The 41,823-nt window shown below is 37.9% G+C and carries 43 protein-coding genes, 1 pseudogene and 2 riboswitches; of the genes and pseudogenes, 34 read left to right on the top strand and 10 right to left on the bottom strand.

Going from position 1 to position 41,823, the window contains the following annotated elements:
• Positions 1–854: 854 nt before the first annotated feature.
• Positions 855–1,421, bottom strand: a complete 567-nt coding sequence (locus tag J2S17_RS11595) for a YdcF family protein (RefSeq protein WP_307474965.1) — start codon at positions 1,419–1,421, stop codon at positions 855–857.
• 124 nt (positions 1,422–1,545) lie between these two features.
• On the opposite strand from J2S17_RS11595, the gene J2S17_RS11590 reads away from it, so the two are divergent.
• Positions 1,546–2,340: a hypothetical protein gene (locus J2S17_RS11590; RefSeq protein WP_307474963.1), complete on the top strand. Its 795-nt coding sequence runs from the start codon at positions 1,546–1,548 to the stop codon at positions 2,338–2,340.
• A gap of 104 nt (positions 2,341–2,444) precedes the next feature.
• Complete coding sequence (locus J2S17_RS11585) at positions 2,445–3,017, top strand: TlpA disulfide reductase family protein (protein ID WP_307474962.1); 573 nt, start codon at positions 2,445–2,447, stop codon at positions 3,015–3,017.
• Positions 3,018–3,323: 306 nt separating this feature from the next.
• Here J2S17_RS11585 and J2S17_RS11580 read toward each other — a convergent pair whose 3' ends face one another.
• The gene (locus J2S17_RS11580; RefSeq protein ID WP_307474960.1) at positions 3,324–4,130 is read right to left on the bottom strand and encodes an EcsC family protein; all 807 of its coding nucleotides are present in this window, start codon (positions 4,128–4,130) and stop codon (positions 3,324–3,326) included.
• A gap of 570 nt (positions 4,131–4,700) precedes the next feature.
• On the opposite strand from J2S17_RS11580, the gene J2S17_RS11575 reads away from it, so the two are divergent.
• The 4 genes from J2S17_RS11575 (at position 4,701) to J2S17_RS11560 (ending at position 10,227) form a co-directional block, all read left to right on the top strand.
• Positions 4,701–6,872: a Xaa-Pro dipeptidyl-peptidase gene (locus tag J2S17_RS11575; RefSeq protein WP_307474958.1), complete on the top strand. Its 2,172-nt coding sequence runs from the start codon at positions 4,701–4,703 to the stop codon at positions 6,870–6,872.
• Between the two features lie 30 nt (positions 6,873–6,902).
• Entirely contained in the window at positions 6,903–7,490 is a 588-nt protein-coding gene (locus J2S17_RS11570; protein ID WP_307474956.1) for a CalY family protein, read from the top strand.
• 34 nt (positions 7,491–7,524) lie between these two features.
• Positions 7,525–9,753, top strand: a complete 2,229-nt coding sequence (locus J2S17_RS11565) for a M6 family metalloprotease domain-containing protein (RefSeq protein WP_307474955.1) — start codon at positions 7,525–7,527, stop codon at positions 9,751–9,753.
• A gap of 162 nt (positions 9,754–9,915) precedes the next feature.
• A complete protein-coding gene (locus J2S17_RS11560) occupies positions 9,916–10,227 on the top strand; it encodes a hypothetical protein (RefSeq protein WP_307474952.1) in 312 nt (103 codons plus the stop codon).
• A gap of 82 nt (positions 10,228–10,309) precedes the next feature.
• On the opposite strand, the gene J2S17_RS11555 is transcribed toward J2S17_RS11560, so the two are convergent.
• From J2S17_RS11555 to J2S17_RS11545, 3 genes are all read right to left on the bottom strand, one after another.
• Positions 10,310–11,476 carry a MalY/PatB family protein gene (locus J2S17_RS11555; RefSeq protein ID WP_307474950.1) on the bottom strand — a complete coding sequence of 389 codons (1,167 nt, stop codon included), beginning with the start codon at positions 11,474–11,476 and terminating at the stop codon, positions 10,310–10,312.
• Between the two features lie 423 nt (positions 11,477–11,899).
• Entirely contained in the window at positions 11,900–12,073 is a 174-nt protein-coding gene (locus J2S17_RS11550; protein ID WP_307474948.1) for an asparagine synthase, read from the bottom strand.
• Between the two features lie 1,340 nt (positions 12,074–13,413).
• Positions 13,414–13,719 (bottom strand): DUF378 domain-containing protein, encoded by a 306-nt coding sequence (locus tag J2S17_RS11545; RefSeq protein ID WP_307474946.1) that lies wholly within the window; start codon positions 13,717–13,719, stop codon positions 13,414–13,416.
• Between the two features lie 338 nt (positions 13,720–14,057).
• Here J2S17_RS11545 and J2S17_RS11540 point away from each other — a divergent pair, with 338 nt between their 5' ends.
• From J2S17_RS11540 to dapF, 5 genes and pseudogenes are all read left to right on the top strand, one after another.
• Positions 14,058–14,210: a hypothetical protein gene (locus J2S17_RS11540; protein ID WP_307474944.1), complete on the top strand. Its 153-nt coding sequence runs from the start codon at positions 14,058–14,060 to the stop codon at positions 14,208–14,210.
• A gap of 228 nt (positions 14,211–14,438) precedes the next feature.
• A riboswitch (FMN riboswitch) is annotated at positions 14,439–14,587 on the top strand.
• 319 nt (positions 14,588–14,906) lie between these two features.
• Positions 14,907–15,554: a riboflavin synthase gene (gene ribE, locus J2S17_RS11535; RefSeq protein ID WP_307474943.1), complete on the top strand. Its 648-nt coding sequence runs from the start codon at positions 14,907–14,909 to the stop codon at positions 15,552–15,554.
• A 355-nt stretch (positions 15,555–15,909) separates the two neighbouring features.
• A pseudogene (ribB, locus tag J2S17_RS11530) lies at positions 15,910–16,524 on the top strand (3,4-dihydroxy-2-butanone-4-phosphate synthase); the annotation flags it as partial.
• 25 nt (positions 16,525–16,549) lie between these two features.
• Entirely contained in the window at positions 16,550–17,020 is a 471-nt protein-coding gene (gene ribH / locus J2S17_RS11525) for a 6,7-dimethyl-8-ribityllumazine synthase (RefSeq protein ID WP_307474941.1), read from the top strand.
• Between the two features lie 110 nt (positions 17,021–17,130).
• On the top strand, positions 17,131–18,120 hold the full coding sequence (gene dapF, locus J2S17_RS11520) for a diaminopimelate epimerase (RefSeq protein WP_307474939.1): 990 nt from the start codon (positions 17,131–17,133) through the stop codon (positions 18,118–18,120).
• A 29-nt stretch (positions 18,121–18,149) separates the two neighbouring features.
• Here the strand turns inward: dapF and ligD are convergent, their stop codons facing one another.
• Positions 18,150–19,406 (bottom strand): DNA ligase D, encoded by a 1,257-nt coding sequence (ligD, locus tag J2S17_RS11515; protein ID WP_307474937.1) that lies wholly within the window; start codon positions 19,404–19,406, stop codon positions 18,150–18,152.
• A 119-nt stretch (positions 19,407–19,525) separates the two neighbouring features.
• On the opposite strand from ligD, the gene J2S17_RS11510 reads away from it, so the two are divergent.
• The 16 genes from J2S17_RS11510 to J2S17_RS11435 all read left to right on the top strand — a co-directional run bounded on the left by J2S17_RS11510 (position 19,526) and on the right by J2S17_RS11435 (position 34,810).
• Positions 19,526–20,431, top strand: coding sequence for an ATP-dependent DNA ligase (locus tag J2S17_RS11510; protein ID WP_307474935.1), 906 nt, complete (start codon positions 19,526–19,528; stop codon positions 20,429–20,431).
• A 286-nt stretch (positions 20,432–20,717) separates the two neighbouring features.
• The gene (locus J2S17_RS11505; RefSeq protein ID WP_307474933.1) at positions 20,718–21,287 is read left to right on the top strand and encodes a DeoR family transcriptional regulator; all 570 of its coding nucleotides are present in this window, start codon (positions 20,718–20,720) and stop codon (positions 21,285–21,287) included.
• An 11-nt stretch (positions 21,288–21,298) separates the two neighbouring features.
• Entirely contained in the window at positions 21,299–22,708 is a 1,410-nt protein-coding gene (locus tag J2S17_RS11500) for a PepSY-associated TM helix domain-containing protein (RefSeq protein ID WP_307474931.1), read from the top strand.
• A gap of 18 nt (positions 22,709–22,726) precedes the next feature.
• On the top strand, positions 22,727–23,203 hold the full coding sequence (locus J2S17_RS11495; RefSeq protein WP_307474929.1) for a FixH family protein: 477 nt from the start codon (positions 22,727–22,729) through the stop codon (positions 23,201–23,203).
• Between the two features lie 131 nt (positions 23,204–23,334).
• Positions 23,335–23,571 (top strand): inner spore coat protein YmaG, encoded by a 237-nt coding sequence (gene ymaG, locus J2S17_RS11490; protein ID WP_307474927.1) that lies wholly within the window; start codon positions 23,335–23,337, stop codon positions 23,569–23,571.
• A 210-nt stretch (positions 23,572–23,781) separates the two neighbouring features.
• Positions 23,782–24,630 carry a non-homologous end joining protein Ku gene (gene ku / locus J2S17_RS11485; protein WP_307474925.1) on the top strand — a complete coding sequence of 283 codons (849 nt, stop codon included), beginning with the start codon at positions 23,782–23,784 and terminating at the stop codon, positions 24,628–24,630.
• Between the two features lie 174 nt (positions 24,631–24,804).
• Positions 24,805–25,461 (top strand): phosphatase PAP2 family protein, encoded by a 657-nt coding sequence (locus J2S17_RS11480; protein ID WP_307474923.1) that lies wholly within the window; start codon positions 24,805–24,807, stop codon positions 25,459–25,461.
• Between the two features lies 1 nt (position 25,462).
• Positions 25,463–26,008 (top strand): glycerol-3-phosphate responsive antiterminator, encoded by a 546-nt coding sequence (locus J2S17_RS11475; protein ID WP_370874999.1) that lies wholly within the window; start codon positions 25,463–25,465, stop codon positions 26,006–26,008.
• Positions 26,009–26,063: 55 nt separating this feature from the next.
• Positions 26,064–27,554 (top strand): glycerol kinase GlpK, encoded by a 1,491-nt coding sequence (gene glpK / locus J2S17_RS11470; protein WP_307474922.1) that lies wholly within the window; start codon positions 26,064–26,066, stop codon positions 27,552–27,554.
• Positions 27,555–27,722: 168 nt separating this feature from the next.
• Positions 27,723–29,384 (top strand): glycerol-3-phosphate dehydrogenase/oxidase, encoded by a 1,662-nt coding sequence (locus tag J2S17_RS11465; protein ID WP_307474920.1) that lies wholly within the window; start codon positions 27,723–27,725, stop codon positions 29,382–29,384.
• 124 nt (positions 29,385–29,508) lie between these two features.
• Positions 29,509–29,970 (top strand): hypothetical protein, encoded by a 462-nt coding sequence (locus J2S17_RS11460; protein WP_307474919.1) that lies wholly within the window; start codon positions 29,509–29,511, stop codon positions 29,968–29,970.
• Between the two features lie 82 nt (positions 29,971–30,052).
• The gene (locus J2S17_RS11455) at positions 30,053–30,565 is read left to right on the top strand and encodes a hypothetical protein (RefSeq protein ID WP_307474917.1); all 513 of its coding nucleotides are present in this window, start codon (positions 30,053–30,055) and stop codon (positions 30,563–30,565) included.
• Between the two features lie 709 nt (positions 30,566–31,274).
• A riboswitch (ZMP/ZTP riboswitch) is annotated at positions 31,275–31,357 on the top strand.
• A gap of 42 nt (positions 31,358–31,399) precedes the next feature.
• Complete coding sequence (locus tag J2S17_RS11450) at positions 31,400–32,245, top strand: bifunctional 5,10-methylenetetrahydrofolate dehydrogenase/5,10-methenyltetrahydrofolate cyclohydrolase (RefSeq protein ID WP_307474915.1); 846 nt, start codon at positions 31,400–31,402, stop codon at positions 32,243–32,245.
• Between the two features lie 243 nt (positions 32,246–32,488).
• Positions 32,489–32,689, top strand: a complete 201-nt coding sequence (locus J2S17_RS11445; protein WP_066199668.1) for a cold-shock protein — start codon at positions 32,489–32,491, stop codon at positions 32,687–32,689.
• Positions 32,690–33,023: 334 nt separating this feature from the next.
• Positions 33,024–34,523, top strand: a complete 1,500-nt coding sequence (cshA, locus tag J2S17_RS11440) for a degradosome RNA helicase CshA (RefSeq protein ID WP_307474911.1) — start codon at positions 33,024–33,026, stop codon at positions 34,521–34,523.
• 86 nt (positions 34,524–34,609) lie between these two features.
• Positions 34,610–34,810, top strand: a complete 201-nt coding sequence (locus tag J2S17_RS11435; protein ID WP_307474909.1) for a cold-shock protein — start codon at positions 34,610–34,612, stop codon at positions 34,808–34,810.
• A gap of 94 nt (positions 34,811–34,904) precedes the next feature.
• On the opposite strand, the gene J2S17_RS11430 is transcribed toward J2S17_RS11435, so the two are convergent.
• Positions 34,905–35,729 carry a GNAT family N-acetyltransferase gene (locus J2S17_RS11430; RefSeq protein ID WP_307474907.1) on the bottom strand — a complete coding sequence of 275 codons (825 nt, stop codon included), beginning with the start codon at positions 35,727–35,729 and terminating at the stop codon, positions 34,905–34,907.
• Positions 35,730–35,886: 157 nt separating this feature from the next.
• On the opposite strand from J2S17_RS11430, the gene J2S17_RS11425 reads away from it, so the two are divergent.
• A complete protein-coding gene (locus J2S17_RS11425) occupies positions 35,887–36,297 on the top strand; it encodes a cytosolic protein (protein WP_307474905.1) in 411 nt (136 codons plus the stop codon).
• Between the two features lie 79 nt (positions 36,298–36,376).
• Here J2S17_RS11425 and J2S17_RS11420 read toward each other — a convergent pair whose 3' ends face one another.
• Complete coding sequence (locus J2S17_RS11420) at positions 36,377–36,661, bottom strand: DUF6509 family protein (protein WP_307474904.1); 285 nt, start codon at positions 36,659–36,661, stop codon at positions 36,377–36,379.
• Positions 36,662–36,962: 301 nt separating this feature from the next.
• Here J2S17_RS11420 and J2S17_RS11415 point away from each other — a divergent pair, with 301 nt between their 5' ends.
• Positions 36,963–37,166 (top strand): cold-inducible protein YdjO-related protein, encoded by a 204-nt coding sequence (locus tag J2S17_RS11415; protein ID WP_307474902.1) that lies wholly within the window; start codon positions 36,963–36,965, stop codon positions 37,164–37,166.
• Positions 37,167–37,266: 100 nt separating this feature from the next.
• Here the strand turns inward: J2S17_RS11415 and J2S17_RS11410 are convergent, their stop codons facing one another.
• Positions 37,267–37,710, bottom strand: coding sequence for an RrF2 family transcriptional regulator (locus tag J2S17_RS11410; protein ID WP_307474900.1), 444 nt, complete (start codon positions 37,708–37,710; stop codon positions 37,267–37,269).
• 174 nt (positions 37,711–37,884) lie between these two features.
• Here J2S17_RS11410 and hmpA point away from each other — a divergent pair, with 174 nt between their 5' ends.
• A complete protein-coding gene (hmpA, locus tag J2S17_RS11405; RefSeq protein ID WP_307474898.1) occupies positions 37,885–39,069 on the top strand; it encodes an NO-inducible flavohemoprotein in 1,185 nt (394 codons plus the stop codon).
• A 98-nt stretch (positions 39,070–39,167) separates the two neighbouring features.
• On the opposite strand, the gene J2S17_RS11400 is transcribed toward hmpA, so the two are convergent.
• Positions 39,168–40,226 (bottom strand): DUF3900 domain-containing protein, encoded by a 1,059-nt coding sequence (locus tag J2S17_RS11400; RefSeq protein WP_307474897.1) that lies wholly within the window; start codon positions 40,224–40,226, stop codon positions 39,168–39,170.
• Between the two features lie 141 nt (positions 40,227–40,367).
• Here J2S17_RS11400 and J2S17_RS11395 point away from each other — a divergent pair, with 141 nt between their 5' ends.
• From J2S17_RS11395 to copZ, 4 genes are all read left to right on the top strand, one after another.
• Positions 40,368–40,763 (top strand): VOC family protein, encoded by a 396-nt coding sequence (locus J2S17_RS11395; protein WP_307474895.1) that lies wholly within the window; start codon positions 40,368–40,370, stop codon positions 40,761–40,763.
• An 80-nt stretch (positions 40,764–40,843) separates the two neighbouring features.
• Positions 40,844–41,026: an H-type small acid-soluble spore protein gene (locus J2S17_RS11390; protein ID WP_307474893.1), complete on the top strand. Its 183-nt coding sequence runs from the start codon at positions 40,844–40,846 to the stop codon at positions 41,024–41,026.
• Between the two features lie 220 nt (positions 41,027–41,246).
• Entirely contained in the window at positions 41,247–41,585 is a 339-nt protein-coding gene (locus tag J2S17_RS11385; protein WP_307474891.1) for a metal-sensitive transcriptional regulator, read from the top strand.
• 14 nt (positions 41,586–41,599) lie between these two features.
• On the top strand, positions 41,600–41,806 hold the full coding sequence (gene copZ, locus J2S17_RS11380; protein ID WP_307474889.1) for a copper chaperone CopZ: 207 nt from the start codon (positions 41,600–41,602) through the stop codon (positions 41,804–41,806).
• Positions 41,807–41,823 lie beyond the last annotated feature (17 nt).

Here is a 41,823-nt window from a genome sequence, read left to right as displayed (position 1 = left end):
AATCAAGAAAAGGGTAAACTAGATGCTCAAACTAGTGCCCGGATGAGTGAGAAATCAAGAAAAGGGTAAACTAGATGCTCAAACTAGTGCCCGGACGAGTGCGAAATCAAGAAAAGGGTAAACTAGATGCTCAAACTAGTGCCCGGATGAGTGCGAAATCAAGAAAAGGGTTAACTAGATCTCAAACTAGTGCCCGGATGAGTGAGAAAAAAAGCAAAGGGTAAACTAGATGCTCGAACTAGTGCCCGGACGAGTGCGAAATCAAGAAGAGGGTTAACTAGATGCTCAAACTAGTGCCCGGATGAGTGAGAAAAAAAGCAAAGGGTTAACTAGTTGCTCGAACTAGTGCCCGGACGAGTGCGAAATCAAGAAAGGGTAAACTAGATGCTCAAACTAGTGCCCGGATGAGTGAGAAAAAAAGCAAAGGGTAAACTAGATGCTCAAACTAGTGCCCGGATGAGTGCGAAATCAAGAAAAGGGTAAACTAGATGCTCAAACTAGTGCCCGGACGAAGGAGAAAAAAAGAAAAGGGTAAACTAGATGCTCAAACTAGTGCCCAGACGAGGGAGAAAAAAAGAAAAGTGTAAACTAGATGCTCAAACTAGTGCCCGGAGGAGGGAGAAAAAAAGAAAAGTGTAAACTAGATGCTCAAACTAGTGCCCGGACGAGTGAGGAAAAAAGAAAAGGGTAAACTAGATGCTCGAACTAGTGCCCGGACGAGTGCGAAATCAAGAAAAGGGTTAACTAGATGCTCGAACTAGTGCCAAATGAAGCCGAAAAGCAAAAGATTGAGGAACTAGTTCCCCTAAAACCCGCATCAATATAGAACTCTCAGAAGATCAGCAGCAAAAAAGTTATCTGCCCAGAATCAATGTTTTTAATAGCGCAGCGTACTCCCGCACATATAATTGTACCTTCACAACAGCTGGTGTATCTGCAGCTAAGGTATTAGCTTCAATGCCAACTTTGTCTGCCAAAATGGAAGCGCGGTATAAATGGAAGTCACTGCTTACTATGACTGCATGTTCAATTTCAAATTGTTCTTTTGTAAAGGCAAGATTTTCATAGGTGGATGTAGATTGGTCTTCTAACCAAATTCTGTCGTCAGATATACCGTTTTCAGAAAAAAAGCGTCTTAGACTTTCTGCTTCGGAAATATCCTCTCCTTCTCCTTGGCCACCTGTTGCGATTACAATTGTATCTTGATTTTGTTTTAAATATTCTAAGGCGGCTTGTGCTCGATAAAGCAGGCTTAGTGACATGTCTTCTCCATTCACCTTTGCACCAAGGACAATGAGATAAGGACTATCAGCTGGTGGAGATTGTTTTGCTACACTTTGAATTTTGAAATGTAGAAAGGCGATAATAATAATTGCGATAATAGGAATACATAACGCTATAAGAAGTAGTCTTTTTTTCATTTTTTCCTCCGTCTATTCATGAAAATACTGTCTGTTTAATAGAATAGAAGTAAAGTTGCTATTATTGTACCTGATAATGTAATTAATCGGTAGCTTTTACTAAAATCACAGGGAGTATTAGATGATGAATATACAGCAGTACTACCATAAAGCAGCCGTCATTTCATTAAACGCGAGTTTAGCATCACTCATTCCTCCATTTTTTTTACTGGTATATAGTTTGATGTTGGTCCCGCCAAAAGTAGTGATAGGGTTTTCTATTCCTTTTTTGATATATAGCTTCATTAGTTTTCAAGCGTATGTAATGAATCAAAAACGTGCAAATGAAATAGGTGAAATGGATAGAAGCGAGGTAACTAGTGCCGATTCCTTATTTCAGCAACGAGTAATGTCCATCACTTTTCTGCCTGCACCGAGCTTAAGGGTGTTATTCTTCAATTCAGCTGGATGTGTCCTGGGCGAAATTAGAGATATCCATTCTCAAAGTTATCGGTGGTTTTTACCCTATTTCATCGATCGACTTTCACGGTATAAACATTATGGTTTATATGATCATCAGAACGAGGTTATTGCTTTTTTCAGCATGAGCCGTAAAAAAGTAGTGATCCAGTGCGAAGGTAAACAGAGCGAATTGCTATTTAACCATAAGGCCTCATCTAATCATATTGAATTTATGAATGAAGAGTCTGGCAAAAGCTATTACGTTGAACGTGCACGAATGTATATGGATTACAAAATATTTATTAACTCTAGTGTGGAAGCTGTTTCTTTGAAAAAGGGCTGGATGCCTGCGAGCTGGGGCCACCAGATAAAGGACGCCAATATTCCTTTTCTCACAATCAATCGAGAGCTTTCTTCGGATGATCAACTAGCTGTATTCGCTATGATTGCTTTTCATTTACGAACGCACAATCATTAACCATTCATAAGAGTTGAAAAAAATAGCCTATCAACATGAGTTATAGTATGATAAAAACAGCTTTGAAATCTGTTTTTATTTTTCTGCAACCTTGAGGTGTTTGTATGAGGAAATTTTTAATAATTGCTGCTACTCTTTTAATTGTATTAATTGTTGTGGATCGAACGGTATTAAAGGATAAAGGGATCATCAAACAAGTGAAAATTGAACAATATGAAAAAGTTGAAAATGTGGAGGAGCTTTCTGTTGGGCTAAATGAAGGTGATTTGGCCCCTGAAATAGAGCTTGAGGATATCGAAGGCAATTCGTTTAAGCTTAGTGATTATAAAGGAAAAACCGTGCTATTGAATTTCTGGGCAAGCTGGTGTGGCCCTTGTGAAGCCGAAATGCCTCATATGGAAAAGCTGCATAATAAGTATAAAGATGAGGGATTTGAAGTCATAGCTGTTAATATGACTAGAAGCGAAAGAGTGAAGAATGCACCGGAAAAGTTTGTCGACAAGCATCATTTAACTTTTCCTATTCCGATGGATAGAGAAGGAAAGGTCAGTGATGAATACGAAATTGTGGCCTATCCAACAAGCTATTTTATTGATTCCAATGGTGTCATTCGCAATAAAGTGTTAGGTGCTTTGAATGAAGAATATATGGAAAAAGAAATTCAAAAGCTTCCTTAAAATGCTTAAGTCCAATGCTAATTTCCTTTTAGGAGCTAGCATTGGACTTTTTTTCAGAACATAATATGCATTTTTCGGTTGAAAGAAATTTATACTGAATCAATCGTTAACTTATCATGACTAATTCGAGTAAGAGCGGCATAATAACCTTCTTTTTTTCTTTCTTCTAATGGAAATAGCCATTTCTAATTTTATCCAAATTAAATGGAATTAATATTCCAAAACAATGATTGTTGCAGGGCCCGAATTTCTGGAACCTGCAGGCATAAGGATTGGTTCATTTCCGGTTAATCCATCTTTTTTTCGTTAAAGGTTCATTTCCTCATAGGCCTGTATTCTTTCGTTAATCTTTCTCTTACGATAGAACATCATTCCTGCTTCGGCAATGTCACCGACACTTGAACGGTTAATAAAAGCGCCAAAAACGAAACCGGCGATTGGCACCATTTGAAATAGTTTTTTCCAGCCGACATGGTCGCGATAGGCCAGTACAACCTCTTTCCACCCTTGGAGTTCAGATACGATTTCTCTTTTAGCTTCACTATCTGCAGAATCAATGAGTGAAAGCTGTTTTAGTATCGTTTCTTTACCCACCACATCTGCAGATACAAATTGCAGAATCTTTACGATGTACAAACGTTCTTTTTTATCGTTAGGATCAAACCCATAGCAGATGGCAATGTCTTGTAAAGTTTTTAGTTGTGTCCCAAGAAGCATCGGAATATCGATGGAGATGGTAAAAATTCCGCCTACACCTGTACTTGCACCTTGAACAGTTGCAAAGCGCTTGCGATGGGTCGTCAATTTAGAGACGGCTTGATCCATTTCTGCGACCGATAATCGATCTAGGTTTGTAATAGTGTGGATGTTTTTTTTCGGATAATATGATTTTAATGATTCAATGGAACTCAAATATCTGCCGCCAGTTTGAACATATTGTCCAAGTTCATCCAGTATCATTCCGACCTTCTTTTGTATGAAGGTAGGAGTGACTTTATCAAGAAGTTTGAATGGAATCCTTCCAATTTTTTCCCAAAACCAAAGGCCGGATTGATTTTTTTCCCACTTTTCACAAGCTTTCCATTCTTTTAGAAGCTCTTCTTTAGTTTCCATTCATTTTTCCCCTCATCTACGAGATAGTGTATATACGTATTATATCTATTAATAGTTTCGAAAGAAAATCTAATATGATAAAAGGCCTGTAATAATGAATGAATGATATTGGGGAAAGTATGTAAATATACCCTTAATTTTGATAATCTGGAGTTTGTTTCACTCAATCTGATATGTTTTATGAATTTCAGGAGGAGAAACAATGTGTAATTCATACTATTTTCATATTTATCTCAATTACTTGGATGACTTCATATTGGAATATAGTAGGAATTATTCATAAAATTCCCTACCAACTGTTAAATAATATACATCCGTATGCAGTTTTATTTCGGGTGGTGAAAAGAAAATTTTCAAGATAAATCATGACTATATCTGGGATTATACTGAAATTAAGGAAGGATTCTTAAGTGTTTGGCCATTTTTCCTCATGAATAAATATCCCTAAAAGTAATAGCGGATGAATAAACTGAATTGTCATAAAATTAATACTATTGTCACTGCCTGTCTTCTCTCTATCATGCTATCGTTCATAGTGTAAGTAGTATTTTAATAGGGGGAGGGGTTCAATTGTTTAAGAGAAAGAAAGTCCTCAGTATATTGTTAGCCATGATTATGCTGATAACTGTGGATACAACATTCGCAGGGAGTGTCCAAGCGTCCGATGTTTTAGACGTTCCTGGTTATCAGCTAGAAAACGGTGTGACAGAGCCAATTTACTCTTATGATGATGCAATCAAAGAAACCATTTTTGTAGAATCATCATTGGATAGCGATCGTGACGGAAATCCGGACCGTATTGCTGCGGACATCATTCGTCCAAAGGAAACAGAGGAGGGTCTTGAAGTACCTGTGATCATGGATGCCAGTCCTTATTATGAAAGCATGGGGCGCGGAAATGAATCACAGATAAAAGATCCTGATGGGGATGGTGTCAATGAAATGTTCCCTCTTTACTATGATAACTATTTTGTCCCAAGAGGGTATGCAGTTGTCTTAGTAGATATGGTAGGAACAAATAATTCTGACGGGTGCCCGACAACCGGCGGCTATGAAGAAATTGAGAGTGCGAAGGTAGTAATTGATTGGTTAAATGGAAAAGGCAAAGCTTGGGATAAGGATGGCGAAGAAATAAGTGCAGATTGGTCTACAGGAAAAGTAGGGATGATCGGTAAATCTTATGATGGAACCATCGCTCAAGGTGCGGCAGCAACTGGGGTTGAAGGATTGGAAACCATCGTTCCAATCGGAGCAATCAGCAGCTGGTACTACTATTATCGTTATGAAGGAATTCCATATTATACAAATGGTCCAGGAAACTTAGCTAGACGAGTGACCAGCAGTGAAAGAGTCGAAGCGTGTGCGCAAGTGCGTGAAGATATGCGCGTTGCCTCTGATGATACAACTGGGGATTACAATCAATTTTGGGATGAACGCAACTATTATAAAGATGCTGATAATATAACAGCAAGTGTGCTTGCTATTCATGGACTCAATGATTACAACGTAAAAGCCAATCATTTTTCAAAATGGTGGGAGGCAATCAGTGAACATGATGTCCCTAGAAAAGTTTGGCTGACTCAAACCGGACATGTTGACCCATTTGATTTTAGAAGAGCGGAATGGGTTGATACGCTTCATCGCTGGTTTGATTATTGGTTATTAGATATCGATAACGGCATTATGGACGAGCCCATGGCTGATGTCCAACGCGGAGCTGATGAATGGGAAACACATGCCTCGTGGCCAGAAGAGCAAGCTGAAGATGTGAAGTTAAGGTTTGCACCAGAAACAGATGAGCTTCCAGGGTCTGTGATGACAAGTCCGTTATTGGATGATGCTCGTCAAGGCTTTATTGATAATCCTCGTCAAACAGAGCAGCAGATGGTGACTGGTGAATTTACACAAAAGGATAATCGTCTTCTCTATATGACTCCAGAGCTCGAAGGGGATATCCGCTTAAGCGGTGTACCAGAATTGAATATTCGTGCATCGGTAGATAAGGACGATACACATTTAACTGCGTTAATTGTTGATTATGGAACAGATACGAGAATCAATCATACAAGCAGTGGGGAAGGGGTCCGCACCACCAATGAGGTTTCATGTTGGGGTGAAAGCTCGGACGTTGACAGCAGCTGCTATAAAGAAGCTGAAATTACGACACATGAAGCACCATATGAGATTGTTACGCATGGATGGCTGGATGCGCAAAACAGGGAATCTCTTGAACTTTCCCAACCGTTAGTGCCTGGTCAGGAATATACATTTAAGTGGGACACGCTTCCTGAAGATTATGTCTTTAAAGAGGGGCATCGTATCGGTGTCATTATTGCTGGAAGTAGCACAAGATTAATGACTGATCAAAACAGAGCAACCTTTGATGTGTCACTTGGCGACAGCTATATTTCCTTACCGATAGTGGGAGGAAAACCTGCTCTCGATGGAGCTTTAGGGTTTAATGGAGGCTCTTCTCCAGAAACCGCTAAAGATATGAGTGACATCGTTGATTACTACAAAAAAGATGGTGAGATTAAAGAAGTTATCGCCGCGAAATCCTTACAAATGCATTTAACTTCTGTAGCTCTTTATGAAAAGCAGAATGCAGGAGCAAAAGTTGTGAAGCATTTGGAAGGATTCTACACTTTAATCGATCACCAGCTTGATAATGACTTGATAACAAAAGAGGTCTATCAGGTGCTGAAAGCAGATACAGACTATTTAATTTCAAAATGGAGATAAAAAACGCAAATAAAAAGGGGGAAGTTCAAAATGGGTATTAAAAAACAGATAACAATGGGTGTTATGTCAGCAGCGTTAGGGATTGTATTGATTGGTGGAGGAACTTACGCATATTTTAGTGACACGGAGACGACAAATAATACGTTCGCTGCTGGAACATTAGATTTGGCTGCAGAACCGCTTGAAATCATCAATGTAAATAACATCAAGCCCGGTGATTCAGTATTGCGCAGTTTCGAACTGCAGAATAACGGAACATTGGATATTGATAAAGTGCTGTTAAATACAGATTATACCGTAACTGATGCAAAGGGTGATAACATGGAAGATTTCGGTGAGCATATTGTGGTTGAATTCCTATATAACGCCGATAAGCTTGATGAAGTCATTTATAAAACAACATTAGCAGAGTTGAAATCAATGACGCCTGAAGCTGTAGGCGAAAGTGTGTTCTATCCGTTACTTGGTGAAAAAGGTCTGCCAGTAGGGACAATTGATGATTTAGTTGTGCAAATCAATTTTGAAGAAAATGGTGAAGATCAAAACCAATTCCAAGGGGATGCTCTAAATCTGGAGTGGACATTTACTGCTACACAAACGGCTGGGGAGCAGAAGTAAAAGATTCATAGTGAAAGAAAAGGGGGGGTAATACATGAAATTAGGTCGAACGTTATTTATTTCTGCAGTTTCATTTTTAATGATTTCAACGTCAGTTCAGGCTGCACCTACAGGACTTTCTGATTTTCCAGAGCCGATTGATAAGGAATCATGGGTACTGCCTGAGAACATGACATGGGATGATTACAATCCAGTCCCGGGCTTTGATTGGAGAAATACAGATATTGAGCCTGAAAAGGAAATTAAAGGGGCGCTTGTTGTTGTCGACTTTTCTGATCGTGATTTTATCTTAAGTATGGAGGAAGGCTCTGAGTTGGCTGGTAATCCAATTGTAGGTAATATTCCTCGGGAAGACATCCCGCAATATTGGGTGGATTTTTTAAATAAACCACAAGAACTAAATAATCACAGAACAATTGACGAATATTGGCGTGAAAACTCATTCGGCAAATGGGCAGTTGATTTAGAAGCCTTTGGACCTTATAAGATGTCTGGACGTGAATTTCAGTACGGCTTAAGCAGGGGACATGGTCAAGATGTGAATATGCCTCCAGGGTACGAAGCGCTGGATTTGAAAAATGAAGCGATGGCAGCAGCAGCAGCTGATATAGAAGCAACTGGAGAAGAATACGATTTTACATTTATTCTTCATGCGGGTTATGATGAATCAGGTGTCTGGCAAGAATTCGGAGAAATGATGTTCCAAGACAAGGAGGATGTCTCTGACCAGTTTGGTCCTCCCGCTGAATTTGCCAATATGCCAAAGTTTGCAAATACAAGATATGTAGACTGGACTTCATGGATTGCGGCAAGTAGCATTTGGTCAAGTGCAGATATTAGAAATGGGATCTCCATTCAAGGTGAAAATGATGGAATGGGAACGTTTGCCCATGAGTTTGGCCATATTATGAATCTATTAGACAACTATAATAACCCATATGCAAGTCCTGTATCCCGTACGTATTCAGGACCATGGGAATTAATGAGCCGAGGCAGCTTTAATGGTCCAGGTGGCCCGCACACTCGCTGGATGGTTATGCCTACTTTAGGTGCATCTGCACCATCACATCATATGCTGCGTAATAAAATCAAACAAGGCTTCTTGGCTGAGGAAGATTATATGAACGTAGACCGTGATGAGCTGGCTGAAACTGGACCGGTATTTGCTGACATTCTTGCCCGGGAAATTCCTGTAGGCAGTGAATTCGGCAGAGAAGATGTGTTTGCAGGTATCAACATTGAGATGGAGGATTTAACACCGCCAAACTCTTTAAGGGATGATTGGCGTGCGGATATGCAGCGCGGAGCTAAATGGTATGACAATTACACTGTTGAAGTTGTTGACCGTGTAGGTTATGACTCCTTCCAAACAGATGCAGGTGTTCTATTGGCAAAAACAAAAAATGCTGAATCTGCCCCGAATATCTGGGTTGTGGACGCAAATGATGAAGATATCGACCAAGTCGACTTTGTAAGGCCAAATGGGTCCATTGCGAAGTACTCTAAAGGGGATTATCGTCAATTAGCAGATGCTCTTTTCAAAGCTGGGACAGATGAAGGGATCATCAATGAATATGTAGACGAACATAACCGATTACATTTCTATATTCTTGCCAAGGATTATGATGATATTGGTGCACTTTCTTATCGCGTAGCTGTCAGACATTTGGATGGCGCAGGATCGTTTGCGAGAGGTGTAGAAGCTGAAGGAGGCACAGCTGCGAGAGCTGTACCAGGCAAAATTGCTACTCACAATTTTAAGGTAACTAATACAGGGGAGGAAACAGACCTTTTCCGACTCACAGCTGAAACAGAAGCAGGATGGGAAACTAGATTAATGCATAATGTTATCGAAGTAGAAGCAGGAGAAACTGTGGAAGTGCCTGTGTATGTTGAAGTCCCTGAAGACGAAACTGGATTAACTAAACTAAACTTCTCAGCGGCCTCAGAGACAGATGAAAGTAAAACGGGCTCAGCTACAGATGTGTTAACGAATGATATCAGTGCAAAAGGAATAAAAGCGGTAGCTAGCTATTATGAAGAACAAGGTGAATTTGCTAATTCTGCAGTAGCAAGACAAATTCAAACTCATTTAACTTCAGTAGCTCTTTATGAATCCCAAAAATCTTCAGAAAAAGTAATCAAGCATACAAATAGCTTCAAACAAATGGTGTCGAAGTTTAAGGACAGCGATCTGATTTCAGAAGATGCGGCTACTGCATTACTTGATTATAGTGACTACTTAGTACTTAAGTGGCAATAGCAGTTTAAAAAAATGAAGGATTTTAGGGTGGGGATATTGATCCTCACTCTTTTTCTTTGAGAGTGTAAAAAAACTCAAAATGGGGAATAGGATAAGAAGATATCATTATTTATTATGAAGAAATTCAGGGTGGTGCATTTTGAAAGATAAGGAGGTGTTAAATTGAAAACATCAACGATTTTAAAGTGGGTGACTGGAGCGTGTGAAGCCCTCCTAGGTATCCCTTTTCTTGGAGGCATATTTATTCTTTCCTATGTATGGACACCGTTAATGGTCATGCTCATTCTACATATTATTACTTTGGTTTTTTCTGTAAAGGAAAGGGAAAAAATCCATGGAAGCATTCTAGGAATTGTTGCGTCATGTATTGGCTGGGTTCCTATCGTTGGAATGATTCTGCACATTATTGCTGCGATTGCATTGATGGTCGATGCAGCGATGGGTAATAGGCAAAAACGCAGTAATATTGTATAAGCGAAGTAGAGCAGTGGAAATTTCATCCCTGCTCTTTTTGTTTTTCATATTTAAAAATGAAAAAAGCTGCTAACGTAGATCGCTAGCAGTTCTTTTCTCTTCCATTTACAGCAGCCTTTATTCTCAGTAATGCTTCTGTCAGAACCTCACGCGGACAGGCAATATTAATACGTTCAAATCCATAACCGCCTTTACCGAACTTCATTCCTTCATCCAGTCTTACTCTTCCATTCTCTAAGAAGAAAGTATGCAATTCTTCGGGCGGAATATGCAGATCACGACAATCCAGCCAAATCAAATGAGTGGCTTCTGGTTTAACTACTTTAATTGAAGGGATATATTCTTTTAGAAACGAACAAACATATTCAAGGTTGGCTTCTAAATATCCCTTTACCTCTTGAAGCCAAGGTAAACCCCTATAGTAGGCAGCAATCGTTCCTTCCACTGCAAAGGCATTTGGACGCATTAAACCGAATCCTGTTAAAAGTGCTTCATACTTTTCTTTCACATCTTTATTTGGAATAATGAAAATAGAGCTTTGCATTCCTGCAATATTAAATGTTTTACTCGGTGCAGCGCAAGTAACAGACAACTTTAAATGGTCTGGATGAACGGTTGCAAACGGTATATGTCTATTGCCTGAGTAAGTCAAATCTCCATGCATTTCATCTGAAATAACAAAGACTCCATGTTTATCGCAAATTTTGCCGATCCTTCGCAATTCTTCCTTAGTCCACACTCTCCCTACTGGATTGTGAGGGCTGCACAAAATAAATACTTTTGTATCTGGCTGTGATGCCTTTTCTTCAAAATCTTCAAAATTCATTTCGTATGAACCATTCGAGTAAACAAGAGAATTGTTTAAGATGGTACAACCTTGTGTTTCAATTGTAGAAAAGAATGGATAATATACAGGGTCTTGCACAATAACAGCATCACCTGGTTGTGTTAATGATTTTAATAATAGATTAATTCCAGGAATGATTCCAGGGCTAAAAGAAATCCACTCTCGTTTTAACTCCCAATCATATTGTGTTTTCCACCAATACTGAACTGCATCATAATATCGTTCACAAAAAGTACTATACCCGTAAATTCCGTGTGTTGCTTTCTGGGTTATAGCGTTTACAATTTCTTCTGAAACTTGAAAATCCATATCAGCAATACATAGTGGGATGATGTCCTGATCTTCTATATACCATTTAACCGAATGTGTCTTTCTTCGATCAATAAATTTTTCTAGTTGCACCGCTTTCTCTCCTATCTTTCACCGCTTATTAATACACCAGCCCCTATTATACAGGAATTGAAGCATGTTTATCCAATTGACTTGCACCTATTTTTCGAGAGGTAGACTTTTCTGTTTTTGTGCGCTTTTGTTCATATGATTTCAGCAATTAAAAGTGCTGTTTTATCGGTAGCAAATACTAATGATTGAATTAAGAGCAACAAATGCATCTCGGGGATATAAATAAAGCCTTCTTTAAATTTGAAAGAAATGTCATTTTTTTCAAGAATTTCTGTTAGAAAGCATACCTTTAGTGAATTTTTTAAAATCACCACAATTTAAAAATTGCGTAATTAGTGAAATTTATCAAATTTAATGGATTAGCAAAAGAGTTAATCGGCTTCCAAATAAAAAAGGAGAGCACTAATTGTGCTCCCATAGATACTAACGACGATGTTCAACAAGATCAATTGCACCTAAAACAATGTGGGCTAAACCGAATCCAAAAACAGTGTTTGCAACCATTTTATTTGATCCGCGTTTTTGCTTCAATGCGTATCCAGTAGCCGTAACAGCCGAACCTAATACAGTTGGGATTAAGCCTTCACGAATATACATTTCAATATCCCTCCACATCGAAGTTAGTAGGCGTAATTTTATTTACACCATAAATTACTATTTGCAAATCAACCAATATGTATGCAAAGAAACCTCATTTATTTTGAAGAACATCTCTAAAAGGAGTATTGTATTAAGTTTTAGGAAGCGGAAGAATAATAAATTTATTAGAAATTAACCATGAAACCTGGAATAAATATTTGGAGAACAAAATTAACGTAAAAAATTGGTATAACTATTCCGTAATGTAGTTTTTTAATGAACAACAAGACTAAAGGAACAAGCATTAGAAAAATGGAATTAAGAAAAGGTCTATTGGAAGACATTCCATATTTCACCGATCCTATTTCATTGCTAGAAAACAGTAGCTATAGAATGGTCAAAATAAATAAATAAAATTCAGTCAGTATTATTAAGATTAAAAAGTTAAGACTGTAATCCATGCATCATATGTACAAGTCAGTATGTTTGATTGGGAAAGTACATCAGGGTCTTTTGAAAATGAGAAAAGAGCCCTTTATCAGGCTTTAATCATGTCAAAAGCAATCACTCTTAAATATGTAGGGGGTATCACCAAGTGATTGGTATGGCGTTGGAGCAAAGATAAAAAAGTGATTCTAGGGTTTAACCTTGCCCAACATTTTTATTATATGGGTGAGTTAACTAATATATTCATTAATCACAGTAAGCAGAATGTATTATAGATGACTGAAGAATAAATGAGAAAGTCTAAGGTTTTCTCATAATTAGATCTTACAGTCTGAACTAGGCTCAAACTTTTCTCATCAAGTTTATCGTCATTTTGATTCCATAGAGGTTTTCTCCTTTAATTGCATGCTTTAGAATTTCCTCTTTCCCATGTGAGCGATCTATTAGTTGACTAATGAAAGATCGATCTTACCAATAACTCCCTGTTAGTCTCTGGTGTTCCTTGCAGTTCGTGAATTCGTTCTGAAAGCAATCCAACATGATGTTTTAAGTCCTTTTGGATTGTAATGAATCTGGACGGAGTGAGGAAGAGTCATCTAGATTCTTAATAAATTCTTCAAAAGCATGTACTCCCATATATTGACCTTGTAGTAACTTGTTTGAAATTTTTATAATCTTTTGATCGTTCATTCAAAATGATAGGAAAGAAAATCTCAGAATTGGATTTAATGGAGTAAGGATGTGGCAAATTTAATACTATAATTACATATGGAGATAGATAGAGTTGCAATCAGGTTTTCTATATATTTTGAGGGAATTGTTTTGTGTCTATAATTGATTCGGCCTATACAAAGTCAAAATAAAAAACAGAAGGTGAATACTCTATTCACCTTCAGTCTTAAAAGATATTTCTATTTGTCATTCTCATCTTTTAGTTCAGATAAGTCATTTTCTTCACCAAACTCTGTAGAATAATTTAAGTTCCTATTTCCCTGTGCATTTTCTCTTCTTTCGACTTCCTCATCCATTGGTGCAAACAAGAGAGTTAAACAAACTAATCCACTTAAACCCACAAGAGTATAAATTACTCTCGAAAATGCGGCATCTTGTCCTCCGAATAAAGTTGCAACCAAGTCAAATTGAAATAATCCAATTAGTCCCCAGTTTATAGCTCCGATAATCACTAATGCCAATGCAATACGTTGAATTATTTTCATGATTTTTACTCCTCATTATTAAATTTATTAATATGATTCGTAATTTGCATCATCTTTATACAGCTTTTTTTATGTAGGAAGAATCCTGCAACTAATTAAGCATAATATCAACGAAAGTATCAATGAAATAGAAAAATCTGAATGTTAGTATGTGAATTTCGAGTTTTTAGGAGAGTGAAAAGGGGAAAAATCTGAACAATTGGATTTAAGCAAGATACATCATTTGTGTTAGTCCTTGAACTAGTATACCTATTTTAATGGGGAAATTTGTATTCGTGGTGTCCAAGTCCATGCTTGTGTTGGTGTTGAGAAGTTTATAATTATAAATTGATCATCTAATGTTCAAACAAGTGTCTTTAGAATCCAATTTACGATTTTACATTTTTAAGCAAGGAGAAATGGAAGCAAAATTAGAGAATAGGATTGATTATAAATTATCTTTTATTGATGAAACAGGGGAAGAAGTTTATGATGAAATAACCATTTATTAATAAAACACTTGATTTAGCCTGATAAAGAATCTATGCTTATTTTAGGTGCTATATTGATGTAGTAGGAATGGAAGGGTTTTGGTAGGTTTTTTGTTTGAAATGGTAGGATTTATAGGAAATAACCCTATCACCAAAGGAAATGAAATTCTTTAGCTGAGCCTATAAATGCTGATATATCAATATTCTACAGTTACCTTTGGTAGCTTCTAGCACTTGAAAATTTAATAACGTTTCCTTCGGGGCAGGGTGAAATTCCCAACCGGCGGTGATGAGGGGGAACCCTCTTAGTCCGTGACCCGGGTTCAATGGATGTTGAAAACGGTGGATTTGGTGGAAATCCAAAGCCGACAGTATAGTCTGGATGGGAGAAGGAATGTGTCAAACTTACGTTAAAAAATTTACTTTATAACGTTTATTTTGTCATGGTTAACTCTCCCGCACATTTTGAATGTGTGGGGTTTATTTACTCATGGGGAAGAAACTTAAGTAGTGAGGTGAAGAGCATGTGAATATACAAATTGAATGTGAACCAATTACTTATCGAAATGACAAGAGCTTTTTATTGACGCTATTTCCAATTTTTAATTCCAGCATAAGTAAGACCTTTCCTATTTCCGCCCAAATGCCCCGAGCGGAACGAATCCCATTTGTTTTTTTTCGAACATATCATATTTTTTAAAGAAAGGTAGGTTCCATGTGTTTACAGGAATAATTGAAGAACTAGGTACTGTTAAGCGTGCGGTTCATCAAGGGAATACCATCGAATTGACGATTGCATCCTCAAAGGTGTTAACAGATGTGAAGGAAGGTGACAGCATTGCTGTCAACGGTGTTTGTTTAACTGTCACTCATTTCAATCATGCAGAGTTTACTGCAGATGTGATGCCTGAAACCTATCTAAGTACATCTTTATCAAAGATCAAGCCGCAAAGCAAAGTCAATTTAGAACGTGCCATGCCTGCGAATGGCCGATTCGGCGGCCATTTTGTTTCAGGGCATGTCGATGCGGTTGGCACGATATTAAGAAAAATTGTAAAAGAGAATGCTGTTTATTTTGATATCTCTATACCGACTGAATATCGATATTTATTATTGGATAAAGGCTCGGTGGCGATTGATGGTACGTCCTTGACTGTCATGGCATTGGACGATGACAAGATAACTGTATCCCTCATTCCACACACTAGAAATCAATCTGTATTAGGTGAGAAAAAAATTGGTGATCAAGTTAATTTAGAGTTCGATATGCTGGCTAAATATATCGATTCCATGGTGAACAAAAAACCGAAACAAAAGAATGCAGATTTAGAAATACTTTTGAAGGATAACGGGTTTTATTCTTGAGAGTTGAACGTTGATTATAAAATATATTAGAAAATGTCCAGCTCCAGTGCTTATCGCCTTTCGAATCTCAGGCTCTCCTCCCGCGATAAATCGGCATCGGTTCGCCGAACATATATCATTATCTTCTCGGTCGAAGTCTTTTCAGTTCGTATGGTGATGAGAAGGGGCTTGCGCTTTTCTTAAAAGATAAGTATAAATTTTTCAATAAGAAAGATGTCTAGCTCCAGCGCCTACCTCCTCGAGGTCTTAAGTCACACAGGAATTGAAGGTAAAGATCGACCTTCATTACCCTGTGCGCCTTAAGCTTGTCGGGGGTGAGCAAGGCGCTTGCGCTTTTCTATGAGGAGGAAGAAGGGTGTTTAACACAATTGAAGAGGCCATCACAGACTTAAAGGCTGGTAAAGTGATCATCGTTTGTGATGATGAAAACAGAGAGAATGAAGGGGATTTCCTGGCTATCGCAGAATATGCTAAACCCGAGACAATCAACTTTATGGCAACAGAAGGCAAGGGACTAATTTGTGTGCCCATTTCGCAATCCATTGCAAAAAAGCTTGCGCTTGATCCGATGGTTCAGAATAATACTGATTCCCATCAAACCGCTTTTACTGTCAGTATTGACCATAAAAGCACAACGACAGGCATTAGTGCTTTTGAGCGCGCATTAACTATCGAGAAAATGCTCGAAGGTGAAGCGATTCCTGAAGATTTTCATCGGCCAGGTCATATTTTTCCATTAATTGCAAAAGAGGGCGGCGTGATTGAAAGACCGGGCCATACGGAGGCTGCTGTTGATTTTGCGAAGCTAGCTGGTGCTAAATCGGCAGGAATTATATGTGAAATCATGAAGGAAGATGGCACAATGGCAAGAGTGCCTGACTTGAAAGAGAAAGCTAAGCTTTTTGATCTAAAGTTTATTACTATCAAACAATTAATCGAATATAGGAACAATCAATTACATCTCATAAAATAAATAAGAATGGAGAGAAGAGTATATGAATCATATGATAGAGGGACATTTAGTAGGAACAGGATTAAAAGTAGGGATTGTTGTATCAAGATTTAATGAGTTTATCACGAGCAAATTGTTAAGTGGTGCACAGGATGCCTTTCATCGCCATGATGTGGCTGATAGTGATGTGACAATTGTGTGGGTACCAGGAGCATTTGAAATCCCATTAGCTGCGAAAAAGCTTGCAGAAACAGGCAAGTATGATGCGGTTATCACACTCGGCACAGTAATCAGAGGAGCAACACCTCATTTTGACTATGTGAATGCTGAAGTTGCTAAAGGAGTGGCTGCCACCGCAATGCAAACGGGTGTACCAGTTATATTTGGTGTGTTAACAACTGATTCTATTGAACAAGCAATAGAACGCGCGGGAACAAAGGCAGGCAATAAAGGCTGGGATGCTGCAGTCAGCGCGATTGAAATGGGTAATCTATACAAGCAATTTGAGAATTGACCTTTCTTTTTGTATATTGGATAATTACAAATTAAACTTTGAAGTTTTTTAAACTTTAAAAGTATAATAGTAAATATCAATCTACATAAAAAGATGAAAGAGGGTATAACATGAAGCTTGAGTTAGTAAAATGCCATGGATCAGGTAATGATTTTTTCATAATAGATGAAATGTCCAACCAATATGAATTAACAGACGAAAAGCGTGCAGAATTGGCAAGGGCCTTTTGTGATCGCAGCACAGATTTAGGCGCAGATGGCATTCTGTATGTCCTTCATAGTGACCAGGTGGATGCAAGAATGCGCGTGTTTAATGCAGACGGATCTGAGGCATCTATGTGCGGAAATGGTTTGCGTTGTGTAGCCAGATATGTCTGTGAGAAGTTGTCTATTGAGGAAGCGACAATTGAAACGATGAAGGCCAATCTTCATGTGCAAAATCAACCGGATATATTTGAAGATATCCCGACTTACTTAGTGGAGATTTCACCGGTATCCTTCGAGTTAACCGACTTGCCTCTTCATCTTGAGCAAGAAAGTTTAGTCAACGGAAAAATACCGACGCTTTCAGAGGAACTTGAATTTACGGCGTTGTCTGTACCTAATCCGCATTTAGTGGCTATTGTTGAAAAGGAGCAGATCGGATCCAACCTGCAAAAAGAGATCAGTGAATATGTTAATGGTACGAATGAACTTTTTCCCGATGGTGTAAATGTCAGCTTTGTAAAGCCTTTGAAAAAGGGACATATTTATGTTCGTACATTTGAACGAGGTGTAGGTTTTACGAATGCATGTGGAACCGCCATGTCAGCTTCAAGCTTAGTCACTTGTTTAAATGGCATTAATGACAAAGAAACACCGATTGAGGTTTACAATAACGGTGGTAAAGTGCGTTGTGTAGTCCATGAACAGGAAGGTAAACAGTCAATTGATTTAATTGGAAATGCGAGCTATTTGTATAGCTGTACAGTTGATGTAGATGTTGAAAATCCTCATACCTTTACAGTGCAGGATAGCAATGAATTTGTTGACGAGATTATGCAATATGCCAAGCTTCAAAAGCATGCTTCAGAGTTTTTGAATGAATCGATGAATGCTTAATCTACAGGAAAGAGGCAAGGAGACGGTTGTCACCTTGCCTCTTTTTTTATGGAACTTTTTATTGATTCAATTATCCTTTCAATAGATAGGTTTTCGGTTATAAAGAAATCCTCCATCGGACAGTTTTCTTTTGATAGGCGTTCGATTATATAAGGAATATTATAGTGTTCTATTTTTAGATCACTATTTACTTCAGTCCAGCGAAGGGGTGCGGCAACTGTTGCGAATTCCCTGCCTCTTGGTGAATAAGGTGAAATGATTGTCTTGCCCTCAGCATGTTGAATGAAATCAATATAAAGCTTAGAACCGCGATTTTTTTTCAATCTTTCTATTGTAAAGTCTTGAGGGAACTTTTCTACTAAATAATTTGCAATGAACTCAGTGAAAAAGCGTGTATCCTCAAAGGTCAATGATGTATGGAGGATAGGGATATGAATTTGTATGCCTTTACTGCCTGATAATTTTGGAAAACTAGTAATATCTAGTCCGTCAAAGATGGTTTTCATTTCCTCGGCAGCTTTAATCGCTAATGAAAAATGGGTCCGGTCTGGCGGGTCTAGATCGAAGACAATTTCCAAAGGCCTAGTTTCTTGAATGGTTTGAAATGGGATATGGTATTCAATCGCTAATTGATTGCCAAGCCAAACAAGCGTCGAGAGCTGATTACAAACGATATAGTTGATACCCTCATGCATGCTCGTATCGATAAAAGCAGGCGCATAGTCTGGACAGTTTTTCTGGAAGAAAGATTCATCGCCAAATCCGTGCGGGTAACGTATCGTTGTTAATAAACGATTTGTTAAAAACGGCAGCATATAGGGTGAGATCTCGATCAGATAGGCAATAAACTGTTCTTTATTGAGAGCAGGTTCACTCCATATCGGTTTATCGGGATGGGTAATCTTTACTTCTGACTGAAAATCGGCTTGGTCGAAAATCAACTTCTCCCAGGTGCAAGATTCCCAAGATTGTTTAAAAAGGAAGGATTGGAATTTTGCTTGGATTAAGTGTTGGTCAGCTGATAACCCCTGAAATGATAGGAGGAGACAAATGCTTGGTTCAATATAATAGATGCCTTCTTTTTTGTGTGTATGGTTGTTGATGATAGTGCGTTTCAGTGTTTCTTTTTCCTCATTCTTTAATCCCTCTGAGAAATGCCCCATTGATGTAACGTGATTGTTTCTTAATACACCAACAATAAAATATTCATGGACTTCGTGCATTCCGAGTATAAAAAATGCCCCATTGTACTCCGTTGACTTGGTTTTAAAAAGATCATTTTTCATTTATATCTTCCTTACTTATTTAATTTTTTTATTGTTCGCAGTTTTGTTACACCCCATTCCCATAATTCATAAATTAGGCATCCTTTGTCCATAGTAAGGTTAAAAAGGATTTGTGATCGATGAAGCCAATTATTCCTTTCGAGCCGACAACTGCAGATTTGATACCAAAGGGTGATGACTGGATCGCTCAATTGAAATGGGATGGAACGCGGATATTAACCTATTTTGAAAACGGTGAGCTGCAGTTATTTAACAGGAAGTTAAATGAACGTACAAAGCAATATCCTGAGTTGCAAGATCCTTCGGAGTATTGTAAAGCGAGTTCCCTTATTTTAGATGGTGAAGTCATCTCGTTTAAAGATGGAAAGCCATCCTTTTATGACGTGATGAAAAGAGATCGTTTACGGAAATTTAATCATTTACAAAAAGCTATAGAGGAAACCCCAATTGTATATATGGTTTTTGATGTGCTTTTTTTTGATGGAGAATGGGTGTTAGATAGGACATTGCGAGAAAGACAGGCATTGTTGGAGGACATCATGCTCCCGCATGCTTCAGTACAGGTTGTTGAGAGTTTTGCTGACAAAGAAGGACTCTACCAGGCTTGCCTTCAAAGCGGATTAGAGGGAGTGGTTTTTAAAGATTTAAATAGTCGGTATACATTGAATGGGAAGGATTCACGCTGGCGGAAAATGAAGAAGGAATATGATCTTATTGCGGTTGTTGGCGGCGTTACCTACAGAGGAGATATTGTGAGTTCTTTGGATTTAGGATTATATAACGATCAGAATGAACTTATTTATATTGGGAGTGCAGGATCAGGAAAGCTGTCCTATAAGGACTGGAAGGATGTAACGACAGCCATCCAACAAATCATTACCGACCAAAGTCCCTTCGTAAATCTCAAACAACATGAAAACGCTCATCACACCTGGATTAGCCCTGCCCTAAAAATCAAAGTCACCTACCTCGAATGGACCCAAACCAACACCCTCAGACACCCCGTTATTCAGTCTTTTGTTTAGGGGGATGGGTAGATGATGGTGTGATGGTGCCTGTCACCCTCATGATTCTACAATTTTCGACAATGTGTGGTTTTTGTTAATTTTTATGGTTGAATTTGTGACCTTGGTTAATTTTCACGGTTTTCTCACATTTGGGTGATATAAATGGTTTGATGAAAGATGTGAAATTTATCATTTTTTAACATCCCTTTTCATACGATATATCGTGTTGGTCTAATAATAATGTTTTGCCTGTAGTATTTGTATTCCTGATGTTAAGAATCTGAACGAAATGGTGGGATGAAACATGTTGCCAATCGAAAGACAGCAACAAATTTTAACATGGCTTGAAAAAGAGGAAACGATGAAAGTTTCAGAGGTTAGTAGAAGATTAAATGTGTCAGAGATGACGATTTATAGGGATATTAAACAATTAGTAGATCAGAAGAAAATATTAAAAACACCTAATGGAATCACATATATTTCTTCAGAAAGCATTATCCCGGGCAATCATTGTGCCTATTGTTATAAGGAAGCAAAAAGCAGGCAGTCCATGCAAATTATCAGAACAAACCATACTGTGGAACAGACGTGTTGTCCTCATTGCGGACTTCTCAGGTACGATGAAATTGAAAAAGAGGTATCACAAATTATTTGTCATGACTTTTTATATGACACAACTATCAGTGCAAAGGTGGCAACTTTTCTACTTGAGCCGGAAATTAATCTGAATTGCTGTCAGCCTCAAGTCATTGCCTTCGAGTCTATTAAACAAGCAACGCAATTTCAAAAGGGCTTCGGCGGAAGAATATCCAATTTCAATGAAGCCATTCGTACTATAAAAACATTAATGCAAGGTAAAACCTGCAAGCATTAATAGGGGGAACTATGACAAACGCAAACTTAGAAAAACAACCTCAAACTCAACCTTCAAAAGAAAAGATAAATAAGAAAACAAAAACTGCCTTTTATCAAACTGTTTGGAGATGGCACTTTTATGCAGGGCTAATATTTTCGCCATTTCTAATCATTTTAGCCTTTAGTGGTGGGGTATATTTATTCAAACCACAAATAGAATCGGTATTATATGCTGATAAATATTATGTTCAAGAACAGGAATCAACTACTTTGGCTCCTAACCTGCAATTAGAAAAAGTGAATGAAGCTTTTCCGGATGGTACAGTTACATCGATTACATACTTTGATGATCCATTAAGAACGGCAGAATTTGGGTTAATGGAAAATGGTCAAATGAGTTCTATTTATGTGAATCAAAATAACGGAGAAATTACCGGAACAATATTAAATGAAAAGAAATTTACGGAAATATTTAAGAAGCTTCATAGTGAGCTAATTATTGGCGGAACATTCGCTAATCGTATCGTGGAACTGGCTGCTTGCTGGGCAGTGATTTTATTGGTTACTGGCCTATATATTTGGTGGCCGAGAAATAGGGCATCAATTTGGGGAACAGTCCTACCAAGATGGAGAAGCAAGGGAAGAATATTTTGGCGAGATATGCATGCGGTACCAGCATTCTGGCTATCTGCCTTCATTTTAATATTCATTGCAACAGGGTTGCCATGGTCTGGGGTAATGGGAGAGCAAATTAACCGAATGGCTGCTTCGACCAATACCGGATATCCTAACTATGCACAAAGCTGGGGCGAAAAGCCGGAATCAATCGTAAAAACGAAAGAGGTTGCGGATGAAGTCCCGTGGGCGGCAGAGAATCTGCCTGTACCGACATCGACAATGATTAACGGATATGTACCATTAACACTCAATGATATGACTTTTATTGCTGAAACAGAGAATATAAAGAAACCATATACCATTACAATGCCTCAGGGGGAAGCGGGAGTATTTACGATTGCTACTTCTCACGCTCGTCCGTGGAATGATGCGACATTACATGTTGACCAGTATACTGGTTCGATTTTAAGTGATGTCCGTTTTAATGATTACGGTATTATGGCTCAAGGGATTACTGTTGGAATTGCCCTACATGAAGGTCGCCTGTTTGGTTTGGCAAATCAGGTCATGGGTCTTATTGTTTGTATTGGTTTAATTGGTTTGATTATCAGTTCGTTTATCATGTGGAAAAAAAGAAAACCCGAAGATAAAATAGGTGCACCGCCAAAGTCAAAGGATAAAAAAATTACACGAATCGTCTTTGTTATTATGTTGATTTTTGGTGTATTTATGCCGCTTGTAGGTATTTCGATCATTATAGTTTTCTTACTCGATCGTCTTGTCTTTGCAAAAATCGAGCCTTTAAATAAATGGCTTCGGTAAAAAGGGAGAAATTTTGTCTTGAAAAAATTACAAAAAACGATCATATTACTATTCGTACTTTTTTTGATTTCTGGTTGCGCAACTAATCTTAAAGAGAAGGACCAAGATCAACTTGATCGCATCGATGCAGAGATAATGGTACCAGAAAAGATTCAACTAAATGAACAAGTGAGTCTTGCAGCTGAAGTCAAACAAGGGGATGAAGTTGTGGAAGAAGTAGATGAATTTCAATTTGAAATTCAGCGAGTGGGTGGTGAAGGTGATAATGAACTCATTAATGTGAGTCAAGCTGATAATGGCATTTACCAAATAAAAAAGGTTTTTAGTGAAGCTGGAGTTTATACTGTTCAAACTCACGTTACAGCAATGGGGCAGCATGTTATGCCAAAGAAGCGGTTCGTTGTAGGGAATCTAACAGAAGAAGAAATAAATGAGTTTCTGGAAAAATCTCAAACTGAAGAGGATACATCAGGAGGCAATCATCAACACCATTAAATAATGGCCAGAATTAACAAGAAATGAATGTGGTTGTAAATTTTCATTATTTCTCATATTAGGTTTATGCCTAGGTCAATGTAATTGTTTTTCCATAATCTAGAATGAACCTATTTCGAGGAGGGATAAGTATGACTCAACAGCATTTTGTTGTAAATCCAACTGTAGAAGATTTATATAGAAGGCCCTTTGGATTTGGCGGCGGTTTTGGAAGGCCCTTCGGAAGACCATTTTACGGAGGATTCGGCGGACCGTTTTTAGGTGGAGTAGCGACTGGCTTAATAGGGGGCGCATTATTATCATCTTATGCATACCCGCCATACCCATATTACGGAGGTTACGGCGGTTATCCTTACTCTTATTATTAAATAAAATACAGTGGAATGGCATCATATATGCCATTCCACTTTTTTTGATGAAATATGTCGAAATTTGGAGGTGACAGGCACCATGAAAACAACTTAACAACATATAAGATTTCCTCTAACCTCCGTTTGTTGCCATTAACTGATATACATGTTCTCTTTGTGTGGAAAGAAACTAAAGGTAATTATAATAATAGGAATGGAGAAGTGACTATGCATACAATGTGGAAAGGGAGCATTAGTTTTGGCTTGGTTAATATCCCAATCAAGCTTCATACTGCTACAGAAGATAAAGACATCAAACTGAGGAATCTGCACAAGAAATGTCATTCACCAATAAAGTATGAAAAGGTTTGTCCTGTGTGTGAGGAGAAGATCGAACAGGACGAAATCGTTAAGGGTTACGAGTATACGAAAGGAAAGTTCGTCATCCTTGAAGACGAAGACCTTGAAAAGCTGAAAAAAGAAAAGGAAGACAAAGCCGTTGAAATCATTGATTTTGTGAAGATAAAGGAAATCGATCCGATTTATTTTTCTCGCTCTTATTATATTTCTCCAGGTGATAGTGGAGCGAAAGCTTATTCCTTATTAAGAAAAGCGTTACAGGAATCCGAAAAAGTCGGGATTGCTAAAATTATTATCCGCTCAAAAGAGCAGCTTGCTTTAGTGAGAGTGTATGAAAATACACTTGTGATGGAGACCATACACTATCCGGATGAAGTCCGAAAAACGGGTGATGTACCTAATGTCCCTTCAGACGAAAAAGTAACAAAGAAGGAGCTCGATACCGCCATACTTCTCATAGATCAACTAACAACTGAATTCAATCCAGAAAAATATACGGATGACTATAGAAATGCTTTACTTGACCTAATTGAATCCAAACGGACGGGTGAAGACATTGTAACCCCAACAGCAAAACAGCCAGCTGCTTCAAATGTAACGGATTTAATGGCAGCGTTGCAAGCCTCTATCGACAATACGAAACCTGCAGCAGCTACAGCGAAAACAAAAACGGCGACTAAGAAAAAGCGGGCGCCTAAAACAAAAAAACAAGCATAGTACAATAAATGCGTCCGTAAAAAAAATATGGTAATCTAAGAAAAGGCCAGGAATGACTACAAAACCTGGCCTTTATTAGGTATTTAACCAACGTTGAATGAATACAAAATCAAAAGAAATGTTCCCAATTAGATTATTCTAAAAATGACACACAGATAGGTTTAGGTGTGAAAAATGAAAAAATCGACAGTGTATTACTCTGCATGTATAGGCATTATTGGACTATCTATTTTGTTATTTATGTTGATTGTCCGTGACTTTTCTCGCAATGATCTTGCGTGGTTTGATTGGGAAGTTATATCCTTCATACAATCATATATTTCTTCAAGGATGACAGGTATAGTCAATGTCATTACCTTTTTTGGTTCAGTCAAATGGTTTGTTTTTGCAGTTCTCTTCCTTCTTATTTTATTGGTAATGGCAAAAAAATATGCTCTTGCTGTATTTGTTGTGTTTTCCTCAGGTGCAGGCGGCTTATTCAATTGGTTCTTGAAATGGATTTTTCAGAGAGACCGTCCTGTTTTTCAGCCATTAATCGAAGTGACTGGCTTCAGCTTCCCGAGTGGACACTCTATGGGTTCATTTGTTTTTTATGGATCCCTTGCCTTTGTCCTAATTCACTTTGTGAAAAAAATAGCCTGGCGTATATTGATTTGTACTTTGTTGTTTTTAGTGATTGCAACAATCGGTGTTAGCAGAATTTATCTTGGGGTCCATTATCCAAGTGACGTTCTTGCTGGTTTTCTATCAGGCGCTGTATGGCTGATGGTTAATATTATTGCTTTTCAGGCATATGAAAATCGGGTGAAAAAGCTGGAAAGGATTGATTGAGTTGGATCAACAAATTTTACCTGCTTCATCAACAATGAAAGAATTTGAGCATTTCTTAAAGAGCCCTTATCAGATTGGTGTTTTTCTGGATATCCATATTTCTCAGCTCCAGCATGTCGCAAAGATGGCTAAAGAGCACGAGAAGAAAATGATTTATCATGTGGATTTAATCAAAGGATTGAAAAATGATGAATACGCTGTGGAATACTTAATTCAGGAATATCAGCCATATGGCTTAATCTCCACCAAATCGAGTGTGATTACAAAAACAAGGAAGAAGGGCATCGTGGCTATTCAGCGGATCTTTCTCATTGATTCCCATGCCTTAGAAAAAAATTACCGGCTTATAGAAAGAACGAAACCGGATTATATTGAAGTCCTGCCTGGTGCGATGCCTTGGATGATTACAGAGGTGAAAAATAGGACATTGACACCTATTTTAGCCGGAGGCCTTATTCGATCTTCGGAAGAAGTTAAAGCAGCGATCCAAGCAGGGGCGACTGCCATAACAACATCGCAAACAGAATTATGGAACTCACTACCTTAAACGCATATTTTACACATAGACTATAGAAAATATATAAGTAATGGAGGAGTCGGAGATGGAAAAATACATATTGTCACTTGACCAGGGCACAACAAGTTCGAGAGCCATATTATTTAATAAAAAAGGTGAAATCGTTCATACAGCACAAAAAGAAATCACTCAACACTTTCCACATCCTGGTTGGGTCGAGCATGATGCAAATGAAATATGGGGATCGATTTTAGCGGTTATTGCCGGTGTATTATCTGAATCAAAAATAAAACCGGAGCAAATACAAGGCATTGGTATTACGAACCAGCGTGAAACAACGGTTGTATGGGATAAAAAAACGGGAAATCCAATTTATCATGCTATTGTATGGCAGTCGAGACAAACAAATGATATTTGTAATAACCTAAAGGAGCAAGGCTTAAACGATGTTTTTCGTGATAAGACCGGTTTATTGATAGACCCGTATTTTTCAGGAACCAAGGTAAAATGGATTTTAGACAATGTAGAAGGGGCTCGTGAAAAGGCTGAAAATGGCCAGCTATTATTCGGCACGATCGACACATGGCTGATTTGGAAGTTATCTGGCGGAAGGGCACATGTCACTGATTACTCTAATGCAGCAAGAACGCTGATGTTTAATATCTATAAATTGGAATGGGATGACGAGCTTCTTGAGATACTAAATATTCCAAAGTCGCTGCTTCCTGAAGTCCGGGGTTCATCAGAAATTTATGCAAATACAATTGATTATCATTTCTTTGGTGCAGAAGTGCCGATTGCAGGAGCGGCAGGAGATCAGCAGGCAGCATTGTTCGGTCAAACATGCTTTGAACAGGGAATGGCAAAAAATACTTATGGTACGGGCTGCTTTATGCTAATGAATACCGGGGATAAGCCGGTACGGTCCAGTCATGGCCTTTTGACGACGATAGCCTGGGGAATAGATGGGAAGATCAGTTATGCATTAGAAGGCAGTATTTTCGTAGCTGGTTCGGCAATTCAATGGCTGCGTGATGGTCTAAGGATGTTCAAAGAAGCAAAGGATAGTGAGGAATACGCGGCAAGAGTAGAATCGACAGAAGGAGTTTACTTAGTGCCCGCATTTGTTGGTCTAGGCACACCTTATTGGGATAGCGATGTGCGAGGTGCGGTTTTTGGACTAACAAGAGGAACCGAAAAGGAGCATTTAGTCCGAGCGACAATTGAGTCTCTTGCCTACCAAACAAAGGATGTACTATCAGCAATGGAAGAAGATTCCGGCATAAAAGTAAAAGCTTTGAGAACGGATGGAGGAGCAGCCAAAAATGATTTTCTTATGCAATTTCAATCCGATCTTTTAGATGTTGATGTAGAAAGAGCTGCAATCAATGAAACAACAGCGCTCGGTGCAGCTTACCTTGCTGGTCTTGCTGTTGGTTATTTCTGTGATAAAGGGGAAATCGCAGAGAAGTGGTCCATTGATCAATCCTTCAGCCCTCAAATGGAGGAAAGCCAGCGGATGAAGCTTTATGAAGGATGGAAGAAAGCAGTCAATGCGGCAATAGCCTTCAAGTAAACTTCATCGATTGGCATTAATAAGACCATATGATACAATATAATTAAGTTAATAGGATGGCAGGAGAACGGGAGAGACCATAAAATCATTATCTATTTATAGATGATGGATTTTGTGGTCTCTTTTTTCTATCTGTAATTATTTTTTCTAAAACAGGAGGAAACTGGAATGTTATTTTCTAATATTAATCGCAATGAAGTTACTCATAATCTGGAAAATTCCCAATATGATGTGTTAATTATAGGAGGAGGCATAACTGGAGCTGGCATAGCACTTGATGCCGTAACGAGAGGAATGAAGGTGGCATTAATCGAGATGCAGGATTTTGCTGCGGGTACTTCCAGCAGATCCACTAAGCTTGTTCATGGCGGTCTCCGTTACTTGAAGCAATTGGAAGTTGGCGTAGTGGCAGAAGTGGGTAAAGAACGGGCTATTGTGTACGAAAATGGACCACATGTGACCACTCCGGAATGGATGGTGCTTCCGTTTCATACAGGTGGTACATTCGGAAAGTATTCCACTTCAATTGGATTAAAAGTATATGACTTTCTTGCAGGTGTGAAAAGGTCGGAACGGAGAAAAATGCTGACGGCGGACGAAACAATATTGAAGGAACCGCTCATCAAGAAGGAAGGTTTAAATGGCGGAGGATATTATGTGGAATATCGAACAGATGATGCACGATTAACGATTGAAGTGATAAAGGAGGCAGCAGCGAGGGGCGCGCATCTTATGAATTATGTTAAGGCGGATCGCCTGATTTACCATGATGGCAAAGTGGTTGGCATCCAAGCGGAAGATCAATTATCAGGGGGAAGATTAGAAGTAAGGGCAAAAAAGGTAATTAATGCAGCCGGTCCCTGGGTTGATTCTATCAGGAAAATGAATGGATCTCTTTCCAAAAAAACCTTAAAGCTTACAAAGGGCGTTCATATCGTACTTGATCAATCTGTTTTTCCGCTAAAACAAGCAATATATTATGATACCCCGGATAAACGGATGGTGTTTGCGATCCCGCGAGATGGTAAGACATATGTAGGAACGACAGACACCTTTTATCAGCATGACCCGAGACAGCCTAAAATCACAAAGGAAGACAGAAATTATTTACTTTCGAGCATTCATTATATGTTTCCAACGGTCAACATATCTGAAAAGGATATAGAATCGAGTTGGGCTGGAGTGCGCCCTCTTATTTATGAAGAAGGCAAGGACCCTTCAGAAATTTCTAGAAAAGATGAAATTTGGGAATCAGATACGGGATTGATTACGATTGCCGGCGGAAAATTAACAGGCTATCGGAAAATGGCGGAATCCATCGTTAATCTCATCGCGAAAAAGTTTAAAGACGAACATGACCGATTGTTTTCAAATTGCCTCACTAAAAACATGCCGATTTCTGGTGGCGATGTAGGAGGATCAAAGAACTTCTCTCATTATAAAGAGGAGCAAATTTCTAACGGGAAAAAAGCGGGGCTTACAATGGAAGAAAGTGAACAGCTATTGTCGGTTTATGGCTCAAACGCGCCTATTCTTTTTAGAATGATAGAAGAAGACGGGCAAGAAGCAGAAAGGTATGAAATATCAATTCTGCTTTGGGCAAAATTAAAATATGCAATAGATTGTGAAATGGCTGCAACACCAACAGACTTTTTCTATCGAAGAACGGGAGCTTTGTTATTTGATATAAAAACTGTCATAAACAACAAGGAAAAGGTCTGCAATTATATGGCTAAAATTTTCAGCTGGAGTAATAAAGAAAAAGCAGCGTATGAAAAAGAATTAGAAGAAAAAATCAAAGTGGCTGCAAGTCCGTCTCAAGAAGACTAATTAGAAAGCTTATGGTCTTATTTGAGCAGCATGGCTTTCTCATCTAATTCAGTGCAATTTTAGTGACTCAGCAGGGAATCCAGTCTATTCTCATCTGATTCAGTGCAATTCCAGTGTTTCAGCTGTGAAAACAGTCTATTCTCATCTGATTCAGTATAATTCCAGTGAATCAGATGAGAAAACACGCTTTTCTCATCTGATTCAGTACAATTCCAGTGATTCAGATAAGAAAACAGTCTATTCTCATCTGATTTTGTATAATTCCAGTGACTCAGCAGGGAATCCAGTCTATTCTCATCTGATTCAGTGCAATTCCAGTGTTTCAGCTGTGAAAACAGTCTATTCTCATCTGATTCAGTACAAATCCAGTGAATCAGCAGGGAATCCAGTCTATTCTCATCTGATTCAGTACAAATCCAGTGACTCAGCAGGGAATCCAGTCTATTCTCATCTGATTCAGTGCAATTCCAGTGTTTCAGATGAGAAAACAGTCTATTCTCATCTGATTCAGTACAAATCCAGTGACTCAGCAGGGAATCCAGTCTATTTTCATCTGATTCCTATCTATTATTATGACTCTGCTTAGAATACATTTAACAAAGGAAAAACTGACCTCCATAGCGAATGTATATTACACATTATATTGAATGGAGGCATCCTGATTTTTGATGACTAAAAAACGAATAATAGGACTCATCTTCATCTTTTCTAGCATCGCGCTCCTTTGTTCTCTTACCCTTTTTGTCTTTTTTGGAGGAGAGAAAAGTCTCCCATCTATTATTGGTAAAAAGGATGGACCTGTTGGGAAGGAAGAGACTGTCAGTGCTGAGCAAGGCGCATATGATGAAATCCAAGATGATATAGGCAGTTTTATAGCTGTTAATCATGAATTCTATAATGAGACACTCGGATGGGGAAGAGAAAATAATATAAAATGGCATAAGCAAAAAGAACAGGCGGAAAGAATTCAAGCCAATTTAAAGGCTCTTTCAACAGATAATAGTGATTTGCAAGAGGATTTTACTGCTATTGATCAAATGGCAGAAAGTATTATTGATGGGACAGAAGATAAAAAGACTGCCCTAATGCTGCATCGGTACTTTCATGATTTAGATGTTGTATTTAATGAATATAAAGATACAAAGGACTTTTATAACCTAATCGAATTCAAGGGTGAATAAATTTTCGCCCTTGACATGAATTAGGAAGTTTGATATGATATTCAATGTAATATTTGAGGTACAATTAGCAAGTCGTAAAATCATTATTTATGTCGGCGTTGTTACTCCTTCATAGATAAATGTAACGGCTTTTTCTTGTTGTTAAAGTTACTCTTTAGAGTAAGGTTTGAGCAACGGGTTTATTATTAAGAACAGTTTTGTGGACCAGCATGCGGAAATGCTGAAATTCTTCTTAAATCATCTTCTGTTAAACCAGAGCTTTTATATGGTTACCTTCAATTGGATAAGAATCGATTAATGTTGAAGGCTTGAGTTGCGGCCTTATACCTTTCTTATTCCCCTTCAATTAAATATTCTATAAAGAGTTACTTTTTCTCAGGACAATTATTCGAAAACCTGATTCCCGCTGGCGTGGCCTAGGAGCTGCAAGGATGGAAGAGAGGCAGGGCTTTCATTGTTTTAGGTAAAAGAACTTTTCATGATAATCTCAAATATTCGGCGGACAACGACATGTTGTCCGTCTTTTGGTTTCTTTATAACGATTTTGGATCATATAAATTCCCTTAAGTGCTTATAATAGAAATAAACAGATTCTCTTACTGTAAATGGCCTTGTGCTAATTTTCAAAAAAAGCGAACGTTCGTATTTAAAATAATTGAATCATATGTGTTTTATGGTATAATTAAACGGTGATAATCATATAGCTTCACGAAATCGCAGTGACTGACGACGATGCGGAATGAACCGCTGGGGAGCTGCGTCTATGTATAGCCGGTCGTCTGGGCAGAGATAAGGATACCCTTGTCTCTTTTCTAATTTTCGGAGGGAAAATACATGGCAGACAAATTAATTCTAGATGGAAAAATTGTTTCAAATGAAGTAAAGATGAAATTAAAGGATAGAGTCGATAAGCTAGCTGACATCGGCATTACCCCTTGCCTAGCAACGATCCTTGTTGGTGAGGATCCTTCATCAGAAACATATGTAAAAATGAAGGGCAATGCTTGTGAAAAGCTGGGCATTATTTCAAAAAGAATCCACCTATCAGCCGATATCACTACTGATACTCTATTACAAACGATCAGCGAATTAAATGAGGACGACGGGGTTCATGGAATCTTGCTACAGCATCCCGTGCCTGATCATATCGATGAAAGGTGCGCGTTTGAGTCGATTGCCATTGAAAAGGATGTAGATGGTGTAACAAGTTTAGGGTATGGTCAAACCGCTTTTGGTTTTGGTGTTTATCCATCATGTACTCCAGCTGCAATTATGCAAATCATTGATTACTTCGATATTCAGGTAGAAGGAAAAAATGCAGTTGTAGTTGGAAGAAGTCCGATTTTAGGGAAACCCGTTTCGGCGCTTTTATTGAATCGCAATGCGACAGTTACGACATGTCATTCCTATACTGAAAACTTAGAGCTGCATTTAAGCCAAGCGGATATTGTTGTGGCGGCGGTAGGGAAGCCGAACTTTATTCAAGGCAGCTGGCTTAAAGAAGGAGCGGTCGTTATAGACGCAGGGTATAATAAAGGAAATGTCGGCGATGTCGATTATGAAAGCTGCTATAAAAAAGCATCAGCGATCACGCCTGTACCTGGTGGTGTAGGCCCTGTGACGATATCTATGCTGTTGAAGCATACGGTAGAATCAGCAGAGAGAACAGTAAAAATTTAAAGAAAACTAATTGACTTATTGGCTGTAATGACTTATGATAAAGTCAACGCTGTAAAGTTCGTTATATATTATTATTTGGATAAGTGGTCGTAACTGCAAAAGAAATGTAGGCGATTTATTTCCTCATTTCATACAGTTGCGGCCTTTTTTGCTGGAGATGAAAGTAACAAGGCTGTTTCCACTTCTCTATCTAAGCTCATATAATTAAGACTTATAGTGAAACATATTTTTGGAGGTATTATTATGAACAACGGTAAAGTAAAATGGTTTAACGCAGAAAAAGGTTTTGGTTTCATCGAATCAGCAGAAGGGCAAGATGTATTCGTACATTTCAGCGCTATCCAAACTGACGGTTTCAAAACTCTAGAAGAAGGTCAAGACGTAACTTTCGAAATCGTTGAAGGTAACCGTGGACCTCAAGCTGCTAACGTAGTTAAAGCATAATAATGCTTAAAATGAGGTGATGCATGTCAAATCATGCATCACCTTTTTATGTTAATTCATGCGGTTGGTAATGCGATTAAAGTGTATCACACTCCGCTTTGTACTTCATTCGTTCCTCAAAAGCGATTCCATCCAATTATCCTTTTCGGGAATATTAAATACAGACTCCTTCCATGTGCGCATATTGTATGCTCTTTTCCATTAATGGATATTATGTTTGAAAGTTTATATGAAGGAAATGTTAAAAAGAGAAGCAAACTGGAAAGACTCATAATAAGTGAATTAATAATGAAAATGACTTTGAATCAGTGAGATATAAGGAGGAAATATTATTTTGGCAAATTTTTCAGATTTTGGACTAAGTAGTGAGCTAGAAAAAGCATTATCAAATATGGGGTTTGAAGAGCCTACACCAATCCAGGCACAGGCGCTTCCAATTGCTCTTCAAGGGAAAGATATGATCGGGCAAGCTCAAACAGGTACAGGGAAAACAACAGCATTCGGTGTACCGCTTTTAGAAAAAATCGTAAAAGAAGACGGTATTCAAGGGTTAGTACTTGCACCTACACGTGAACTTGCTGTTCAGGTAGCAGAGGAATTAAACCGTATTGGTCAAGTTAAAGGAATTCGTACATTACCGATTTATGGCGGGCAGGATATCGGCCGTCAAATTCGTGCCTTGAAAAACAGACCGCAAATCATTGCTGCAACACCTGGTCGTCTAATTGACCATATTGAAAGAAAAACAATTCGCCTAGGCACCATTAAAACTGTTATCCTTGATGAAGCAGATGAAATGCTTAACATGGGATTCATTGAGGATATTGAAAGAATCCTTAGTGAAATTGAAGGTGAAAGACAAACCCTTCTTTTCTCAGCGACAATGCCAAAAAGAATTCAGTCACTAGCAGAGAAATTCATGCATGAGCCTGAAGTTGTTAAAGTTAAGTCGAAAGAACTGACAGTGAAAAATATTGAACAAACTTATATAGAAGTACATGAAAAGCAAAAATTTGATGTGCTTTGCAGCTTGTTGGATATTCAATCTCCAGAATTAGCTATCGTTTTTGGCCGTACTAAACGCCGTGTAGATGAAGTTGTAGAAGGTTTAATTAAACGCGGTTATTCTGCAGAAGGAATTCATGGCGATATTCCTCAAGCAAAACGTGATCAAGTTATCCGCCGCTTTAAAGATCAAACAATTGAAATTATGGTAGCGACAGATGTAGCTGCTCGTGGACTTGATATTTCTGGTGTATCACATGTATATAACTTTGATATTCCACAAGATCCAGAAAGCTATGTACACAGAATTGGCCGTACTGGCCGTGCTGGTAACAAAGGCTTAGCAATCACTTTTGTTTCACCAAGAGAAATCGATCATTTGAAAATCATTGAAAGTGTAACGAAAACGAAGATGAACAAGCAACCAGTTCCGTCGATTAAAGACGTACTGGCTGGTAATCAGCAAGCGACAATCAATCGTTTAATGGAAACGATCGAAAAAAATGCTTACAATGATTATAAACGCATTGCTGAAAATCTGCTTGAAGACACAGATTCAGTTACTCTGCTTGCAGCAGCACTTAAGCTGTTGACAAAAGATCCTGATGTTACTCCTGTTAAAATCACAGCAGTTGAACCACTGCGTGCGAGAAAACCTAAAGGCGGCGGTAGTGGCGGTGGTGGCCGTGACCGCAAGCGTTTTGGTGGTGGAGACCGTTCAAGAGGTGGACGTGATCGCAGAGACGGCGGCAGAGACAGAAACGGCAGAGGCGAACGCAGTGAAAGTGGCAGCAGAGAAAGAAGAAGACCAAGAAATAACAGTAAATGATTATAAAATCTTTGGAAATGTGACATATTAGTAAATGCAGGAAATCATTTTCTTGTGATTTATGATTATTAGGAGGAAAAGAAAAAATGGCAACTGGTAAAGTAAAATGGTTTAACTCAGAAAAAGGCTTTGGCTTCATAGAAGTAGAAGGCGGAGACGACGTATTTGTACACTTTTCAGCTATTCAAACTGATGGATTCAAAACTCTTGACGAAGGTCAAGAAGTGAGTTTTGATATAGAAGAGGGACAACGCGGGCCTCAAGCTGTAAACGTTACAAAAGCATAATTGATGAAAAAGCCCCTAATTAAAAGGGGCTTTTTCTTGTTTATATCCAGTATTAGCAGAGGTCATGTCAAATGAGACTTAATGCTAATGGGTATCAAAGTGTTTTTAAATCAAAGGTATAATATGCTTGTTCTCCGACGATTTCAAATCCAACATCTTTATACAGTCGCAACGCATGCTCATTGTTAGCCTCTACCTCTAAGTGTATGGATTTATCCTGACCTTCACTATTTGCAATATGTGTTAACACACTTCTGCCAATCCCTTTACCTTGATATTCTGGATGTATTGCAAACCCATAAATCCAAGTTTCGGTCGATAACCGCTGCAATCGGACTTTTCCTATCTTTTTATCCTCATAACAGATGGTATATAATGTATTTTCCGGTGTATTCATTCTTTCTTGATTCATTAAATAGGCATCTTCTTCAGATAAGTTGAAGCAAAGAACATCGAGCTTTTGTATAAGAGATAAGTCATCGTTCTTGGCTTCTAATAAAAGAATTTTTTCTTTTGGCTGTGATCGTGTTCTTTGTGTGCATTTCATTTCAAATTCGGTAAAAGCATATTGACAAGGCTGTGATTCAGTAAAGGCTTTTCCCGAATCAGATGCTGCAGGAAAGTTAAATAAGAGTTCTTCTGCATCAAGGAAGGTTTGTCTAGCTTGGTTAAATAATCTTGTGAAAATGCCTTTCTTGCGATGGTTGGGATGTACCATGCCGCATAGTTCAAACTTTTTTCCAAAACGGTATAAACCAAGATAGCCTACTAATTCTTCTTCATAAGCGAAATAGTCTAATTTATTATCAGATTTCCGTGAAGAGACCATTTCTAAGTTGAGTTTTAAATTATAGCCATCCTTACCTTCACATATTTCTTTTAAAGCAATAATCTCATTCATTTTTCTATTAGTTAGCAAGAGACTCACTCCTTTTCCATTACAGAATCATTTTAACGAAAGTTTGTGAAAGTAGATAGCTTTATTTTCTAATGGAATGTTTCATTACATAGAAGAGGGTAATAATAGGAATATAAGCATAAGTATGCTATTATCAGTTAGAAAGTGAGGGAGAATGATGAAACAATTTACAGTTAACTTCCATAAAGAAGATCAAGTAGAAACGATGAATGTAACGAAACTATCTGAAGATGATTTTGAACGTGTAACTGAAGGCGGGACAAGACATTTGTTCGAACTTGATACAAATATTGGCTTTTTCGTTTATTTCGATGGGGTAGATACAGAAGGTACGGAATCTTATATGGTTCTCCATTATGAAGGAGAAGAGGAAGATCCGAATGCTTGCTACAGCTTCGATTTAAAAGATTTTTATCAATTTACAGCTTTACACTTAAATGACCTGGAATTCAATGAGGAAAATGAAGAAAGGGAAGACGAAGAAGAAGAAGAAGTTTACGGACCTATTCATCATTTAGCACATTTAATGTTTCATATTATTGAAGAGGGTAAAGACATAGAGCTATAAAAAAGAAAAGCTGGGATGTTTTTAGGCAACCCAGCTGGCTATAAAGAGCTTGGGATCATTTCCAGGCTCTTTGTTCATTCTATTCTGCTAATTGTGCCTTGCAAAATTTGCCGATGATGATTTCTTCTTCTTCATCTAAAGCGAAATCTAATATACTTTTTGTAGCGTTGTCTTGAAAATGATAATTTAAGATTTTTTCATCTTCTTCGCCTTTATAATAAAGGACGCGGAGACGAATACCTTGGTCTGAGTATAGCTCATCATCTTCATCCACATCAATATCTAAAAAGAATTCATATCTTTTCCCTGTAAGAATACCTGTTGGGTCTTTAATCTCTTCCGCTGTAAAACTGGAGATATCCATATTATTCACCCTTTCCTTATGTACCATAACTAACCTATTATACACTTTTCTCAATAAAATATGAAAGTATTATCTTTTTTTATATTTTTATTAAAAATATTCTTGGAACAATCATTTCATAACGGAAAATGATTTCCTATTCCAATTTTGACATATTAATGACAATGTGATATACTAATTACATAAATAAAAATATAATTCTGAGTACACTTGTTATATAGGCATGTATTTATTCGCTATATATGACGGGTGATTTTTATTTTGTTGAAGCAGTGTTCTACTCTCTAGGAGGTGCCTTTAGATGGCAATGGGATTTGGAAGAAAGAACATGGAAGAGATCAAGACTGAAGAGATTAAGGTTTGGGAATGTTCATCAGAAACTTGTAATGCTTGGATACGGGATAACTTTAAAAGTACACCTAAATGTCCAATATGCAGCAGCGAAATGGTCGAGAATATAAAAGAACTACAAGTTGTGAACAATAATAGCATATATTCTAAATGAATTATATAACTTGTAAGAAGAGTAATCAAATGATTACTCTTTTCTTTTTTGGAAAAATGTTGTAAAAAGCCGTTTGGGAGCCCCTAAACGGCTTTTAAATTTATTTAGTCGACTGGAATAAGTCTGTCAGTGCTGGCCTGTTTTTTGAAATATCATCGAGTGTGACTTCATCTAACACGCTTAAATAGGCTTGTAATGCACTATTTAAAACATGGCGAAGCCCGCAAACAGGTGATATTACACAGTGATTGTTTTCGGGATCAAAGCATTCAACTAAATGAAAATCTTCCTCTGTTTTTCTTACGACCTCACCAATATTGATTTGAGATGGGTCAAGTGCAAGTCGAATACCGCCGTTTCTTCCTCTGATGGTTTCAATATACCCATTTTTACCAAGCTGATAAATGACTTTCATTAAATGATTCTTCGAGATTCCATATGCATGAGCTATTTCTTTAATATTTGAAAGCTTTGATGTATCGGTTGTTGTTGATAAGTAAATTAACACGCGCAATGAATAATCGGTGTAATTTGTTAACCTCATGTCTATCCTCACCTTAGTTTAATCATTAACTCTATTATACATTGTGAACAGCATTAGAACAAAAAGTGACAACTTTTCTAAAGATGTATTTTAAATATTGCTTTTAACTTATAAAGAGTTTAACTTAAAGAAGTATTTAAAATATATCTTATTTCTGCTAAGGAGTGGACTTCAATGTTATCACAGCAAACAATTGACATCATTAAATCTACAGTTCCTGTACTTGAAGCAAAAGGAACGGACATAACGAAGCATTTTTATAAAAGGTTATTTGACCATCATCCGGAATTATTGAATATATTCAATCATGCGAATCAAGCGCAAGGCAGACAACAAACTGCTTTAGCGAATACGCTCTATGCTGCTGCCCAATATGTAGACCAACTTGAAGTGCTTGTTCCTGCTGTTACACAAATCAGTCACAAGCATCGCAGCTTAGGTGTGAAAAAGGAACATTACCCGATTGTCGGGCACCATCTTTTAGCGTCCATGGAAGAAGTGTTAGGAGATTCGGCAACAGAAGAAATCATTGGCGCATGGGGTGAAGCGTATCATGTCATTTCACAAATATTTATCGATGTAGAGGATGGGATGTATCAACATTCAGAAGGCCAGCCGGGTGGGTGGAAAGGTTTTAAACCATTCACTATTGTGAGGAAGGTCGAAGAAAGCGCATTAATTACCTCGTTTTATTTAAAACCGAAAGAGGGTATGAAGTTACCAGCATTTTCATCGGGACAGTATGTAACTATACAAGTGAAGCCTGAAGAGGACAAATATACTTCCAATCGCCAATATAGTTTATCAGATGCCAGTGGGAAGGATTATTTACGGATATCTGTGAAGAAAGAAGACAAAGGAAAAGTATCAAATTATCTTCATAACCATGCCAACATTGGTGATGAAATAAGCTTGAGTGCGCCTGCAGGCAACTTTGTTTTAAATACTGACTCAGCCAGCCCAGTTGTGCTTTTGAGCGGTGGAGTAGGCATTACACCATTAATGAGCATGTTCAATGACATGGCTGAAAACAATCATACCCGTGAAGTTACCTTTGTACATGCGTGTAAAAACGAACAGGTTCATGCTTTTAAAAAGGATGCCATCGCTTCAATTGAAGCGATGCCGAATGCAACCTTAAAGGTGAAATATGAAGAGACTGAAGGGTTATTAACGAAGGAAGACTTAGAAGGCATAATAACGAAAGACGCAGATTTCTATATATGCGGCCCGATGCTATTTATGAAAGCGGTTATTTCGGGCTTGGTTGAATTAGGTGTGGAGGAGGAGAAAATTCATTTTGAGTTCTTTGGTCCAGCTTTATCATTTGATCAGGTGAATGAATTAACTAGTGTGTAAGTTGTACTAATCCAAAACGTAAACAATAAAAAGCTTGGACAATAAAGGCCGGTGTTCTTCACTTGTGCCTTTATTGTCCATTTTTACATTTGAAAAAACTATTTATTGTTGATTTTTTCAATAATTCCTGTTAAATCATCAGGTTTATGAAATTCGATTGGTGAAACCCCTTTTTCAAACACAATCGATTCGGACTCAATTAATAATACATAACGTCCGTTTATCTTTCCGAGATGAACATGATCGCCAAAGTCGGAAAGCAAACCCTTAACAGAGGTGTTGCCGATCTTCATTCTCAGCTCAGCCTCTGGTGTGTGTTCAACGATTTGGGCTGCTGCTTCCATCACTTGATGGGTATCCAGGCGCTCTTGAATTTCCCTTTTTTCACTCGCTTCCCAAATTTCTAATGACTCCTCGAATTGCTGCATTTCCTCACTATTATCAGCAAAGGTTTCCTGCGCATGCTCTTGCACCATATGCATTACTTGGGATTTCATAATCACAGGCATGGAGTCTTCATATTCGACAAACTTTAAAAAATCCTCAAAGTAGCGTGCATGAGAGGCTTGGTGAATTTTTAATTCACCTTCTTCAACCATGCCTTCTTCAGGCATAAATGGGTATTGGATAGACTTCATATTTTTCGTTGTAATGGCCATTTCGACATTTCGAATTAATGTGGATTCATCTGAAATCGTGGCCACCTTTGGCTCGAAGTCGCATTTCATAATAAATAAAAATGGTTCATCAAAGTATTTTCGTAATTTGGCTGTCGCTACTAACACGACCCCTCCACGGACAGCTGCTGCATCAATATAGGCATTAACAATTTGTTCATTTCCTTCCTTAAAAGTCTCCATAGATTTCGCAAATCGAACTTTATGAAAAAGATTATAGTTAGGGTTTGAGTTGAGTTCATGACCAGGCTCAACAATAAAGCGACCGATTTTTGTCGGTGCTTGATCCGTTTTAGGATGCCGTTCTACTTTTCGCTTAGATATTTTTAATAACTCTCCATCAAGAAAGTCCTTTAGTGCGCTGCGTTCATATCCTTCTTGATCTAGTGTTTGAAAATGCTTTATGAATTTATTTGTTTTGTCTCCCTTGCCCTCTACTTGGATAACGTAGAATGAAATAAAATTTATATCAAAATCCATAATAGTTCCACCTAATTTCATAAATTTGAACTTTAACAGTATAAAAAATGATGGCAAGAACGTCAACCTGCAGCTATTAGTAAAAAGATAGAATATTTATTATAATAAAAACATCCTGATTTCTTTTGGAGGTAATAAAAGTTGAAAGGACTTATTCATCATCTTGAAATAAATGTATCGAATTTACAGCAATCTATCGAATTTTGGAGCTGGCTTTTAGAAGATTTAGGATATAAACCATTTCAAAAATGGGATAAGGGAAAGAGCTGGAAGCTGGGTGATTCCTACTTAGTATTTGTCCAAACAGAGGATAGATTCCTTTCCACAGCCTTCCATCGAGGCCGAACCGGATTAAATCATATTGCTTTTCACGGAGAGTCAAGAGAGCATGTCAATCATATGACCGCAAAGCTGGAGGAAAGAGGAGTCAGTATTTTATATAGAAATCATCATCCTTTTGCAGGCGGAGAACAACATTATGCTGTTTTCTTCGAGGACCCAGATCGAATGAAAGTGGAAATTGTCTCTCCTAATTAATCATCCTTTTTTAAAGATAATGTGCATAATATCTCCAACTTCTCAAAAAATAAAAAGATATTATTGAGGAGTGTGATCGAATGGAGTCCAAACGATTAAAGCAAATTCTGTCTTCTACAAGTGATGTGAAAGTGCAATACAATGGAACATCAGTATGGGTCGATCAATTGCATGAAGATGACAGAACGGTCACCGTTCATTTACGCGGAGTCCCTTTAGAAGAGAGAACTGAAGTGGATGTATCTGATTTGAAGGAGATTTGAACAAAACAGCCACCTTTTAACCAAGGTGGCTGTTTCTGAGTCTAAATATTGGAATCTAACAGGAATATATGAAATGATTTATTTAAATACTAAGCATTTTGGTAGGACAAGTAGGTGCTGTCCATTTAGTTTTGGAACATATTAATCATTTTTTATCAATTAATCACTTTACATAGGGTACCGGGGTATAATATAATGAAGTTGTGAAGGAGGTGATTCAATGGCTGCTGAATTTGATCAAGAAGAAAATGAGAATGAATCCTGTACGGTAACCTCTAATAGACAAAGTCACCATTCAGATAAAGTGAAGAAGAACTTAGTGACTCGCTTAAATCGGATTGAAGGGCAGATTCGCGGAATTAAAGGTTTGATTGAAAAAGACACGTATTGTGATGATGTGATCACTCAAATCTCAGCGACCCAATCTGCATTAAATAGTGTAGCGAAGTTATTGCTTGAAGGCCATTTGAAAAGCTGTGTAGTCGAAAGAATCCATGAAGGCGATGATGAAGTCCTTGATGAGTTTCTAATAACCGTTCAAAAATTAATGAAAAAATAAGGAGGATATATAGCATGGAAAGTGTAACTTTAAATGTAACTGGAATGACTTGTGGACATTGTGTCAAAGCGGTAGAAGGCAGTGTAGGAGAATTAAAGGGTGTTGACAAGGTAGCTGTAGATCTTGCAAATGGCCAAGTGAAGGTCAATTATGATTCATCTGCAGTCAGTCTTAAAGATATCAAAGAAACGATCGATGACCAAGGTTATGACGTTAATTAATGAAATAAGAGTGTTGC

It is taken from the genome of Cytobacillus purgationiresistens, from assembly GCF_030813235.1.
Classification (GTDB): domain Bacteria; phylum Bacillota; class Bacilli; order Bacillales; family Cytobacillaceae; genus Cytobacillus; species Cytobacillus purgationiresistens.
The sequence above is the reverse complement of the archived record's forward strand: the minus strand, read 5'-3'. Positions and strand labels throughout refer to the sequence as shown.

What these genes read in the sequence shown, in the direction of transcription:
- J2S17_RS11595 (WP_307474965.1), bottom strand. Translation starts at nt 1,421, where the DNA reads ATGAAAAAAAGACTACTTCTTATAGCGTTATGTATTCCTATTATCGCA.
- J2S17_RS11590 (WP_307474963.1), top strand. Translation starts at nt 1,546, where the DNA reads ATGAATATACAGCAGTACTACCATAAAGCAGCCGTCATTTCATTAAAC.
- J2S17_RS11585 (WP_307474962.1), top strand. Translation starts at nt 2,445, where the DNA reads ATGAGGAAATTTTTAATAATTGCTGCTACTCTTTTAATTGTATTAATT.
- J2S17_RS11580 (WP_307474960.1), bottom strand. Translation starts at nt 4,130, where the DNA reads ATGGAAACTAAAGAAGAGCTTCTAAAAGAATGGAAAGCTTGTGAAAAG.
- J2S17_RS11570 (WP_307474956.1), top strand. Translation starts at nt 6,903, where the DNA reads ATGGGTATTAAAAAACAGATAACAATGGGTGTTATGTCAGCAGCGTTA.
- J2S17_RS11565 (WP_307474955.1), top strand. Translation starts at nt 7,525, where the DNA reads ATGAAATTAGGTCGAACGTTATTTATTTCTGCAGTTTCATTTTTAATG.
- J2S17_RS11550 (WP_307474948.1), bottom strand. Translation starts at nt 12,073, where the DNA reads ATGTATATTCGTGAAGGCTTAATCCCAACTGTATTAGGTTCGGCTGTT.
- J2S17_RS11545 (WP_307474946.1), bottom strand. Translation starts at nt 13,719, where the DNA reads ATGAAAATAATTCAACGTATTGCATTGGCATTAGTGATTATCGGAGCT.
- J2S17_RS11540 (WP_307474944.1), top strand. Translation starts at nt 14,058, where the DNA reads ATGTTCAAACAAGTGTCTTTAGAATCCAATTTACGATTTTACATTTTT.
- ribH (WP_307474941.1), top strand. Translation starts at nt 16,550, where the DNA reads ATGAATCATATGATAGAGGGACATTTAGTAGGAACAGGATTAAAAGTA.
- dapF (WP_307474939.1), top strand. Translation starts at nt 17,131, where the DNA reads ATGAAGCTTGAGTTAGTAAAATGCCATGGATCAGGTAATGATTTTTTC.
- ligD (WP_307474937.1), bottom strand. Translation starts at nt 19,406, where the DNA reads ATGAAAAATGATCTTTTTAAAACCAAGTCAACGGAGTACAATGGGGCA.
- J2S17_RS11510 (WP_307474935.1), top strand. Translation starts at nt 19,526, where the DNA reads ATGAAGCCAATTATTCCTTTCGAGCCGACAACTGCAGATTTGATACCA.
- J2S17_RS11505 (WP_307474933.1), top strand. Translation starts at nt 20,718, where the DNA reads ATGTTGCCAATCGAAAGACAGCAACAAATTTTAACATGGCTTGAAAAA.
- J2S17_RS11500 (WP_307474931.1), top strand. Translation starts at nt 21,299, where the DNA reads ATGACAAACGCAAACTTAGAAAAACAACCTCAAACTCAACCTTCAAAA.
- ymaG (WP_307474927.1), top strand. Translation starts at nt 23,335, where the DNA reads ATGACTCAACAGCATTTTGTTGTAAATCCAACTGTAGAAGATTTATAT.
- ku (WP_307474925.1), top strand. Translation starts at nt 23,782, where the DNA reads ATGCATACAATGTGGAAAGGGAGCATTAGTTTTGGCTTGGTTAATATC.
- J2S17_RS11480 (WP_307474923.1), top strand. Translation starts at nt 24,805, where the DNA reads ATGAAAAAATCGACAGTGTATTACTCTGCATGTATAGGCATTATTGGA.
- glpK (WP_307474922.1), top strand. Translation starts at nt 26,064, where the DNA reads ATGGAAAAATACATATTGTCACTTGACCAGGGCACAACAAGTTCGAGA.
- J2S17_RS11465 (WP_307474920.1), top strand. Translation starts at nt 27,723, where the DNA reads ATGTTATTTTCTAATATTAATCGCAATGAAGTTACTCATAATCTGGAA.
- J2S17_RS11455 (WP_307474917.1), top strand. Translation starts at nt 30,053, where the DNA reads ATGACTAAAAAACGAATAATAGGACTCATCTTCATCTTTTCTAGCATC.
- J2S17_RS11450 (WP_307474915.1), top strand. Translation starts at nt 31,400, where the DNA reads ATGGCAGACAAATTAATTCTAGATGGAAAAATTGTTTCAAATGAAGTA.
- J2S17_RS11445 (WP_066199668.1), top strand. Translation starts at nt 32,489, where the DNA reads ATGAACAACGGTAAAGTAAAATGGTTTAACGCAGAAAAAGGTTTTGGT.
- J2S17_RS11435 (WP_307474909.1), top strand. Translation starts at nt 34,610, where the DNA reads ATGGCAACTGGTAAAGTAAAATGGTTTAACTCAGAAAAAGGCTTTGGC.
- J2S17_RS11425 (WP_307474905.1), top strand. Translation starts at nt 35,887, where the DNA reads ATGAAACAATTTACAGTTAACTTCCATAAAGAAGATCAAGTAGAAACG.
- J2S17_RS11420 (WP_307474904.1), bottom strand. Translation starts at nt 36,661, where the DNA reads ATGGATATCTCCAGTTTTACAGCGGAAGAGATTAAAGACCCAACAGGT.
- J2S17_RS11415 (WP_307474902.1), top strand. Translation starts at nt 36,963, where the DNA reads ATGGCAATGGGATTTGGAAGAAAGAACATGGAAGAGATCAAGACTGAA.
- J2S17_RS11410 (WP_307474900.1), bottom strand. Translation starts at nt 37,710, where the DNA reads ATGAGGTTAACAAATTACACCGATTATTCATTGCGCGTGTTAATTTAC.
- hmpA (WP_307474898.1), top strand. Translation starts at nt 37,885, where the DNA reads ATGTTATCACAGCAAACAATTGACATCATTAAATCTACAGTTCCTGTA.
- J2S17_RS11400 (WP_307474897.1), bottom strand. Translation starts at nt 40,226, where the DNA reads ATGGATTTTGATATAAATTTTATTTCATTCTACGTTATCCAAGTAGAG.
- J2S17_RS11390 (WP_307474893.1), top strand. Translation starts at nt 40,844, where the DNA reads ATGGAGTCCAAACGATTAAAGCAAATTCTGTCTTCTACAAGTGATGTG.
- J2S17_RS11385 (WP_307474891.1), top strand. Translation starts at nt 41,247, where the DNA reads ATGGCTGCTGAATTTGATCAAGAAGAAAATGAGAATGAATCCTGTACG.
- copZ (WP_307474889.1), top strand. Translation starts at nt 41,600, where the DNA reads ATGGAAAGTGTAACTTTAAATGTAACTGGAATGACTTGTGGACATTGT.